The organism is Streptosporangium sp. NPDC020145 (assembly GCF_040631275.1).
In the GTDB taxonomy this organism is placed as follows: domain Bacteria; phylum Actinomycetota; class Actinomycetes; order Streptosporangiales; family Streptosporangiaceae; genus Streptosporangium.
In genome coordinates, this window is record NZ_JBEXZT010000003.1 from 339594 (window position 1) to 393667 (window position 54074).

At 69.2% G+C, this 54074-nt stretch carries 56 protein-coding genes and 1 tRNA gene (2 of these 57 cut by a window edge); 26 read left to right on the forward strand and 31 right to left on the reverse strand.

Features of this window, described 5'->3' with window-relative positions:
• Positions 1 to 146, reverse strand: partial view of a hypothetical protein gene (locus ABZ463_RS07065; protein WP_362773902.1) — the 5' end (the start) only. It extends 298 nt beyond the left edge of the window; 146 of the gene's 444 nt are visible here — the first part of the coding sequence; it begins with the start codon at positions 144 to 146; its stop codon lies beyond the left edge, outside the window.
• Between the two features lie 87 nt (positions 147 to 233).
• Here ABZ463_RS07065 and ABZ463_RS07070 point away from each other — a divergent pair, with 87 nt between their 5' ends.
• The 5 genes from ABZ463_RS07070 to ABZ463_RS07090 all read left to right on the forward strand — a co-directional run bounded on the left by ABZ463_RS07070 (position 234) and on the right by ABZ463_RS07090 (position 5150).
• On the forward strand, positions 234 to 512 hold the full coding sequence (locus tag ABZ463_RS07070) for a hypothetical protein (RefSeq protein ID WP_362773905.1): 279 nt from the start codon (positions 234 to 236) through the stop codon (positions 510 to 512).
• A gap of 225 nt (positions 513 to 737) precedes the next feature.
• On the forward strand, positions 738 to 1094 hold the full coding sequence (locus tag ABZ463_RS07075; RefSeq protein ID WP_362773908.1) for a nucleotide pyrophosphohydrolase: 357 nt from the start codon (positions 738 to 740) through the stop codon (positions 1092 to 1094).
• A gap of 165 nt (positions 1095 to 1259) precedes the next feature.
• On the forward strand, positions 1260 to 3146 hold the full coding sequence (locus tag ABZ463_RS07080) for a DUF2075 domain-containing protein (protein WP_362773911.1): 1887 nt from the start codon (positions 1260 to 1262) through the stop codon (positions 3144 to 3146).
• Positions 3147 to 3255: 109 nt separating this feature from the next.
• A complete protein-coding gene (locus ABZ463_RS07085) occupies positions 3256 to 3894 on the forward strand; it encodes a hypothetical protein (protein ID WP_362773914.1) in 639 nt (212 codons plus the stop codon).
• The gene (locus ABZ463_RS07090; RefSeq protein WP_362773917.1) at positions 3894 to 5150 is read left to right on the forward strand and encodes a DUF2075 domain-containing protein; all 1257 of its coding nucleotides are present in this window, start codon (positions 3894 to 3896) and stop codon (positions 5148 to 5150) included. Before ABZ463_RS07085 ends, ABZ463_RS07090 begins: the two co-directional genes overlap by 1 nt.
• Here the strand turns inward: ABZ463_RS07090 and ABZ463_RS07095 are convergent.
• The 3 genes from ABZ463_RS07095 to ABZ463_RS07105 form a co-directional block, all read right to left on the reverse strand.
• Positions 5143 to 5286 carry a hypothetical protein gene (locus ABZ463_RS07095; RefSeq protein WP_362773920.1) on the reverse strand — a complete coding sequence of 48 codons (144 nt, stop codon included), beginning with the start codon at positions 5284 to 5286 and terminating at the stop codon, positions 5143 to 5145. The genes ABZ463_RS07090 and ABZ463_RS07095 overlap by 8 nt on opposite strands.
• Positions 5279 to 5833 (reverse strand): hypothetical protein, encoded by a 555-nt coding sequence (locus ABZ463_RS07100; RefSeq protein WP_362773923.1) that lies wholly within the window; start codon positions 5831 to 5833, stop codon positions 5279 to 5281. Before ABZ463_RS07100 ends, ABZ463_RS07095 begins: the two co-directional genes overlap by 8 nt.
• A 395-nt stretch (positions 5834 to 6228) precedes the next feature.
• The gene (locus ABZ463_RS07105; protein WP_362773926.1) at positions 6229 to 8019 is read right to left on the reverse strand and encodes a DUF2075 domain-containing protein; all 1791 of its coding nucleotides are present in this window, start codon (positions 8017 to 8019) and stop codon (positions 6229 to 6231) included.
• Positions 8020 to 8955: 936 nt separating this feature from the next.
• Between ABZ463_RS07105 and ABZ463_RS07110 the strand changes: the two genes are divergently transcribed.
• From ABZ463_RS07110 to ABZ463_RS07130, 5 genes are all read left to right on the forward strand, one after another.
• Entirely contained in the window at positions 8956 to 9723 is a 768-nt protein-coding gene (locus ABZ463_RS07110; protein ID WP_362773929.1) for a DeoR/GlpR family DNA-binding transcription regulator, read from the forward strand.
• Between the two features lie 537 nt (positions 9724 to 10260).
• A complete protein-coding gene (locus tag ABZ463_RS07115; protein WP_362773932.1) occupies positions 10261 to 11811 on the forward strand; it encodes an amino acid permease in 1551 nt (516 codons plus the stop codon).
• A complete protein-coding gene (locus ABZ463_RS07120; RefSeq protein ID WP_362773935.1) occupies positions 11808 to 13250 on the forward strand; it encodes an FGGY family carbohydrate kinase in 1443 nt (480 codons plus the stop codon). Before ABZ463_RS07115 ends, ABZ463_RS07120 begins: the two co-directional genes overlap by 4 nt.
• Positions 13247 to 14632 (forward strand): NAD(P)/FAD-dependent oxidoreductase, encoded by a 1386-nt coding sequence (locus ABZ463_RS07125; protein WP_362773938.1) that lies wholly within the window; start codon positions 13247 to 13249, stop codon positions 14630 to 14632. Before ABZ463_RS07120 ends, ABZ463_RS07125 begins: the two co-directional genes overlap by 4 nt.
• Positions 14629 to 15888, forward strand: a complete 1260-nt coding sequence (locus ABZ463_RS07130) for an FAD-dependent oxidoreductase (protein WP_362773941.1) — start codon at positions 14629 to 14631, stop codon at positions 15886 to 15888. The genes ABZ463_RS07125 and ABZ463_RS07130 overlap by 4 nt, the downstream gene beginning before the upstream one ends.
• Here ABZ463_RS07130 and ABZ463_RS07135 read toward each other — a convergent pair.
• A complete protein-coding gene (locus ABZ463_RS07135; RefSeq protein WP_362773944.1) occupies positions 15872 to 17059 on the reverse strand; it encodes an amidohydrolase family protein in 1188 nt (395 codons plus the stop codon). The genes ABZ463_RS07130 and ABZ463_RS07135 overlap by 17 nt on opposite strands.
• Positions 17060 to 17787: 728 nt before the next feature.
• Between ABZ463_RS07135 and ABZ463_RS07140 the strand changes: the two genes are divergently transcribed.
• Together ABZ463_RS07140 and lpdA are read left to right on the forward strand one after the other, a co-directional pair.
• Positions 17788 to 18441 (forward strand): hypothetical protein, encoded by a 654-nt coding sequence (locus ABZ463_RS07140; protein WP_362773946.1) that lies wholly within the window; start codon positions 17788 to 17790, stop codon positions 18439 to 18441.
• A gap of 34 nt (positions 18442 to 18475) precedes the next feature.
• Positions 18476 to 19876, forward strand: coding sequence for a dihydrolipoyl dehydrogenase (gene lpdA / locus ABZ463_RS07145; protein WP_362773948.1), 1401 nt, complete (start codon positions 18476 to 18478; stop codon positions 19874 to 19876).
• A gap of 20 nt (positions 19877 to 19896) precedes the next feature.
• Here the strand turns inward: lpdA and ABZ463_RS07150 are convergent, their stop codons facing one another.
• Together ABZ463_RS07150 and ABZ463_RS07155 are read right to left on the reverse strand one after the other, a co-directional pair.
• The gene (locus tag ABZ463_RS07150) at positions 19897 to 20991 is read right to left on the reverse strand and encodes a hypothetical protein (protein ID WP_362773951.1); all 1095 of its coding nucleotides are present in this window, start codon (positions 20989 to 20991) and stop codon (positions 19897 to 19899) included.
• 264 nt (positions 20992 to 21255) lie between these two features.
• Positions 21256 to 21633, reverse strand: a complete 378-nt coding sequence (locus tag ABZ463_RS07155; protein ID WP_362773954.1) for an STAS domain-containing protein — start codon at positions 21631 to 21633, stop codon at positions 21256 to 21258.
• A 258-nt stretch (positions 21634 to 21891) separates the two neighbouring features.
• Between ABZ463_RS07155 and ABZ463_RS07160 the strand changes: the two genes are divergently transcribed.
• Both ABZ463_RS07160 and ABZ463_RS07165 read left to right on the forward strand, forming a co-directional pair.
• Entirely contained in the window at positions 21892 to 22263 is a 372-nt protein-coding gene (locus tag ABZ463_RS07160; protein WP_362773957.1) for a hypothetical protein, read from the forward strand.
• Between the two features lie 150 nt (positions 22264 to 22413).
• Positions 22414 to 24324: a potassium transporter TrkA gene (locus ABZ463_RS07165; protein ID WP_352010388.1), complete on the forward strand. Its 1911-nt coding sequence runs from the start codon at positions 22414 to 22416 to the stop codon at positions 24322 to 24324.
• A 12-nt stretch (positions 24325 to 24336) separates the two neighbouring features.
• On the opposite strand, the gene ABZ463_RS07170 is transcribed toward ABZ463_RS07165, so the two are convergent.
• The gene (locus ABZ463_RS07170) at positions 24337 to 24555 is read right to left on the reverse strand and encodes a DUF2277 domain-containing protein (RefSeq protein ID WP_352010387.1); all 219 of its coding nucleotides are present in this window, start codon (positions 24553 to 24555) and stop codon (positions 24337 to 24339) included.
• A gap of 304 nt (positions 24556 to 24859) precedes the next feature.
• Positions 24860 to 25846, reverse strand: a complete 987-nt coding sequence (locus ABZ463_RS07175; protein ID WP_352010386.1) for a hypothetical protein — start codon at positions 25844 to 25846, stop codon at positions 24860 to 24862.
• A gap of 925 nt (positions 25847 to 26771) precedes the next feature.
• On the opposite strand from ABZ463_RS07175, the gene ABZ463_RS07180 reads away from it, so the two are divergent.
• Complete coding sequence (locus tag ABZ463_RS07180; protein WP_352010385.1) at positions 26772 to 28049, forward strand: glycosyltransferase family A protein; 1278 nt, start codon at positions 26772 to 26774, stop codon at positions 28047 to 28049.
• 12 nt (positions 28050 to 28061) lie between these two features.
• Here ABZ463_RS07180 and ABZ463_RS07185 read toward each other — a convergent pair whose 3' ends face one another.
• A complete protein-coding gene (locus ABZ463_RS07185; RefSeq protein ID WP_362773963.1) occupies positions 28062 to 28610 on the reverse strand; it encodes a GNAT family protein in 549 nt (182 codons plus the stop codon).
• A gap of 75 nt (positions 28611 to 28685) precedes the next feature.
• Positions 28686 to 28759, reverse strand: a tRNA-Lys gene (locus tag ABZ463_RS07190).
• Positions 28760 to 28981: 222 nt separating this feature from the next.
• On the opposite strand from ABZ463_RS07190, the gene ABZ463_RS07195 reads away from it, so the two are divergent.
• The gene (locus ABZ463_RS07195) at positions 28982 to 29350 is read left to right on the forward strand and encodes a PRC-barrel domain-containing protein (RefSeq protein ID WP_352010380.1); all 369 of its coding nucleotides are present in this window, start codon (positions 28982 to 28984) and stop codon (positions 29348 to 29350) included.
• Between the two features lie 158 nt (positions 29351 to 29508).
• On the opposite strand, the gene ABZ463_RS07200 is transcribed toward ABZ463_RS07195, so the two are convergent.
• On the reverse strand, positions 29509 to 30105 hold the full coding sequence (locus ABZ463_RS07200) for a hypothetical protein (RefSeq protein WP_362773967.1): 597 nt from the start codon (positions 30103 to 30105) through the stop codon (positions 29509 to 29511).
• Positions 30106 to 30277: 172 nt separating this feature from the next.
• Here ABZ463_RS07200 and ABZ463_RS07205 point away from each other — a divergent pair, with 172 nt between their 5' ends.
• The gene (locus ABZ463_RS07205) at positions 30278 to 30778 is read left to right on the forward strand and encodes a DUF6328 family protein (protein ID WP_352010378.1); all 501 of its coding nucleotides are present in this window, start codon (positions 30278 to 30280) and stop codon (positions 30776 to 30778) included.
• Between the two features lie 25 nt (positions 30779 to 30803).
• Positions 30804 to 30953 carry a GPGG-motif small membrane protein gene (locus ABZ463_RS07210; protein ID WP_184719841.1) on the forward strand — a complete coding sequence of 50 codons (150 nt, stop codon included), beginning with the start codon at positions 30804 to 30806 and terminating at the stop codon, positions 30951 to 30953.
• A 104-nt stretch (positions 30954 to 31057) separates the two neighbouring features.
• Here the strand turns inward: ABZ463_RS07210 and ABZ463_RS07215 are convergent, their stop codons facing one another.
• The gene (locus ABZ463_RS07215) at positions 31058 to 31771 is read right to left on the reverse strand and encodes a metallophosphoesterase (RefSeq protein ID WP_352010377.1); all 714 of its coding nucleotides are present in this window, start codon (positions 31769 to 31771) and stop codon (positions 31058 to 31060) included.
• On the reverse strand, positions 31768 to 32013 hold the full coding sequence (locus tag ABZ463_RS07220) for a BON domain-containing protein (RefSeq protein ID WP_352010376.1): 246 nt from the start codon (positions 32011 to 32013) through the stop codon (positions 31768 to 31770). Before ABZ463_RS07220 ends, ABZ463_RS07215 begins: the two co-directional genes overlap by 4 nt.
• A 134-nt stretch (positions 32014 to 32147) precedes the next feature.
• On the opposite strand from ABZ463_RS07220, the gene ABZ463_RS07225 reads away from it, so the two are divergent.
• Positions 32148 to 33155, forward strand: a complete 1008-nt coding sequence (locus ABZ463_RS07225; RefSeq protein ID WP_352010375.1) for an SDR family oxidoreductase — start codon at positions 32148 to 32150, stop codon at positions 33153 to 33155.
• Between the two features lie 34 nt (positions 33156 to 33189).
• On the opposite strand, the gene ABZ463_RS07230 is transcribed toward ABZ463_RS07225, so the two are convergent.
• Entirely contained in the window at positions 33190 to 34674 is a 1485-nt protein-coding gene (locus ABZ463_RS07230; protein ID WP_362773972.1) for a prolyl oligopeptidase family serine peptidase, read from the reverse strand.
• A gap of 78 nt (positions 34675 to 34752) precedes the next feature.
• Here ABZ463_RS07230 and ABZ463_RS07235 point away from each other — a divergent pair, with 78 nt between their 5' ends.
• Positions 34753 to 35313: a helix-turn-helix domain-containing protein gene (locus ABZ463_RS07235; RefSeq protein WP_352010373.1), complete on the forward strand. Its 561-nt coding sequence runs from the start codon at positions 34753 to 34755 to the stop codon at positions 35311 to 35313.
• A gap of 7 nt (positions 35314 to 35320) precedes the next feature.
• Here ABZ463_RS07235 and ABZ463_RS07240 read toward each other — a convergent pair whose 3' ends face one another.
• The 11 genes from ABZ463_RS07240 to ABZ463_RS07290 all read right to left on the reverse strand — a co-directional run bounded on the left by ABZ463_RS07240 (position 35321) and on the right by ABZ463_RS07290 (position 44727).
• The gene (locus ABZ463_RS07240; protein ID WP_362773975.1) at positions 35321 to 35767 is read right to left on the reverse strand and encodes a helix-turn-helix domain-containing protein; all 447 of its coding nucleotides are present in this window, start codon (positions 35765 to 35767) and stop codon (positions 35321 to 35323) included.
• Between the two features lie 77 nt (positions 35768 to 35844).
• The gene (locus tag ABZ463_RS07245; RefSeq protein ID WP_352010371.1) at positions 35845 to 36096 is read right to left on the reverse strand and encodes a DUF4235 domain-containing protein; all 252 of its coding nucleotides are present in this window, start codon (positions 36094 to 36096) and stop codon (positions 35845 to 35847) included.
• Between the two features lie 70 nt (positions 36097 to 36166).
• The gene (locus ABZ463_RS07250) at positions 36167 to 36430 is read right to left on the reverse strand and encodes a DUF6458 family protein (protein ID WP_352010370.1); all 264 of its coding nucleotides are present in this window, start codon (positions 36428 to 36430) and stop codon (positions 36167 to 36169) included.
• Between the two features lie 96 nt (positions 36431 to 36526).
• Entirely contained in the window at positions 36527 to 37375 is an 849-nt protein-coding gene (locus tag ABZ463_RS07255; protein ID WP_362773979.1) for a MetQ/NlpA family ABC transporter substrate-binding protein, read from the reverse strand.
• Positions 37376 to 37475: 100 nt separating this feature from the next.
• The gene (locus ABZ463_RS07260) at positions 37476 to 38075 is read right to left on the reverse strand and encodes a DUF305 domain-containing protein (RefSeq protein WP_352010368.1); all 600 of its coding nucleotides are present in this window, start codon (positions 38073 to 38075) and stop codon (positions 37476 to 37478) included.
• A gap of 80 nt (positions 38076 to 38155) precedes the next feature.
• Positions 38156 to 39082 carry a lytic polysaccharide monooxygenase gene (locus tag ABZ463_RS07265; protein WP_362773983.1) on the reverse strand — a complete coding sequence of 309 codons (927 nt, stop codon included), beginning with the start codon at positions 39080 to 39082 and terminating at the stop codon, positions 38156 to 38158.
• A gap of 119 nt (positions 39083 to 39201) precedes the next feature.
• Positions 39202 to 40113, reverse strand: coding sequence for an NADP-dependent oxidoreductase (locus ABZ463_RS07270; protein WP_352010366.1), 912 nt, complete (start codon positions 40111 to 40113; stop codon positions 39202 to 39204).
• 76 nt (positions 40114 to 40189) lie between these two features.
• On the reverse strand, positions 40190 to 41011 hold the full coding sequence (locus ABZ463_RS07275) for a PIG-L family deacetylase (protein WP_352010365.1): 822 nt from the start codon (positions 41009 to 41011) through the stop codon (positions 40190 to 40192).
• 113 nt (positions 41012 to 41124) lie between these two features.
• The gene (locus ABZ463_RS07280) at positions 41125 to 42888 is read right to left on the reverse strand and encodes a biotin carboxylase N-terminal domain-containing protein (protein WP_362773986.1); all 1764 of its coding nucleotides are present in this window, start codon (positions 42886 to 42888) and stop codon (positions 41125 to 41127) included.
• A gap of 4 nt (positions 42889 to 42892) precedes the next feature.
• Positions 42893 to 43126: an acyl-CoA carboxylase epsilon subunit gene (locus tag ABZ463_RS07285; RefSeq protein WP_362773989.1), complete on the reverse strand. Its 234-nt coding sequence runs from the start codon at positions 43124 to 43126 to the stop codon at positions 42893 to 42895.
• Positions 43127 to 43137: 11 nt separating this feature from the next.
• Positions 43138 to 44727 (reverse strand): acyl-CoA carboxylase subunit beta, encoded by a 1590-nt coding sequence (locus ABZ463_RS07290; RefSeq protein WP_352010362.1) that lies wholly within the window; start codon positions 44725 to 44727, stop codon positions 43138 to 43140.
• 200 nt (positions 44728 to 44927) lie between these two features.
• Between ABZ463_RS07290 and ABZ463_RS07295 the strand changes: the two genes are divergently transcribed.
• Positions 44928 to 45932, forward strand: coding sequence for a TIGR03617 family F420-dependent LLM class oxidoreductase (locus ABZ463_RS07295; RefSeq protein WP_362773992.1), 1005 nt, complete (start codon positions 44928 to 44930; stop codon positions 45930 to 45932).
• A gap of 155 nt (positions 45933 to 46087) precedes the next feature.
• Here ABZ463_RS07295 and ABZ463_RS07300 read toward each other — a convergent pair whose 3' ends face one another.
• Genes ABZ463_RS07300 through ABZ463_RS07320 form a run of 5 tightly spaced genes read right to left on the reverse strand, consistent with a single transcriptional unit; the run spans position 46088 to position 50570 of the window.
• Positions 46088 to 47710 (reverse strand): PQQ-binding-like beta-propeller repeat protein, encoded by a 1623-nt coding sequence (locus ABZ463_RS07300; RefSeq protein WP_352010360.1) that lies wholly within the window; start codon positions 47708 to 47710, stop codon positions 46088 to 46090.
• On the reverse strand, positions 47707 to 48228 hold the full coding sequence (locus ABZ463_RS07305) for an ester cyclase (protein ID WP_352010359.1): 522 nt from the start codon (positions 48226 to 48228) through the stop codon (positions 47707 to 47709). The genes ABZ463_RS07300 and ABZ463_RS07305 overlap by 4 nt, the downstream gene beginning before the upstream one ends.
• Positions 48229 to 48267: 39 nt before the next feature.
• Positions 48268 to 48972, reverse strand: a complete 705-nt coding sequence (gene fabG, locus ABZ463_RS07310; RefSeq protein WP_352010358.1) for a 3-oxoacyl-ACP reductase FabG — start codon at positions 48970 to 48972, stop codon at positions 48268 to 48270.
• A gap of 6 nt (positions 48973 to 48978) precedes the next feature.
• On the reverse strand, positions 48979 to 49620 hold the full coding sequence (locus ABZ463_RS07315) for an HAD family phosphatase (protein ID WP_352010357.1): 642 nt from the start codon (positions 49618 to 49620) through the stop codon (positions 48979 to 48981).
• Entirely contained in the window at positions 49617 to 50570 is a 954-nt protein-coding gene (locus ABZ463_RS07320) for an AfsA-related hotdog domain-containing protein (protein WP_352010356.1), read from the reverse strand. The genes ABZ463_RS07315 and ABZ463_RS07320 overlap by 4 nt, the downstream gene beginning before the upstream one ends.
• Positions 50571 to 50755: 185 nt before the next feature.
• Between ABZ463_RS07320 and ABZ463_RS07325 the strand changes: the two genes are divergently transcribed.
• The 5 genes in view from ABZ463_RS07325 to ABZ463_RS07345 are tightly spaced (each overlapping or abutting the next) and all read left to right on the forward strand, a layout consistent with a single transcriptional unit that may run on beyond the window.
• Complete coding sequence (locus tag ABZ463_RS07325; protein ID WP_184719879.1) at positions 50756 to 51016, forward strand: acyl carrier protein; 261 nt, start codon at positions 50756 to 50758, stop codon at positions 51014 to 51016.
• Positions 51009 to 52226: a beta-ketoacyl-[acyl-carrier-protein] synthase family protein gene (locus ABZ463_RS07330; RefSeq protein WP_352010355.1), complete on the forward strand. Its 1218-nt coding sequence runs from the start codon at positions 51009 to 51011 to the stop codon at positions 52224 to 52226. The genes ABZ463_RS07325 and ABZ463_RS07330 overlap by 8 nt, the downstream gene beginning before the upstream one ends.
• Complete coding sequence (locus tag ABZ463_RS07335; RefSeq protein ID WP_362773999.1) at positions 52223 to 53347, forward strand: beta-ketoacyl synthase N-terminal-like domain-containing protein; 1125 nt, start codon at positions 52223 to 52225, stop codon at positions 53345 to 53347. Before ABZ463_RS07330 ends, ABZ463_RS07335 begins: the two co-directional genes overlap by 4 nt.
• A complete protein-coding gene (locus ABZ463_RS07340; protein ID WP_352010353.1) occupies positions 53338 to 53802 on the forward strand; it encodes a MaoC family dehydratase N-terminal domain-containing protein in 465 nt (154 codons plus the stop codon). The genes ABZ463_RS07335 and ABZ463_RS07340 overlap by 10 nt, the downstream gene beginning before the upstream one ends.
• Positions 53799 to 54074, forward strand: the 5' portion of a protein-coding gene (locus tag ABZ463_RS07345; protein WP_352010352.1) for a MaoC/PaaZ C-terminal domain-containing protein. It continues 174 nt past the right edge of the window; the window shows 276 of its 450 coding nt (coding positions 1-276); it begins with the start codon at positions 53799 to 53801; the stop codon falls past the right edge of the window. The genes ABZ463_RS07340 and ABZ463_RS07345 overlap by 4 nt, the downstream gene beginning before the upstream one ends.

Here is a 54074-nt window from a genome sequence, read left to right on the forward strand (position 1 = left end):
GCGTGGCGCTGCTTCATCAGCTCGGTGATGTGTGCCTTAAGCGTCTCCCCCGCCTCGGCCGCCGTGGGGCCGCTGCCACCGCAGCCGGCCACCGTCAGCAACGTCACCGCGCAGACCGCGACGCCGAGCCGTACAGAACGTCCCATGAAATTCCTCCGGGGCTGGCCGATGTGTTGTAGATCCAATAATGTCCAATAGATCCGTCCGGTGTATCGGCATCCGAAGAGGGATACATGACAGATCTGGTGCCCAACCCACGGCGTCAGGTGTTGGAACAGACATTGGTTGAGGTCAGGGCGCGGATCGCCATTCTGGAGGCCGCACTCGACCCCGCCCACGGGCAGTTCACCGGTCAGAAGGTGTGGACGGGACCGAAGGCCCGGACGTTCACCGAGGATCTCAGCGCCCGCCGCACCCGACTCCGCCAGGCCGCCAGGGCACTCCTCGACACGCTCGAAGAGGAGTGCCGTTCTGTTCCGGAGAAGGTTCCCTCCTCGGCTGTACGACACTGATACGTGAGACCGAAATCCAGCTGACTGATTTGGTCGGCGTTCCACCACAGAACAGGCCATATGTAGAGGGCCGCGGATTCGTCATCATCCTGCGAGAGGTGGCACTGTGGAGGTGTATCTCGTGAACCACACGCGCCGCCTCTGCCGTAGGGCCGGTCACGTCGTGTTCCTCCCCTCTGGGGTCTCAACCGGACTCCAACGACCCCCTCCCTGTACCGTGCCTTCATGACGGGGCTTGAAGAGTTGACCGACCGGTTGCGGCGATTCGCGCAGGACAGGGACTGGGAGCAGTTCCACACGCCGAAGAACCTGGCCATGGCCCTGGCCGGAGAGGTCGGCGAGTTACTCGCCGAGTTGCAGTGGCTGACCCCTGAGGAGACAGCGGCGGTCATGGACGACGAGGCTGCGGCCCATCGCGTCAGGTCGGAACTGGCGGACGTCATGACCTATCTGGTCCGTCTCGCTGACGTATTGGAAGTCGACCTCGTCGAGGTCGCCCACACCAAACTCGACGAGAGCGCCGAACGTTACCCTGCCGAGACTTACCGCGGATCAGCCAGGAAGGCCCCACCGCTCGTCTGATTTTGTCGGATGATCGCTGTAATGTTCCTGGCACAGTGATGCGGCCCGACAGGCTTTCGCTGATCAGCTGATCACGAACACGCCTCCATACCGCACGAGTCCTTCGTGCTGCCTGGGGGTAGGTCCGTGACGGCGTTTCGGCACTCCGCCGAAAGTCTGGCCAAGTTGACGACCGACGGATCGGTCCTGGAGAAACGGCTCGGTGAGCTCATCGCCGAGCATCTCAGAAGGACCGCGCGCGTCTTCCCCTCCCCTGCCGAGATCAAGTCGTGGGATCACAGCCTGCCGGTCCTTGCCCAGGACCTGGTCAACGCCGGATTGGGCAAGGTGGAGATGCTGGTCGAGTACCAGCTTCCGCTGACCAGCAAGCGTGCCGACGTCGTGCTGGCGGGGGTGGACCCCCGTACGGAGGGCGACGCCTACGTCGTCGTCGAGCTGAAGCAGTGGAGCCAGGCGGAGCTGTTCGAAGGCGATCCGGGGCTCGTGCTCGTCGAGGGCATGCCGGGCGGCCCTCGACTGCACCCGGCGATCCAGGTCGAGGGCTACTGCGACTACATCGCCGACTTCGTCGGCGCTGTCGAGAATCACGCTGATGCGATCAGAGGTGTGGCCTACCTGCACAACGCGGCCGACCTGGACGTCCAAGATCTCTATGCGGGTGTGTGGAGCGAGCGGACGCGTCTGTTCACCAAGAGCCGTCGCGGCGCCTTCCTCGACTACCTCCGCGAGCGGTTCGCCCCCGCGTCGGGCGCGAACGCCGCCGACCGGCTGCTCGACAGCGCGATCCGCCCCTCGAAGCAGCTCCTCAAGCTTGCCGCCCAAGAGATCAGAGACCGCAAGCAGTTCACTCTTCTCGCCGAGCAGAAGCTGGCATACGAGATGGTCCTGAACGCCGTCGGCAGGGCGCGAAAGGCCGACTCGAAGGAGGTCGTCGTCGTCAGCGGCGGCCCGGGCAGCGGCAAGAGCGTCATCGCCCTGTCCCTGCTGGGCGAGCTGTCCCGCCAAGGCCGCGCCGTCATGCACGCCACGGGCTCCCGTTCCTTCACCGAGACACTGCGCCGCGTCCCCGGCAAGGGCTCCTCGAAGGTGAAGAACCTCTTCAAGTACTTCAACAGCTTCGTGCAGGCCGAGCGCAACGGCCTCGACGTTCTCGTCTGTGACGAGGCCCATCGCATCCGGGAGACCTCGCAGAACCGCTACACCCCGGCCCGCCTGCGCAGCGACCGCCGTCAGCTCGACGAACTGATCGACGCCGCGCGGGTCCCCGTCTTCCTGTTGGATGAGCACCAGGTCGTACGGCCCGGCGAGCTGGGCACCGTCGCCGAGATCAGGAGCCACGCCGAGGGGCGGGGCTTCCGGGTCCACGAGGTCTCCCTCGACGGGCAGTTCCGCTGTGGCGGCAGCCGGGCGTACGAGGAGTGGGTGCTGCGGCTCCTCGGCCTGCAGGACGGCGGACCGACGCCCTGGCAGGGCGACGGTCACTTCGAGGTCTCCCCGGCGGACTCGCCACAGGAGCTCGAGGCCCTGCTGCGGTCGAAGCTGGACGAGGGATACTCCGCCCGAATGACGGCCGGCTTCTGCTGGCCGTGGAGCGACCCCAACAAGGACGACACACTCGTTCATGACGTCCGCGTCAACGACTGGTCCCGCCCGTGGAACGTCAAGGGCGAACGGGCCGTTGGCGACGCCCCCGCCAGCGCCCTGTGGGCGACCCAGGAAGGCGGCTTCGAGCAGGTCGGCTGCGTCTACACCGCCCAGGGTTTCGAATACGACTGGAACGGCGTGATCATCGGCCCCGACCTGGTCTACCGCGACGGCAGGCTGATCACTGTCCGGACGGGCAGCAAGGATCCCGCCCTTACCAAACGCGTCACGGACGAGGAGGCAGATCGACTGATCCGCAACACCTACAAGGTTCTCCTCACTCGGGGAATGATCGGCACCATCCTCCTGTCGTCCGACATGGAAACGCAGCGTTTCCTCACGAACCTAATGGGACACAACCCCCCATATCAAAGCCAACATGGACTAAATCTATATAACCCTTCATAGTGCGATATGCTCCGTCTCAACGAGACGGGTTCGGCGAGCTCCAGCCAATTCGGCAATAACGGACGCCTCCGCTTCCCCGTGAATCTTTCTGCTATCGGGGGGCGCGTTCGTGAAGGTGGGCTACCGCACAACCGCGGAAAGTCTGTTCGCCTCTCCGATAGACCAGATCGCGGGACAGCTGAAGGACCAGATTCGCGAGGCAAGGGCCTCGGAGGTGACATCGTGGAAGCAGAGCCTTCCCGTACTCGCGCAGGACCTCGTCGAGGCAGGACTCGGCAAGGTCGAGATGCTCATCGAGTCCGAGTTCGTCAACCGCAGTCGCACCGACGTCGTCCTCACGGGGGTCGACCACACAGGCCGGGACACCTACGTGGCGGTGGAGCTGAAGCGTTGGGGGAAGGCGAATCTCTGCGACGACGATCCCGACCGTGTGCGCGTGCCCTACCTACGAAACAACCCCAAACACCCGCTTGTCCAGCTCAGAGGCTACTGCGACCTGCTGGTCGCCCTCGCCGGGCACTTGAATGGAGACCCGACACGTATCGGCGGCGTCGCCTATTTACACAATGCAGAAGAAGTCGCCGTCGCCGACCTTTTCCTCTGGCCGTCGATGAGCACACCAGAATCTTCACGCAGACGACACGGGGGGCGTTTCTCAAATACCTCACCGGCAGGTTCTCCCCGGCTCCTGGGCACGACGCCGCCGACCGCCTGCTGGGAGGTGTCGAGGGTCCGGCCGTGCCTCTGATGCTCTATGCCGCTGACGTCATGCAACAACGTCACCACTTCACGCTGATCAACGAGCAGCAGGTCGCCTACGAACAGGTGATGAACGCGGTCGAGGAGGCTCGCAGGTCGAGGCTCCGGCGGATCGTCGCGGTCACCGGTGGCCCCGGAAGCGGAAAGAGCGCCATCGCCGTACAGTTGCTCAGCGATCTCGGCGCGCGAGGAGTCCAGGCGTCGATCGCCACCGGCTCCCAGGCGTTCACCATGAGCCTGCAGAGATACGCCGGTAAGGACCACCCCCAGCCACAGCACCTCTTCCAGTACTTCAACAGCTTCATCGAGGACCGGGGGCCAAGGCAGATCGCCCTCATCTGTGACGAGGCTCATCGCCTCCGCGAGACATCCACAGCAGATCCCTCGCTCAAACACCTCGAGACCTGCCGCCCCCAGATCGAGGAACTGGTGAACGCGGCCTATGTGCCGGTTTTCCTGCTCGACGAGCACCAGGTCATCAGGCCCGGCGAGATCGGAAGCCTCGCCATGATCCACAACTACGCCTTGGCAACGGGGCTCGGGTTCACCCATGTCCACCTGTCCGAACAGTTCCGGTACGGCGGCAGCGCACGCTACGACCAGTGGGTCCTCGACCTACTCGGACTGCCTTCGAACGACCCGCCGCCCAGGCCCGCGAAGTGGCCCGGAGACGAACGCTTCGAGGTCAGGCTGGCCGAAACTCCGGAGTCGATGGAGTCGTTCCTCCGCGAGAAGATGCGCATGGGCCACACCACCCGGATCACCGCCGGCTTCTGCTGGCCGTGGAGCGACCCCGTCGAAGGTTCTCTTGTTCCCGACGTTCGGATCAACGGATGGGAACGCCCATGGAACGTGAAGGGCCTCCAAGACATCGGCAACGCTCCCGCCCAGCCCTACTGGGCCCTGGCGGACGGCGGCTTCGACCAGATCGGATGCGTCTACACCGCCCAGGGCTTCGAGTTCGACTGGGCCGGGGTCATCATCGGACCCGATCTCGTGGCCCGTGGCGGGCGTCTCGTACCCAACAGGGCCGGAAGCTGCGATCCGAAGGTTAGTGCGCGGTCGGTCGACGACCCGAAGTTCAACCTGCTGATCCGCAACACCTACAAGGTACTGCTGACGAGGGCGCTGAGGGGAATCGTCGTCTACGCCGTCGACGATGCCACCCGGGAGTTTCTCGGTGAGTTGATCGCACGAGATGCGCGGATTCCGGCGGACACGTCGCCGTCCGCTCCCGTCAACTGATCGACCAGCGGACTGGTTCGCCGAGTACGGCGGCGGCGCCGTCGAGGTCGGCCAGGCGGGTGGCCAGGGTGGCGACGGCGAGGCGTTCGGGGAGTGCGGCACTGAACTTCAGGCCGTGCAGGGCCTTGTCATCCACCTCGGGAAGGCAGAGCCAGTTTGCGGCGTCGGCGGTTCCCGCCTTCCACAGCTCGGGGTGAGGTCGCTCCACAGCCGAATGGACGCCTCGTCGACACGCTGACCGGGCACCGGACGCCCTCCAGGGTCGCGGCGAGCGTGGCGTTGGCCCGGAAGTCGGCCCAGGTCCACCAGCGCACGTCATCCATCAGAGGATCTCTGGTGACGACCGTCCCGCCGGGATGGACGGTGTCGACGGCGTCCTCCCTGAGAACGGCGAGCCGTTCGACCGCCCGGCGGCTGAGCCGTACGGGCGGGTCGGCCCCGAGGAGGACCTCGCGCATGGCCCGGGTCAACGCCCAGGACAGCCCACCGTAGCCGGTTCCGCCCCAGCGGGCCCTGCCGTGGCCGTCGGCGGCCTCGACGTAGCACCGCCGCCGTGACCAGTCGATGTAGGTGACCCGCCAGGTGCGTCCGGCGAGCAGTGCCTCGACGGCCGCCTCCTGCAGCGGCCGCAGTCCCGGCCAGCCGACGGTGTTGACGACGGGGTGGAGGTTGCCCGCGCTCAACGGACCCCCCGCTCAAGGAACCTCCAGCTCGACGTCGTCAACCGACAGCGCGTTGAGCTCGACCTCGTTGAGCTCGGCGGCGCCCACTGTGAGCCGGTAGTGCTGCCGAGGTCGGCCGAGCAAACGGGTTGATGCAGATGATTCCCAGGAAGCCGAAGCGGTTGATGGCGCTGCCGGAGCAACGCCCAGGAATCGGAGGGCGCAGTTGCCATGGGCAGGGTCTCGTACTATGCGGACTCGGCGGTATACGTCACACGGATGCTCTGCGAACGAACGAAATGGAATGTGCGCATCCCGCGGACATGGCATCCCTTGAGGAGGCACTGATCCCGTGGCGAGTTACCAGTCAGAACCGGTTCCCTTCGGGGCTAAAGCCCCACGAACGTGATAATTGACTACTCCAGAACGGGGACCCCCAGAGAGACAAGCATGTCGATGGTGGCCTGGTCGGTTGAGTGCAGGACGGCGCCGCGCATGCCGCGGGTGGCCAGCACTCGGTAGGTGTTACGGACCAGGCGGTCGAAGTTCTCCGAGTTCCTGGCGGCCGAGTCTTTGTTCGCTGCGGGATCGGGTCTCCACGCCTGTCCTGTCCATATGAGATCCGGCCCGAAGATGACGCCCGCGTAGTCGTACTCGAAGCCTTGGGCCGTGTAGATGCAGCCGATCTGGCCGAACCCGCCACTGTCCGTCGCCCACAGATCCGAGGGCGGAATGCCATTGACCGCTTCTCTGGCTTTCAGGTTCCATGGCCGCCGCCAGTCGCCGATCACGATGTCGTCGGCAAGAGTGCCTCGTCTGGGCTCGCTCCATTCCCAGCAGAATCCCGCTGCGATCCGAGCGGTACCTCCCTGCTCCTCCTTGGTACGCAGGAAGTTCTCCAGGGCGGCGGGGCTACGCGCGACGTACAGTTCGAAGGTGTCGATCGGCTGCCATGATTGAGGACTGAGGAACTCGGGGTCCAGTCCCAGGAGTTGCTCGACCCACCGGACGTATTCGGGGCAGCCTCCGCATCGGAACTGGTGGCGGAGGTCAATCTGGTGGACTCCCAGTCCCATCTGAGCAGCGGTTTCCTTGATGAGAGCGACAGATCCCACCTCCCCTTGGCGGACCACCTGGTGCTCGTCAAGCAGAAAAACCGGTACGCGGGCAGCTCTGACCAGTTCACGGAGCTGTCCTTGAATCAACTCGGCATCATTCTGATGGCGACTCGTCCGGCGTCCCATCCGAAGACGGTGTGCCTCATCCGCGATCAGAACCTCCAGTTCGTTCTCATTGGCCTGAGTGAAGCTGTTGAAGTAGCTGAAGATTCGATATGGACGTTCTGTTCGCCCTCCCACCATCTCCCGGAGCGTCGTGGTGAAGGATCGACTTCCTGTCGCGTGAACAGCGTGAACACCACTGCGGCTCAAAAGGCCGAGCAGTTCGACCGCTATCACGCTCTTGCCTGTTCCTGGTCCGCCCACGATCAGGACGATCTCCTTGTGCCCACCCCGCCGGCTCGCGGTCACCCGGGCCTTGACGTAGTCATACGCCTCCCGTTGCTCGTCCAGCAGCGGAAACACCGGCCTGTGGTGGATGCTCTCGGCAACCAATGACATGAGGTCCTCTGTGGGCCGGATCGGAGCCTCCAGTAGTTCCTGTGCGTGCCGAACCGCCTCTCTTGAGCAGATGACCTTTTTCAGCAGCCGCTTGAACTCGTCCCTTCGGTCCTTTCCATACATCCGGGTCCAGGGATACATCTTCTTCGTCTCGCCCAACGGTTGAACGGTTAGCTGAACCGACCGCAGTTCCCCATCAGGGGCGTTGTGCATGTTCACCAAACAGAAGACTTCAGCCGTCCGCAGCAGCGGGATGAAGTCGAGGAGGACCTGGCGATATCCCCAGGCCTGGGTGAGTGGGTGAAGGGTGGGGCGCCCGGGAGACACCGGCGCGTAGACCATCTCGGAGTCCGGGACCGGCCTCGCCCACGACCACTGCTTGTTCTCGATCACCACAACCGACATGGTTCCGGTGCTGGGATGCGTTCCGACAAGGACCATGTCAATCCGCACGTCGGTGATGGGCGTCTTCATCTCCAGGAGTACCTGCACGTCGTCGAGTTCCGCCTCGAGAAGGAGCCAGACGGCTGCAGGAATGCTGTTGCCCCAGGACTCGACTTCTCTGGGATCCGGCATCTCGCCGAACATCTCATGGAAACTGCGCCGGAGTTTCCTGATGAGAGTGCCACTTTCAATGAGTTCTGCCAGTTTCCGGACGGACGCCTGGTACAGGCAGCGTGATGCCAAGAAAGCTCACTCCCTCGACGTCCGGCGTCCTCCGAAGGCGTGTCAGCTCCACGAGGACGGAAGGCACGCACATACCGTAACGCGTCCTGATATTTCTCCGCTATTCGGACAAAACTTAAGAGATGGCCTTGTGTGGAAGCAAAGGGTCAGCCCGGCTCTTGTCTTCGTAGTGTGGTCCGCGCCGAAGGCGCCCACCCGGGCCGCACTGGGCCCGGGTGGGTCCGCCCGCTGGGCACGCCTTCGGGCACGCTGCTCCGGGACGGCCTTTACCTGTGGACGAATGTCGACGATGTGGCCTTCGTGAGGGTCGCGGACAGGGAGAGAAGGGATCCTGGTCTGCGTCATTGTGTGGCGGAAACCGTCCTCCTGACCACGGCCCTCGGAGGCCGACCGACCCCAACCTTGGGAGACCAACCCGCAAAAACCTCACAGAAGGCCACACGGCAGGTCCTCACGGGAGAGGCTAAGCAGCGAAGACCCCAGGGCCTCACGTGGCCCAGGGTCCCTAGGTCCGCGAAAACCCACAGCGAAGACCTCAAGCCCGGCAGGCACGTGGGGGCCTGGGAAGCTTGATGAAGACCCACAGGAAGGCCCAGGCCCTGAACCCCGGCGGGCCGGGAGGTGTCTGCGGTCCCAAGGAAGGCCCTACGCCCGCCAAGCTGCCACAGGCCGCCGACATCACCGGTCACACGTGCCCCTGCAGCTCACGAACCACCCCACGTTGGTGAAGATTTGGACAAAAAGTTCTTTTGTCTCAATCTTCTGCATTGACCTTTAAACCACAGCGAACCATACTTCCCGTCATGGAGGCACAGAAATCCACAGAAGCGGGCAGCCATGCTGCCCGCTGAGCGGCACTCGCGGATCGGAGAGGCGTTGCGGGCCTCCCGGGTCGTCAGCACCGAGGAGCTGGCGCGCGAGCTGAAGGTCTCCGTGGAGACGATCCGACGCGACCTCGTCCTGCTGGAACGTCAGGGGAGGCTGGCGCGGGTGCACGGCGGGGCGACGGTCGCCTCGGGGCGCTCCTCCGGGGAGGAGGCGCCCTTCACCGAGCGGACCGGAACCGCCGCCGAGGCAAAGCGGCACATCGGCCGGGCCGCGGCGGCGCTCGTACGGCCGGGCCAGACGATCGTGATCGACGTGGGGACCACCGCCGTGGACGTGGCCCGTGCCCTGCCGCTCGACTTCACCGGGACCGTGGCCACGTGTTCCCTCCTGGTCGCCGCCGAGCTCTCCGAGCGCCCCGGCGTCGAGGTCCTCGTCTCCGGGGGCCGGCTCAGGAGTGGTGACCTCGCACTGTCGAACTCCCTGGCGCAGGCCTTCTTCGCCGACCTGAACCCGGATGTCGCCTTCCTCGGCTCGGGAGGCGTGGACGCCGTCGCCGGGCTGACCGACTACTACCTGGACGAGATCGCCGTGCGCCGGACGATCCACGGCAACGCCGCCCGCTCCTTCGTGCTGGCCGATTCGAGCAAGTTCGGCAGGATCGCCCGGCACCGTGTCGCGGGTATCGAGGAGTTCGCCGGACTTGTCACGGAGACCGAGCCACCACCGAGCATTCGAGACGCCGTCACCCGCGGAGGCGGGGTGGTCGTCCTGCCGTGAGAGCCACAAGACCCGCGGGACCTTCGAGAGCCCCGAGAACCGCGAGACCGCGAACCAAGAAGGCCTGAGGCCGTACGGCAAGACGCCAAAACGGCCCAGACGCCAGGTCCCGCGACCTGAGACCCAGAAAAGCCTGAAAGACCCAGAAAAGCCTGAAACCCAGAAAAACCTGAGACCCGGAAAGCCTGAGACCCAGGAAAGTCCGAGTCCCGGAGAGCCCTGGGCCTGCTTGCGGGCCTTCGCCGTAGCACGGATCGTCCAGGTGGACGCGCCGCGAGGCGGAGAAGGAGCCCATAACGAAGTATGGGCGACCACAGCAGGCATGAAGATCCACAAAACGGGTCCCATGCCGAAGGAGTTCAAGACCGAAAAGGCCAGACCCAGAAAGCCGGGCCCCAGAACGAAGGCCCCAAAGGGCCCGAAGCCTCAAAAACCAAGGAGCCGGAGAGTTCGAGGAGCCGGGAGGCGCGGCAACGCCACCCGGCTCGGATCCCCAGCCGATGCACCATCTGACAGGAAACACAGGAGTTGGGACCCATGCCCCAGTATTCACCACACGAGTCCCCGGATCAGGCCACGGCGAGCGTCGAGGAGTTCGGCTACAAGCAGGCGATGAAGCGAGGAACCGGGCGTTTCGCGTCGTTCGCGGTCGCCTTCGCCTTCGTCTCGATCGCCACGGGAATCTTCACCACCTACGGCTCCGTGCTGAACAGTTCAGGGCCCGCGGGCATCTGGACCTGGCCGATCGTGATCGTCGGTCAGCTCGCGGTCGCGTTCATCTTCGGTTCCCTGGCCGCGCGCATCCCGGTGACCGGCTACTCCTACCAGTGGACCTCCCGCCTGGCCAATCCCGTCCTGGGCTGGATCATCGGCTGGATCTCGTTCACGTTCCTGGCGATCGTGGTGGTCGCGGTCGACTACACCATCGCCTCGACCGTGCTTCCGGCGCTGCTGAACTACCAGGGGACGGCGCTGAACGCGTGGGTGATCACCGGGGTGGTCATCCTCGCCCAGGCGTTCCTGGTCGGGTTGTCCACGAAGTGGACCGAACGGGTCAACAACTTCGCCGTCTCCGCCGAGCTGGCCGGCATGATCGCCCTGGTCCTGCTGCTGCTCGGGGTGGGGTTCGTCGCCAAGGAGGCCAACTTCGCGAACCTCTTCAGCACCGGCGCCGTCCCCGCCGAGGGCTACCTGTCCTTCGGCACGCTCACCTCGGCGGGCCCGTGGATGCTGGGCTTCCTGCTCGGCGCGTTCACGATCGTCGGCTTCGAGTCGGCGGCCAACCTGGCCGAGGAGACCAAGGACCCGGCCCGCGTCGTGCCCCGCGCCATGTGGCAGGCGGTCCTCGCCTCCGGTGTGCTGGGCTTCCTGTTCCTCATCGCCGTCACCCTGCTCGCCGGGGACCCGGTCGAGCTGGCGAAGTCGGACACGCCGATCGCGGACGTGATCACCCGGACCCTCGGCCCCGTCGTGGGTACGGCCCTGCTGGTGCTGGTGGTCATCGCGATCTTCGCCTGTGGCATGGTGATCCTCATGAGCGGGGTGCGCCTGGTCTGGGCGATGTCCCGTGACGAGCGCTTCCCCGGCTGGCAGGCCTGGCAGAAGATCTCGCCGAGGTTCGGCACGCCGCTGAACGCGACCGTGCTCATGTGCGTCATCGGCCAGCTGATCCTGGCGATCTTCTCGACCAGGACGGACGCGCTGTTCGGGCTGTTCGCCGCGGCGACGCTGCTGCCCGCGATCATCTACGCCTCGACCGTCGCCCTGTATGTGGTCAAGCGCCGTTCGCTGCCGCCCAGCAGGGGCTTCGACCTGGGCCGCTGGGAGATCCCGGTGGTCATGGTCGCGGTGGTCTGGCTGGTGTTCGAGCTGCTGCTGTTCCGCGACGCCTCGTTCGCCGACCCGTGGACCTATGTGCTGATCATGCTGGTGATCGGCGCCGCCTACCTGGTCTACCTGCTCGCCACCAGGGGCGGGGCGCGTGGCCTGGCCATGCCGGAGATGCGCTCCATCGACGCCGAGCTGGACGCCGACGCCGCCGCCGGGCACGACGTCTCCCAGGATCGGGGGGACGTGAACCGGCGATGACGACCGTACTGGCGATAGACCAGGGCACCTCGGGGACCAAGGCGGTCGTGACCGACGGTGAGGGGAGGGTGCTCGGCCTGGCCGAGCACCCGGTGCGCCCCGTCTACCTGCCGGGTGGCGGGGTCGAGCAGGACCCGCGGGAACTGCTCGACTCGGTCCTTGAGGCCGGGCGGCGGGCCGTCGCGCAGGCCGGTGTCCCCGTCGACGCCGTGGCGCTGGCCAACCAGGGTGAGACCGTACTGGCCTGGGACCCCACGACGGGTGAGCCGCTGTCCACCGCGATCGTGTGGCAGGACCGCCGTTCCGAGGAGATCTGCGTACGGCTGCGCGAACACGCCGACCGGGTCGCGCAGGCCACCGGGCTGGTCCTGGACCCGTACTTCTCCGCGCCCAAGATGGCCTGGCTGCGGGAGAACATGACCGGGGAGGGTGTGGTCACCACCTCGGACTCGTGGCTGGTGCACCGGCTGACCGGGGAGTTCGTCACCGACGTCTCGACGGCGAGCCGGTCGCTGGTCACCCGGCTCGACGACGCGAACTGGGACGACGGGCTGCTCGAACTGTTCGGGCTCGGCGGGGAGCGGCTGCCCCGGGTCGCCGCCAACGACGAGGTGGTCGGCTCGACCTCCGCGTTCGGCGGGGACCTGCCGGTGTGCGGGCTGGTCGTCGACCAGCAGGCGGCGTTGCTCGCCGAGAACTGCCTCACCGCGGGCGAGGCGAAGTGCACCTTCGGCACGGGGGCGTTCCTGCTGGCCAACACCGGCACCTCGGCCACGCGTTCGACGGCGGGTCTGGCCGCCTCCGTCGCCTGGCGGGTCAGGGGGGAGACGTCCTACTGCTTCGACGGGCAGGTGTACACGGCGGCCTCGGCCGTACGGTGGCTGCAGGACCTGGGCATGATCGGCTCGGCGGCCGACCTCGACGTCGTGGCGGCCGACGACAGCGAGGGCGTGCTGTGCGTCCCCGCGCTGGCCGGGCTCGCCGCCCCGTGGTGGCGGCCGGACGCCAGGGCCTCCTTCACCGGGATGACGCTCTCCACCGGCCGGGGGCACCTGGTGCTGGCCGTACTGCAGGGCGTCGCGGCGCAGGTCGCCGAGCTGGGCGACCTCGTCGCCGCCGATCTCGGGCGGCCGCTGAGCGCGCTCAGGGTGGACGGCGGGCTCACCCGCAGCCGGGTGCTCATGCAGGCGGTCGCCGATCTGGCACAGGTCACGATCGAGGTCTACCCGTCGGAGCACGCGACCCCGCTGGGCGCCGCCGCGCTGGCCCGCGCGGCGCTCGACCCCGCCCTGCCGCTGCGGGAGGCGGTCGGCGGGTGGAAACCGGCCACGACGTACGAGCCGCACTGGCCGGCGGAGCGGGCGGCCGAGTTCCGCGCCCGCTGGCACGAGGCCGTACGGACGACCACAACGAGACAGGAGCAGGAGGGGGAACGGTGAGCACCACGGGGGTGGGCACGTTCGACGTGGCGGTGATCGGAGCGGGCATCGTCGGCTCCGCCATCGCCAGGGAGCTAGCGAGGCACGAGCTGAGTGTGGCGCTGCTCGAAGCGCGTGACGACGTCGGCGACGGCACCAGTAAGGCGAACACCGCGATCCTGCACACCGGTTTCGACGCCAAACCCGGCACCCTCGAATCCCGTCTGGTGCGCGAGGGCTATCACCTCCTGTCCGGCTACGCGGCCCGTACGGGCATCCCGGTCGAGCACACCGGGGCCCTGCTGGTCGCCTGGACCGCTGAGGAGCTCGACGCGCTGCCGGGCCTGAAGGAGAAGGCCGAGCTCAACGGCTACGACAAGACGGAGATCGTCGGCGCGGAGGAGGTCTACCGGCTGGCGCCGCACCTGGGTGAGGGTGCTCTCGGCGGGCTGACCGTGCCCGACGAGTCCATCGTCTGCACCTGGACGACCAATCTGGCGCTGGCCACCGAGGCGGTCCTGCGCGGGGTGACGCTGCTGCTGAACCACCGGGTCCTGACCGTCGAGGAGCACTGGGAGTCGACGACGCTGCGCACCTCGGGCGGGGACGTCACCGCCCGCTGGGTCGTCAACGCGGCCGGGCTCGGCGCCGACGTCGTGGACCGGCTGTTCGGCTACGACCGTTTCACCGTCACGCCGCGCCGTGGTGAGCTGCTGGTCTACGACAAGCTCGCCCGCCCGCTGGCCGACCGGATCATCCTGCCGGTGCCGTCCTCACGCGGCAAGGGCGTGCTGGTCAGCCCGACCGTCTACGGGAACGTCCTGCTCGGGCCGACCGCCGAGGACCTCCTCGACCGGACCGACACCGGGACCTCGGAGCGGGGCCTTGAGTTCCTGCTGGAGAAGGGGCGCAAGATCATGCCCGAGCTGCTGCGGGAGGAGGTCACCGCGACCTACGCGGGCCTGCGCGCGGCGAGCGACCGCCAGGACTATCTGATCGAGGCAGACGCGGAGCACCGTTACGTCCTCGTCGGCGGTATCCGCTCGACCGGGCTCACCGCGGGCATGGCCATCGCCCGGTACGTCACCGAACTGGCGGGCAAGGCCGGGCTGCCGCTCGTGCCGAGGACCGATCTGCCCGAACCTCCCCGCATGCCCAACCTCGGGGAGGCCTTCCTGCGTCCCTACCAGGACGCCGAGCGGATCGCCGCCGACCCCGCCTACGGCAAGGTGGTCTGTTTCTGCGAGCGGGTGACCGAGGGGGAGATCCGTGACGCCCTCATCTCACCGATCCCGCCCGCCGGGCTTGAGGGGTTGCGGCGCCGTACGAGGGCGATGAACGGGCGCTGCCAGGGGTTCTTCTGCGGCGCCGAGATCGGAAACCTGCTGGAGGCCGACCGATGAGCGACACCGTCACCACCCTCACCCCGGACGTGGTCGTCGTCGGCGCGGGGCCGTCCGGGCTGAGCGCCGCGCGGGTGCTCGCCCCCCGGGTCGGCGGTGAGGTCCTGGTCCTCGACCGCGAGAGTACGGCCGGCGGCATCCCCCGCCACAGCGACCACCCCGGCTACGGCGTCAGGGACATGGGGCGTTTCATGGGCGGCCCCGCCTACGCCCGCAAGCTTGTCCGGCAGGCGGAGGAGGCCGGGGCGACGATCCGGACGAACGCCACCGTGACCGGGTGGTCCGGGGAGCGCGCGATCGAGGTGACCAGCCCCGAGGGTCGTCTCCTCGTCGAGGCCGGGGCGGTGATCCTGGCCACCGGCGCCCGGGAACGTCCCCGTCCGGCCCGGCTCATCCCCGGGGACCGGCCCCGTGGCGTCTACACGACCGGGCACCTGCAGAACCTCGTCCATCTCAGGCACGGCAGGGTCGGTGAGCGGGCCGTCGTCGTGGGCGCGGAGCTGGTCAGCTGGTCGGCGGCGCTGACGCTGCGGGAGGCGGGCTGCCGTACGGTGCTGATGACCACCGAGTATCCGAGGCCGGACTCCTACGCCGTGTTCAGCGGCCCGGGAAAGGTGCTGTTCGGGACGGAGGTCGCCACCCGCACCCGGGTGAGCCGGATCATCGGCAGGCCTGACCTGCGCGCGGTCGAGGTCGAGAACCTCGACACGGGACGCAGGCGGGTCGTCGAGTGCGACACGCTCATCCTCACCGGTGACTGGATTCCCGACCACGAGCTGGCACGCGCCGCCGGGATCGCCATCGACCCCGGCACCCGGGGGCCGCTGGTCGACAGCGCGCTGCGCACGGACCGGCCGGGTGTGTTCGCCGTGGGCAACCTGCTCCACCCGGTGGACACCGCCGACGTCGCGGCGATCGACGGCGCCCATGTGGCGCGTCCCGTCACGACCTGGCTGGACGGCGGGTCGTGGCCGGTCGGCGAGGGGGTACGGCTGCTGGCCGGGGAGCCCTTCCGGTGGGTCGCGCCGGAGATCCTGCGTCCCGGTGACCCGGTGCCCGCCCGGCGCCGGCTGTTGCTGTGGGGTGATCGCCACATCCGCCTCCCGCACGTGGTGCTGTGGCAGGGCGACCGGGTCGTGGCGCGCAGGCGGGTGTGGTGGCCGGTGGCCCCGGGCCGGGTGTTCCGCGTCCCTACGGACATGCTGTCCGCCGTGGACCCGCGGGGCGGCCCGGTGCTGGTCACCGCGGAACCGTGACCCCCGGCTCCCCCTCCAGCCGGTAGACGCGGCGGGCGTTCTCCGCGCCGATCATCGTGGCCACCCGTACGGCCTGCGTCCTGCTCCACTCCCCGTCGGCGACGAAGCCGGACAGGACGCGGGTCATCGCGCTCCGCCACAGCAGGGCGCCCAGGTGGTGCAGTTCGGCGGGTCCCCAGGCGTCGGAGGAGAAGAGGATCTTGGCGAAGGGGGCGAGTTCCAGGCTCTCCGCGACGACGGCCGCGCTGCGCGCCCCGGTGTGGTTCACGGCGAGCCCCACGTCGAAGTAGACGTTCGGGTAGACCTGGGCGAGGAAGCCCGCGTTGCGGTGGAACGGGTAGCAGTGCAGCAGCATCAGCGGGACGCCGCTCGGTTGCGCCCGTTCGATGAGGCCGCGCAGCAGCAGCGGGTCGCAGCGGCGCAGGTCCAGGTCGGGGTCGCCGTAGCCGGTGTGGAACTGCAGCGGCAGGCCGCGCTCGACCCCCTTCCAGATCAGGTGGCGCAGCAGCACCGGGTCGTCGACACGGACTCTTCCCGTCCGCTCGGCCTCCCGCAGCCACCTGCCCGCCGCGGCCGTCACCTCGCCGAGGGTCGGCGGCTCCGGGTCCACGTCGAGACCGTGCCGGTAGGCGACGACCGTCTTCACCCCGCGTGCCGTACGGCTGCGCTCCCACAGGGCCGCCTCGAAGCGGGCGGAGAAGCCGGCCGCGTCGGTCCCCTCGGCCACGACGTGTTCGGCGACCGTCTCCAGGCGGACGATCTCTTCGGCGGGGCGTCCGGTGGCCTCGGTCATCCCGGCCGGGCCGAGGAGTTCCTCGCCCCGGTAGCCGGTCTCCACCAGGAAGTGGCCCACCCCGCTCGCGGTCAGCAGCCGCCGGTTGACCTCCTCGACGCCCAGTTCGGTACGGCGGGCGAGGTAGGTCTCCGGGTCGGTGTGCGCTTCGAGACCGAGGACGGGCGCGCAGTGCCGCAGGACGGCGAAGCCGAGCTGGGAGTCGAACTGGGTCATCCAGGACGGCGTCGGCCGGTCGGACTCGGTGATCAGCTCCTCGAACCCCCGCCTGGACAGGTCCGTGGCCAGGGCTCCGTGCACGTGGTGGTCCACCAGCGCGACCGCCCCGACGTCCCGTCCCAGGGACTCGGCGGAGAGGACGGTGGATGCTCCGGTCATGACGTGCTCCCGTGGCGGTTCGCGGCTTTCGGTCGTGTCCGTGGTCTCCCCACCGACCCCGTCGTCATACCAGAACCCGCCCCGGCGACCTGCGGGCACAGGGGTACGCCGTGCCAGGAAAGGCGTCGGCCCGCGAGTGGCGACTCCATGTGTTTCCCTTTGTGGAGGGCCCACCGTGAAGAAGCCCCGCCGGTTATCCGGAAAGCGTCCTTGCCTTAAGCGGCCGAGGGCGTCGCCGCCTCATCCGTTACGGGAAAACGGCGCCGAAGCGGTTGTCACGGGCCCGCCTGAGGAACCACCCGCATTCCGGGACGCCCATCCCGGTGAAAGACCCGGTGATTCGCGGCGGGGAATGTCCCCGGCCTGGCCGGGACGAAAGCGTGGCCGGGCGAAAGGCGGGCCGGGGCGTAGGCGCGTGACCGGACGAAAGGCGAGACCGGGGTGTAGGCGTAGGTGGCCGGGTGAACCGGCCCGCGCCCGGCGGCTCCCGTCCAGGCCCATCCGTGGCCGCGCGATATGTCACGACATCCGAACAAGGGTGTCCTTGTGTGATGAAGGGAGGCGGGGACTACAATCCGGAAAAGCATAATGGCCGGGGAAAGCACGGGGCGTGCTTGAGTAATCGCCTGACCATAGTGCGAGCACGTGAATCTGACGCTTAAGTGACTGTCCGGAAAGCCAGTCATCGAAGCGTTCGCGATCCTCGCGAACGCCGGAGGGAAGCTCCGATGCTCCAGACCATTCTGCTCGTGCTCGGTCTGTTCGTCGCTCTCGTGAGCATGGTGATCCTCGTCGAGGGCACGTCGCTGTCCGAACTGGCCTCGGACATCCGTACCAGGAACGCCCGTAACCGCCGCCTGCGCCGTTGCCGTCGCGACAACGCCGTCTACCCCTACTTCTACGACGTCGGCCTGAAGAACAGGGCCGAGGCGCAGCCGCCCGCCCCCGTCGGGGGCCGGGTCGGCGTGAGCCGCTGCGGTCTTGAGGGCGCCCCCATGCCGCCCGGCATGTCCTCCCTCTACACGTTGCACCACCGCGGCACCGGCCACCTGGTGCCGTGCACCGGCGAGGAGGTCCGGCGGTGGCGGCAGGCCGCGGTCGAGTACGTGATGACCCTGCGCGAGGCGGGCGCCGCGCTGCGCGCCGAGCACGAACGGGCCAGGCTGCGCCCCGTACGGCTGCTGCCCGGTGGGCGCCGCAGGATCGCCGCCGAGTTGCGGGAGGCCCGAGGGCGTTTCCAGTCCGCCGCCCTGACCGCCGCCGCGGCCTACCGGCCGGTACACGACGAGATCGCGAACCGCCTGAAAAGCGAACCCGCGCGCGGAATCCGGCGGGGGTGGCGACCGGCCCCCCTCACCTCACGGGAACGCCACCCCCTGTGAGCGGAGCGGCCCGCCGTTCAATAGTGTCCGATCCATGAGCACTCACTATGACGTCGTGGTCCTCGGCGCGGGCCCCGGAGGGTACGTGGCGGCGATCCGCGCCGCCCAGCTGGGCCTGAGCACGGCGATCGTCGAAGAACGTTACTGGGGCGGGGTGTGCCTCAACGTGGGGTGCATCCCGTCGAAGGCGCTGCTGCGCAACGCGGAACTCGCCCACCTGTTCAACCACGAGGCCAAGACCTTCGGCATCCGGGTCGAGGGCACGGTCACCTTCGACTACGGCGAGGCGTTCAGGCGCAGCCGCAGGGTCGCCGACCGGCACGTCAAGGGCGTGCACTACCTGATGAAGAAGAACGGCATCACCGAGTACGAGGGCCGGGGCGAGTTCACCGACGCGAACACGCTGCGGGTGACCGGGGCCGACGGCGGCGAGCAGACGGTGACGTTCGACCACTGCATCATCGCGGCGGGCGCCACCACGAGGCTGCTGCCGGGGACGTCGGTCACCGACCGGGTCGTCACCTACGAGGAGCAGATCCTCAGCGAGGAACTTCCCGGCAGCGTGGTCATCGCCGGGGCGGGCGCCATCGGCGTCGAGTTCGCCTACGTCCTGCACAACTACGGCGTCAAGGTGACGATCGTCGAGTTCCTCGACCGGCTCGTCCCGCTTGAGGACGAGGAGGTCTCCGCCGAGCTGGCACGTCACTACCGGCGGCTCGGCATCGAGGTGCTGACCTCGACGCGGGTGGAGTCCATCGACGAGTCCGGCGACAAGGTGCGGGTGACCGTCTCGCGCGACGGGCGGCAGGAGGTCCTCGAAGCCGACAAGGTGCTGCAGGCCATCGGCTTCAAGGCCCGCGTCGAGGGCTACGGCCTCGAACGCACCGGGGTCGCCCTGACCGACAGGGGCGCCATCGCCGTGGACGGGCGCTGCCGCACGAACGTGCCGCACATCTTCGCCATCGGCGACGTGACCGCCAAGCTGATGCTCGCGCACGCGGCCGAGTCCATGGGGATCATCGCGGCCGAGACCATCGCGGACGCCGAGACCATGGAGCTCGACTACGTCATGATCCCCAGGGCGACGTACTGTCAGCCGCAGATCGCCAGCTTCGGCTACACCGAGGCACAGGCCCGTGACCTCGGCTACGACGTCCAGGTGGCCAAGTTCCCCTTCAGCGCCAACGGCAAGGCCCACGGCCTCGGGGACGCGGTCGGCTTCGTGAAGATCATCAGCGACGGTGAGCACGGCGAGCTGATCGGCGCCCACCTGATCGGCCCCGAGGTCACCGAGCTGCTTCCCGAGCTGACGCTGGCCCAGAAGTGGGACCTGACCGTCACCGAGGTCGCCCGCAACGTGCACGCCCACCCCACACTCGGCGAGGCGGTCAAGGAGGCGATCCACGGCCTGGCCGGACACATGATCAACATGTGAGGGGCGCCGGGGACCGGTCCCTACCCGGCGGAGGCGTAGGTGACCATGAAGGCCTGGGCCGTCCTGACGAGACCGTTGTAGCAGGCCACGCCCCGGACGGTCACCGCGAGCGCGCCGGTGTTCCACGGTGCCGGCAGGTTGCAGTATTCGGGGCCGGGTCCGTACGCGGTGACCTGCACGTGGTCGAGGAGCCCGCCGACCTGCGGGAACGTCACCAGACGCAGCCCCGCTCCCGCGGAGCGCACGGTGTTGACGGCCCCGCGGGAGTTGTGGCTGATCCCGCCGGGCCGCGGGGAGTACGGCCCGGCGTCGTCCGGGAGGTTGTCGAAGGTGTAGGCGAAGTTCTCCGACGGGAGCGCCGCCCCGGTGATGGCCCGCTCACGCTGGTAGGTGAGCGTCCAGCCGGTGCCGACGGGGGTGTCGGCCGCGTCGTGACAGCGCACCCGGACGCTCTGCCCTGCCACCGTGGACGTCCAGGCGGCGACCTTGCAGCGCGCGGGCCGCTCGGGATCGACCGCGGTCACCTGCAGGCCGCCCGTCCTCCGCGCCGTGCCGAGGCCGGGCATGAGGACGTCCCAGGTGCCCGCAGGCCCGGCGGTGACGGTGTTCTCACCCGCCGCGGAGTTGGCGCGTGAGACGACCGCCACGCCGTCGTGGTGGACGTAGCCGAAAGCCTTCCCGTCCACGACCTCCACCTGCGGGACGCTCTCCTCGAACAGGACGGTGAACGGGACGGTCACCGGGGCGCCGCCGTACCGGTGGCACCGTACGGCCACGAGCAGGTCGGCGCCCGAGGGGCCCCACCACAGGACCTGGCACCACTCGGGGCGGGGGGAGACGGCCGTGACGTGCGCGACGCCGCCCGTGGTCGCCAGCCGAGGGAACCTGACGTACGTCGGACCTCCGGCCGGGGTGAGGATCGAGACGACCGGGCCGGGCGGCCAGCTTCCCGCCTGGCGGGCGAGGGTGGGGACGCCGTTCGGCGTGTTGACGAAGGCGAACCCCCAGCGGTCGGGGACAGCCGTTCCCGCTCCCGCCGCGGGGACGGTGAGGTCACCTGTGAGCACGCCGAGGACGCAGAGGATCGACGTGATGACCTTTCGCAACCGACGCATACCGCTCTCCATCGGCCGAGGGGGACGTACGGCCAGGCATGACCGCGGCCGTGACATGGGGCGGCGTGAGGCGGCATGGCAGAGCCGGGGAGACACCTGGTTGAGCGTTCTTCGGGCTCTCGACGACCCGCGAGCGGAGCGGCCTCTCATCCCGGAGACCGGCGAAACGCCATGGACGACCGGAGGCGCCCACATCCGGAAACGGTGCGTCAATCGACGATTACTCTACGTCATAGTACGGCTCGCGCCGGCCCCGTCAACCCCTCACTCCGGGCTCGGGGCGCTCCCCTCGGACGCCTGCCGCAGCGCGCCGACCACGTCGGAGTCGACGGCGAAGAAGCCGTAGAGGTCGGTCATCCGCAGCAGCCGCTCGAAGGGGCCGCGCACACCCGCCAGGCGCATCCACCCGCCCGCCTCGCAGGTCATGGCCATCCCGCCGAGAAGGGTGCGCAGGCCGTTCGAGTCACAGAAGGTGATGCCTCCCGCGTCGAGGACGATCCTGGGACGGCTCTCCTGGACCAGCCCTCTGATGGCCTCTCGCAGCAGCGGGCTCGACGTCCGGTCGATGTCGCCCTCGACGGTGAGCACGGCGCAGCGCGCCTCCTCGTGGTGGGCGACACGGACGACCAGCTGCCTGCTCACACCCACCCCTGCCCCTCCCGGCACCGGTGACGCGGCCCGGCCCGATCACACGGTATACCCCCACCCTCGCACAGCCGGGCGGCCCATGGGAGACATGTACGTAACGCCCAGAGACGACGTGGTATGACGTGGCACGACGTGGAGCCCAGGAAGGCGACACATGTGGCCCCCGAGCCACAAAACCCAGGCTGGACACCATACGTAGCGGATTGTTTACTTCTCGTGACCGCAGCAGCACCATCCGTCACAGGAGAAAGCATGCGACTCAACACGCTCACGACCGTCGCCCTCGCCGCCCTCGTCGGCTGCGCGGGCCTGACGGCGGCGACCGCCCTCCCGGCCGCGGCGGGCACCACGCCCGTCACGGCCTCCTCCACGGCCGTCGACTTCACCGGCTACCAGATCGTCAAGCTGCCCAACGCCAACGTGCCCAACTTCACCCGGCGCGCGGTCAGGTGCCCGGCGGGCAAGCACGCCATCGGCGGCGGCGCGGAGGCCCAGGGCAACCGCGCGATCCTCGTCGGCTCCTTCCCGACCGAGGACGGCGCCGGCTGGTACGGCATCGGCCGTCAGGACGGCTACAGCGACGTCGGCATCAGCGTCTACGTGATCTGCGCCAACGTCAGCTGATCGCCCTCCCGCCGGACCGCCGGCCCCGAAGCACCGGCGGTCCGGCGGGAGCCCCAGGCTCTTCCCCGCCTTCCCCCTCCACCGACGACAGGCCATAATCACTTTCGGTGTCTGCCAAGTAACTTAACGTCAGACAACGGAGGGTTCGTCGTGAGGCGTCTGCGCTACCGCTTCGACAACCTCGTCATCCGGGGAGGCTGGGCCGTGCTCGGCCTGCTCGTTCTCGTGGCGCTCGCCGTCTCGGTCGCCGGGGCGACGGCCCTCGTCGTCCTGGTCCCGGACGCCACCGACCTGCCCCTCGCGCTCTGGTCGGGGTTGACACGCACACTGTCCCCGGTGACGGCGACACCCGAGGAGGGGCCGCCACCACTCCCCCGAGGCACCCCGGTGGTCGCTTTGACCGGAATCGTGATCTTCAGCGCGCTCGTCGGCCTCGTCAAGACGGGGCTCGACCGCAGGCTGGCCGGACTCCGCAAGGGCCGCTCGCCGGTGGTCGAGCGCGGCCACACCGTGGTGCTCGGCTGGTCGGAGCAGGTCTTCCTGATCCTGTCCGAGCTGGCCGCCGCAGGCGAGGGCAGAGGCGGGACGACCTGTGTGGCGATCCTCGCCGACATGGACCGGACCGCCATGGAGGAGGCCATCGGGGGCAGGGCCGCGCTGCGCAACCTGCGTGTCGTGTGCCGTACGGGCAACCCGACGGATCCGGCGGACGTGGCCATCGTCAGCCCGGAGCGGGCACGGGCGGTCATCGTGCTCGGTTCCGAGGACACCGACTCCGACGCCAGGACCATCAAGAGCCTGCTCGCGCTCGACGCCGCCGGGGTCCGGCCGAGGGTGCAGCTGGTCGCCGGCGTCCGTGACCCGGACAACCTGGTCGCCGCCCGGCTGGCGGGCGGGAGCGGCGCCCTGATCGTCGACGTCGACGAGATCTCCGCCCGCGTCGTGGTCCAGAGCTGCCTGAACCCCGGCCTGTCGGTGGTCTACGGCGACCTGCTCGGGTCGGGAGGAAGCGAGATCTGCTTCCGGCAGCCCTGCGACCTCGTCGGAGAGAACTTCGGGGACGCCCTGCCCGCCCTGGAGAACGGCTCCCTCATCGGCCTGGAGCGCCGGGGCCGGATCATGCTCAACCCCTCCGGGGAGACCCGGATCGACGCGAACGACCGGCTTGTCCTGATCATGGGCGACGGCGGCGCCAAGCAGTTCCGCACCTCGGCCGAGCCCGACAGCCACGAGATCATCGCCTCCGGGGAGCACACCCCAACGGCGCACCGCGTCCTGATCCTCGGCTGGAACGGCCGCGGCGCCGCGATCGTGACCGAGTTCGACCGCCGCATGCCGCCGGGGTCGCAGGTGAGGGTCGTCGCGCACGACTCCCGGATGGCCTCGCGGATGGACGCCCTCGCGGGATCCCTGGCCAACGTGACCCTCGCCCACGAGAGTGGTGACATCACCCGTTACGGCACCCTTGAGGCGCTCGGCGTCGGGACCTACGACCACGTCCTGATCCTGGCCGACGACCGGCTCGGCGCACACGTCGCCGACTCGCGCACGCTCCTGACCCTTCTGCACGTCAGGGAGATGACCAGGAGCAACGGCTGGCGGCACAGCCTGGTGACGGAGATGGCCAGGGAGTGCGACCGGCGTCTGGCCGAGGTCACCGAGGTCGACGACCTGATCGTTCCCACCCGGGTGACCGGCCTGCTGATGATCCAGATCGCCGAGCATCCCCGGCGCCACGACGTGTTCACCGACCTGTTCGCCGCCGGGGGCCAGGAGGTCTCTCTCAGGCCCGCGGGTGACTACGTGCGGCTGTCGGTCCCGGTCGACTACGCCACCGTGGTCGCCGCCGCCCGTGCGTACGGCGAGATCGCGATCGGCTACCGAGGAGACCGTACGGCTCGCGGCGACGGCGGCGTCGTCCTGAACCCGCCGAAGAGCAGGAAGGTCGTCTTCGAAGCCGACGACGCGGTGATCGTGCTCTCCGGGCGCGCCTCCGCGAGGAAGGACGACCTGCGCACGGACGTGGAACACCTGGAGACGCTGAACCACGAGATCACCTGACGCACGACGGAGTCAGGTCCGAGGAAGACGCCCCAGTTGCAGGTCTTCGAGAAGGGCCTGCGTCGCGGCGGCGACGGCCTCGACCGCCCTGTCGAAGGCCTCGGCGTTACGGGCGGACGGGGATCGGAACCCGGAGACCTTGCGGACGTACTGGAGCGCGGCTGCCCGCACGTCCTCGTCGGTCACGTCACTGGCGTAGGGCTCCCGAAGGGTTTTGATGCTCCGGCACATGCCATGGACCATATTCCACCGCACCGACAGAACCGGGGAGCCCAAGCGGCCCCGCCGCTCCCCCGTCCCCTGGCGAGAGACCGGCAGGGTGGATCGCGAACGGTTCGGTCCGCCGCTGCCTCCGGTTCTCCCCGTCAGGAAAGCACGGAGCATATGTCGAACGGTTCTTCGTCCAGCACATCGGGCGGCCGGACCTCGCTGATCCTCTCCCAGAGGCCGGGAGGCGACGCAGGCGTCTCTTATGAAGCCGGAACGCGGCTTGGGCGGCGAAAGGCCGGTGAGGCGCTGATCCGGGCTTCGAGCCCTAGGCTCGCCTGAGCAGGCGTAGCCGGGGGAGGTTGCCGGTCAGGACCCGGGCGTAGGCGATGAGCAGGTGGGGAAGCTCGTCGGCCTGTCTCCACAGCAGCACCGCCTCGGCGTCGAGTTCGGCGACGCTGTCGGCCAGCCCCTCCCCCAGGGGCACGGACTCCATCCGCGCGTTCAGTTCGTGGGCGCGCATCCTGGCGCCGAGGGCCGCGTCCACGGCCTGGGAGGCCTGCCTGATCTCCCCGACCGTGCCGGGGGCGGCTCCGGCCCTGTCCAGGGCGTGGACGAGCTCGCCGGTGGGCGGCAGGAGGGGCATCTGGTGGTCGAGCCACATCCGGCCCCACAGACGCCGCCGTCGTGCCTCCGTCCACCCGTCCTGGACGAGCACGGGCCTGCCGTCGGGGGTTCGCCGGACGACCATGCCCAGCTCCGCGGCGAAGTCACGACCGCCGACCGGTGCCGGACCGCGGTCGCCCGGCCGTACGTCGGTCAGGCCCTCGTCCATCCACACGGCCAGTTCGGCGAGCTCACGGTCCGTCTCGGAGATGGCGGGCAGCAGCGCCAGCTGCCGTTCGTCCATGTGGGTGTAGGGGTCGGCCGCCGCGACGCGGACGGGGGTTAGGCCCGTCCCGACCAGCTGGGCGACCACGGCGCAGGCGGCCACGTCGGCGTACCACGCGGCGAAGACGGTCACCGCGTCCTCCAGTTTCTCCGCCGTCTCCTCGGCGAGGAGCGTCCGCCGGGCGCCCAGTGACTCAAGCGGGTCGATCCTGAGACCCGCCGGGGGCCACGTCTGGGTGGCGCGCAGCCGCGAACCGCGCTCGTCGCTCTCGTACAGCTCCTGCCTGAGCCGCACGGCCGCCACGTAGTCGGCCTCGACCTGACAGGCCGCCTCGGTCAGGGCGTGCAGGACGTGGTCGATCGCCTCGTCGCTCAGCGCCTCTCCCGGCGTGGTGGTGAGCACCGCGGAGCCTTCGATTCTCACGCGCAGCCTCCCTCGGCTGGGCCCGACGGCCTGCTTGGCCGTTTCCTGCGACGGGTCGGCGCACCGCCGCACAATGGACACGGAGAGTACGCGAATGGTCACGGACAGACTACTCGTGGGCCGCAGGTGACGGGTGGGAACCAGAGGATCTCCGGCCGGAGCGCGGTCTCCCCTGGGCTTTCTCCGCGCAAAGCGGTGACGACGCGTCGCGAGAATGCCCGCGACCGCGTCCGGTCACGGTCCTCCGAAATACCCTGCGGCCGCTTCGTTTGAACACCGGTCCAGACCCGGCCGTACGGCGTCGGCGGTTGTCGGGAAGTTCCCCCGCCCAGGCGGAGAAAGGCGGGAAAAGGCCGGGCAAAATTCATACGGGAAGCACCGTACGGCACCGGTGAGAACTTTCCACCATTCCTGCTTTCTCTCGGTGACAGGACGTGCCCTGTCCGCTTCCGCTCCGGGAAGCGGCTTTGGATGCCCGGAGAATTCCCAGTTCACAGCGTTGCCGCTCGGTGAATACGCCGAATGGCGAGATCCGCGAGGGGTGCCCGGCCCCGCCCGCCGGATGCCTGGAGCGCCGAAGATGAAAGGCCTGACACCGAACACTTCCGCTTTGGCGAGCGTGCTGCAAGACTGCGTTCGACTGTGCTTCGGGGCTTCATTCCCTTAGACGACCAGGCGTGGGAGGCCGGTGTGGGGGAAACTCGGTTCAGCCGAGACGACAAAGGCACTGGAAGAAGGCCGGGGCCGCCGGGAAAACAGGTTTCTCGCGGGACGAGTCGCTCCCCGGAGGTTCGGGGACGTTCCTCGGAGTTTCCTGAGCGTTTTCCGGGCGGAGGCGGTCGCCGGGGGGCGGCCGTGTCCATCGGCGACACGGGGCCGGAGAACGACCGGTCGCGTCCTGCGGGGAGCGCACCGGGGAGGCGTCATGCCCGGCGGTGAACCTCTCCAGGTCATCGTGTGCTCGACCGGCGCCGCCGGGCTGTCCGGCGTGCGCAGGGCCGTACGGCTGGCCAACCGGCGGGCGGCGGCGGGCAGACGGCTCCGCCTGCTGCTCGACCCGTGGCTGATTCCGGACACCGTCGGGATCGACCCCGGGGTGCGGATCGCCGAGCTTGTCGACCCCAACCCCGGCCACCGTTACCTGTGCCGGGAGCAGGCCGACGCCGACCGCGTCTTCGAGACCCTGCTCGCCCACGACTGGCAGTCGCAACCCGTCACGCTGACCTTCGTCGGCTGCGCCGCGCTGGCCCTGACGGTCGTGCGGGCCCGCAGGCTCCTGGGGCTGTTCCAGGACGCCACGATCGAGACGGTCGACCTGGAGCCGCTCACCGGGACCGTCGCGGGGACGCCCTCGGAGGTCTTCGCCCGCTGGGCCGCCGGATACGTACGCCGGTACGCCGGGACCGTCCTGCGAACCGGGGACGCTCCCCGGGGACGTGTCTCCGTGGTCATCCCGCTGTTCGACCACGAACAGCGGGTTCACGAGGCCGTCGCCTCGGTCCGCCGCGACCTGCCGGAGGCCGAGATCGTGGTGGTGAACGACGGTTCTGCGGACCTGGCGACGAACAGGTTGTTCGACGGGCTGAACGGCGTGGTCAAGGTCAGCCAGGAGGGTCAGGGACTCAGCGCCGCCCGCAACGCCGGGATCCGGCACGGCCGCGGCGACTATGTGGTGCCGCTCGACGCCGACGACACGATCAGGCCCGGTTTCCTCGACGCGGCGCGCAGGGCGCTCGACGGCAATCCCGACCTGGCCTACGTCGTCGGTTACACCCAGTACACCGGCCTGCTCCACAGCACCTACGCCCCCGCCGGGTTCATCCCTGAGCTGAGCCTGTTCATGCACACGCACGGCAGGGCGACGGGCATGTACCGCAAGGAGGTGTTACAGGGGGTCGGCGGATACGACCGGCGCTTCCCCGCGTCCGAGGACTGGGAGATCCAGATCGCGCTGTACCGGGCGGGGCACCTGACCGACGTCCTGCCGATCGTCGCCCACCGCTCCCAGGGGGACGCCGAGCAGTTCCACTCCTCCCTGGAGGAACAGGTTCGTCACCGGCCGGTCCAGCAGATCATGCGCAAGCATCTGCCGATGCTGGACGCGGGTGACCTGCAGGTCGGGATGCTGGTGCTCGCGCACCTGTGGGACGCCGAGTACGAGCCCAGCCTGCCCACCCCACCCTGGCGAAGCCTGCCGGTCTGAGGACGACTTCGCTCAGACGCCGATCGTCCGGTCGGCCCCGTCACGAGGCTCCGTGTGGAGTTCGTCGCGGAGGAGGGAGAAGAGGAGTTGGTCGTGCCAGCGGCCGCCTCGCCACTGGGCTCGCCGTACGCGGCCCTCCTGCTGGAAGCCGATCTTCTCCAGGCAGCGGATCTCGGCCAGGTTCTCCGGGTCGGTCGTCGCCTGGACGCGCTCGACCCTGGTGTGGGTGAACAGGTAGCGGACGAGCTCGCGCTGGGCCAGGGTCCCGATGCCGCGTCCCCGCCAGGACGGCAGCAGGCCGATGGCGATCTCCCAGCACAGCGAGGTGTCGCGGCGCCCCCAGCGGCGCTCCAGCCACTCGACCCGCCCGGCCAGCTCGCCGTTCACGGTGACGGCGAGCATGTTGTCCGCCCCGGCCAGGAGCCCTCGGGTGCGCAGGGCCTCCCGCGGTGCGACCGTCGGGGTGAACCCGAACCACTGGTACGGCGTCGCCCCCTCCTCGCTCTGGAAGGCCAGGTCGAAGGCGTCCAGATCGGCCTCGACGACGGGCCGGAGCTCCACGGGCGGTCCCCCCTCGGTGGTCACCGGACGAGAAAACCCCAGGCCGGGCGTGCCGACCTGGGGTTTCCTCCGCTGTGCGCCGCCAGGGACTCGAACCCCGGACCCGCTGATTAAGAGTCAGCTGCTCTAACCAACTGAGCTAGCGGCGCTTGGCTTCGACAAGACTACCGGACGAGAGACCGTGCTTGGGACACGGAGCGACACAACCCAACTGTCATCCCATGCCATGAGATGACAGCCATTTCATAATTTTTCGTCGCTCAGCCCCAGGCCATGGCCTTGATCGTGGAATGCGTGGGGGTCGTGACCGTTTGGAGATCTCAGCCGGGGTAGCGGGAGGAGGCCGACGAACCACACCAAAGGAGAGAAACATGCAGCCTGAACTGTGGAGCTATCGCGCTGACGCCTACGACGTCAACCAGAGTCTCGACATCGCGGGCTATCACGTGGAGGCCACCGACGGGAAGATCGGCTCGGTCGACGAGGCGACCTACGAGGTCGGTGAGAGCTACATCGTCGTCGACACCGGACCGTGGATCTTCGGGAAGAAGGTCCTGCTTCCCGCCGGTACGGTGACCCGGATCGACCCTCAGGAGCGCCGGGTCCACGTCTCGCGCACCAAGGAAGAGATCAAGAACGCCCCCGAGTTCGACGAGGCGAACTTCAAGGAGCCGGTCTACCGCGACACGGTCGGTGAGTACTACGGCCGCTTCCCCTACGGCGGGACGGGCGTCTACTGACCCCTTCCGCGACGTCACGCACGGCGAGGGCCCCGCTTCGAGGCGGGGCCCTCGCCGCGTTCCGGGGGCGGTGACCGATCCCGGCCTTCTGAGAACGCCTCGGGAGCCGTCCTCAGAAAGAGCCGTCCTCAGAAACCGGTCTCCAGGAACCCCGAAGGTCAGGGCCAGGAGGGGTCTCCCGCCGGGCTGACGGGACCCTCCAGTACGCCGAGCCGTTCCAGGAGGGTCAGGAAGGTGAGCGCGTACGGCGAGTTCCCCGTGACGGCCGCCACACGTCCCCAGTCGACCTGCTCGCGCAACGCCCTGACCTGGGGCAGCAGCGAACCGTAGTCACAGCCGTGTTCCGACAGCGGAAGCAGCCAGGTGATGACCAGGTCGGTCGCCTCAAGGACGGGCACGATCACGGCGGAGGCCTTCATCGGCTCCGCGCGCTCCAGCAGCCGGGAGGTGACGGGGTGGTCGCAGACGCTGAAGATCAGGTCCACCAGCCTGCCCTCGTCATAGGCCTTGACCAGCCAGTCCTCCGGGGGCTTGGCCGTCTCGAACCCCAGGCCTCCCAGGGCCTCCAGAGCGGCGGGCACATCCTGCTGGGGCAGGACGAAATCCACGTCGTGCAACGAGGGAGCGGCGCCACGCGCGTAGGCGGCGCATCCCCCCGCCAGCGCGAACCTGACGCCCGCGTCCTTGAGACCGCTGCTGGCTCGCTTCAGCGTTTCCAGGATGGCGTCGGTCACCTCGTGGCCGTGACTTCCCATATCCCCCGGGTACCCCATGAATCCCCAGATAGGCATAGCAAACCTGGTCCAGGGTAAAGCGCCCTCTTAAGCCTTACCCCTACGAACCGCTTCGCCGCCGGCCGTCCGCCAAGGAGGTCGGCGGCCGGCTGGGAATCGTCCGTATAGGGGTTCCACGCTCAAGGAGTCCTGAATGAACGACCCCGGACAAGACCACGTCGAGGAACCGGAGACCGACGAGACGCGCAAGGAGCGGGTGGACCGGGAGCTGGGCGAGCTGCTTCAGGGCCTCAGGGTCGCCGTGACCGGAGTGCAGGTCCTGTTCGCCTTCCTGCTGACGCTTCCGTTCGCCGCCGGTTTCCACAAGCTTGAGGACGAGGGGCGCTGGCTGTTCTTCATCTCGCTGCTGAGCGCCGCGCTGGCCTCCGTACTGTTCATCACCCCCGCCGCGCAGCACCGCCTGCTGTTCCGCACCCCGCTGAAGGAGAAGATGCTGCACCGGGCCAACAAGCTGGGCATCGCCGGGGCCGTCGGGCTGGCGATCGCGATGACCAGTTCGGTCGCCCTGGTGGCCGAGACCGTGATCAACGCCTGGCCCGCCGTACTGTTCGGCGGCGCCGTGGCGCTGTCCAGCGCGTGGTTCTGGATTCTCCAGCCGATCATCGATCTTCACAGGACCAGGGATGTTATGTGATGAATCGTGAGGGCAGGGGCCCGTTATGGCTACCTTGCTTTGGATCATCGCAGTCGTTCTCGTCATCTCCGGGATCTATGTGATCCTGGCCCGCCGCGACCTCCTGTGGGGGATCGTGCTCATCGTCCTCGGATTCCTCGTCGGCCCCGGAGGTGTGAGCATCTTCAACGTTTGATGCGGGCCTCGCCCGCACCATCTTCGACGCCGCACGCCGAACGCCGTGCAGGCGCCTGGAAGCCCTGGCGGGCCGGATCCGTCCGGCCCGCCGCTTCTCGGGCCTTACAGGCAGTAGACCCCGTAGGCCCGGCCGAGCACCGGCAGCGCGACGTTGCGCACTCTGATGCCGCCGGGGGTCACACCCTTCTCCGTGCCCGCGTGCGCGTGCCCGTGGACGATCAGGTCGGCGCCCTCGGCGTCCACGGCCTCGGCCAGCAGGTAGCTGCCGAGGAAGGGGTAGATCTCCAGGGGTTCCCCGGCGAGGGTGTCCTTGACCGGGGAGTAGTGGGACAGCACGACCCTGCGGTCGGCCTGCAGTTCCTTGAGCGCCACCCGCCAGCGTTCCGCGATCCGCTTGGTGTGTCCCACGAAGGCCTTGATCTCGGGCTCTCCGAAGTCGCTGGCGCACTTGCCCGCGTATCCTCCGCCGAAGCCCTTGCCACCGGCGACGCCCAGCCGTACGCCGTCGATGTCGAGCACGGTCGCGTCGTCGTGCAGGACCGTGATCCCCGCGTCGGACAGCATGGCCGCGATCTCGGCGGGGCGGTCGGAGTGGTGGTCGTGGTTGCCGAGCACGGCGACCACCGGGACCGGCAGGTCACGGAACTCGTCGGTGACCACGGCCGCCTCCTCCAGAGTGCCGTGCCGGGTCAGGTCACCGGCGAGCAGCAGCACGTCCGCGTGTTGCTCGACGTCGTCAAGGCGCTTGCGGTAACTCCCCCTGAGCCTTTCGTCCAGGTGGACGTCTCCCACAGCCGCGATGCGCAGTTGCCTCACAGCCGTTCCTCCTCCCCCGGGCCCCTGACGTCGAGGACGGTGATCTCGTTGCGGAGCGTCAGCTCCGGGGCCGCCTCGTGGGCCACGTCGGCGATGAGCGTTCGGCGTTCGTCGCCGGAGACCTGCCCGCGCAGGAAGAGCTGTCCGCCCCGGACGTCGACCCGGATGCCGAGCTCGTTGGTCCTGTCGTCCTCGGCCAGTGCGCGTTGCACACGCGCTGCGACGTACTGCGGAGCCTCCATCGTCGAACTCCTTTCCTCCGAAAAACCTCGCGTTCCCGGGAAAGCCCCCGCGAAACGTGTGGTGATCCAGGACGAGGGCATGGTCGGTGGCCGTTCGGGTACGGGAGGCGCCTGAACCGGCGAAGGAGGCAACCATGGAGGACACCGTGAAGAACAAGGTCGTGGTCGTGACCGGTGCGAGTGGCGGGGTCGGCAGGGCGGTGGCCCAGGAGTACGGCGCGCGGGGCGCGTCCGTCGCGCTGATCGCCAGGGGGACGGCCGGCCTGGGCTCCGCGGCGGCCGACGTGGGCGCCGCGGGAGGCACCGGGCTGGTCTACGAGGCGGACGTCGCCGACCACCGGCAGGTCAGGCAGGCCGCCGAGCGCGTCGAGCAGGAGATGGGGCCGATCGACGTCTGGATCAACGTGGCCTTCTCCTCGGTCTTCGCCCCCTTCACCGAGATCACGCCCGAGGAGTACGAGCGGACGACCGCGGTCACCTACCTCGGTTACGTCTGGGGGACGCGGGTGGCGCTCGACCTGATGCGCCCCAGGAACCGGGGGGTGATCGTCCAGGCCGGGTCCGCGCTCGCCTATCGGGGCATTCCCCTGCAGTCCGCCTACTGCGGGGCAAAGCACGCGATCAAGGGGTTCACCGAGTCGGTCAGGACCGAACTGATGGGCGAGGGAAGCGGCGTCCAGATCACCATGGTGCAGCTTCCCGCGCTGAACACCCCGCAGTTCTCCTGGGTGCTGTCCAGGCTCAGGCATCATCCGCAGCCCGTTCCCCCGATCTACCAGCCCGAGGTCGCCGCCAAGGCGCTCGTCTTCGCCGCCGAGCACCCACGGCGGCGGGAGTACTGGGTCGGCGCCTCGACGGCGATGACCCTGCTCGGAGAGCGCCTGGCCCCCGGGCTGATAGACCGTTTCCTGGCCCGCAACGGACGGAGAAGCCAGCAGACCGAGTCGCTGTTCCCCACCGACGTGGCCAACCTGTGGGAGCCCGCGGACGAGGAACGGGACTACGGCGCCCACGGTGTCTTCGACAAGCGCGCCCATCCGCACAGCGTCCAGGCCTGGCTGTCCCGGCATCGCGGGCTGGCCGCCCTCGCCCTGGCCGGTGGGGCCGCCGCCGCGACGGCCGTGCACCGGGCCAGGCGCTGAGCCGTACCGCCTGTGCCGCCGCCCGTGCCGGCCGTCAGGGCAGCAGCAGGCCCCAGTAGAGGGCCCACGGGACGAACACCGCGCCGCCGGCCAGCAGCAGGCCGAGCTGCCCTCCGCCGAGGGAGTCCCGGGTACGGCGCCAGGCCACGGCGAGGCGGACCGTCGCGACGGCCGAGACGACCGCGACGGCCTGCAGCGCCAGCCAGACCAGCGGGCGGCCGAGCAGTACGGGGCCGGGGGCGGCCAGTTTCCCGCCGGTCATCATCAGATAGACCAGGTAGCAGAACGAGCCGATGACCGAGACGAGACCGCCCGCGCTGAGCAGCCACACCGCCCTGGTCACCGGGGCCCTCGGCCGGCCGCGCAGGCGCCGTACCAGCGCGGCCACCGGGTAGGAGACGAAGGCGACCAGGAACAGCGCCAGCGCCACGAGCTGCGCGGGCGCCGACTCCCACCAGGCGGGAGGGTCGACCGGCACGGTCAGTGAGGCCTGGACGGGGGCCGGGCCCGAGGAACTCGTCGCCGGTGGCCTGCCCGCCGTGACCTCCCCGACCCAGGAGCCGACCAGGTCGGCGTAGCCGGGGGCGAGTTCGGGCAGCCGGGTGACGCCCCCGTCGGGGGTCAGGTGGGCGGCGTGGTCGGCGTCGGGGAAGAACCGGGCCGTGTAGTACCGGTTGCCGCCCTCCCCGAGCGCCCGGGAGAACACCGGCGGGCTCTCCTGCGGTGGGGTCAGCAGGTCGTGGGTGCCCCAGATGGCGAGCACCGGCTGGCGGACCGCGGCCAGGGTCGGCGCGGGGTCGTAGTAGGGCTCGGGGAACATGCCGCCGTCGGCGATCGTCCGGTAGAGGTTCAGCTCGGCCCGGTCGATCAGTGAGCCCGTGACCCCGGCCTTGCGCAGTCCGGCGGCCACGGCCCAGGTCTGCTGCCGCAGCGGCGGCAGCCCGTTGGCGCCGACGAGCACGACGAAAGCGATGTCCTTGGACCGGGAGGCGGCGATCGGGGCGACCCAGCCGCCTTCGCTGAGCCCCCAGATGCCGACCTTCGCCGGATCGACGCCCGGCTGGGAGCGCAACGTCGCCACGGCGCCGAGCGCGTCATCGGCGAGTTGCGGATAGGACCGGTGGACGAGCGAGTAGCCCGTTGACCGCTTGTCGTAGATCAGCACGGCCATGCCCCGGCGGGCGAACTCGACGGCCTCGCCCAGCAGCTTCGTGCGCGGCGTCCCCGTGCCCGCGCCGTGCACCAGGACGACGCCAGGGCGTCCGGCTCCCGCCGTACCACCGGTGAGCCCAGCCCCCGCGGCGGGCTCATCGGTGGTCTTGTCGTTGGGCTCGGTGGGTTTGGCGGGTTTGGTGATGATCGTGCCGTGCATGGCGAGTCCCCCGGCGCCACGGAAGCTCACCTCGACGGATGTCAGGTCGGAGGGTACGGCGGGCGGGGACGCGGCTGTCGCCACGGGGGCGGTCGCGGGGACGGCGAGCAGGCTGAGGACCGCCGCCGTCAGGAGGATTCTTCGCATATGCCGAACATACTTTGCAGAGAAACCTCTGCAAAGAGTTCTCTGCAGATTTCCTTCTGCGGGAGTAGACTGATCATCATGAAGGATGAGAAGCCGCCGATGCTCGACCCGGTGAGGCTCAAGGCCCTGGCCCACCCCATGCGGCGACTCATGCTGCGGCACCTCAGCGTGCACGGCCCCGCGACCTCGACCACGCTCGGCGAGTTGCTCGACGCCAAGACCGGCACGACCAGCTACCACCTGCGCCAGCTGGAGAAAGCGGGGTTCATCGAGGAGATCCCGGAACGCTCGACCGGCAGGGAGCGCTGGTGGCGCAGGACCCAGGCGCTCAGGGACATCCGGCTGCCGGCTCCCGGGGAGCTCGCCCCGGAGGACCGGCTCGTGCTGAACGAGTTCCACCGGGCCAACCTCGCGGAGGACCGCGAGCTGTTCGAGCGCTTCCCCGCCGCCTACCTGCGCGACCCCCGGTGGGCCAAGCTCTCACGCGGCCTCGGGCGGATGACTCTGGAGGAGTTCGAGGAGTTCTTCGAGGCCTACATCGCGCTGCTGATGAAGTACAACCGCCCGGCCGAGGACGCCCCGCCGGACGCGCGCCCCATGTTCGTCAGGCTGTTCGCCCTGCCCGCCGACGAGGAGTGACCCACGGTCACGCCCGCTCCCCCGCCAGCGTGGTGATCACCCTGAGGATCTCGGCGCCGCTCTCCGCCCCGCCCAGAATGATGATCTTCAGGCTGGCCCGTTCCTCGTCGTAGATCGTCTCGACGCGCAGCCGCCCGTCGTCGTGGGTGCCCCCGGTGGCCAGGGCGATGAGGGTGTTGCTCAGCCGCATCGTCTCCTCGACGCCGATCGCGTCGACCTGTACGACACAGGACACCTCGACGCGGCGGGAGCGCGTGGCGGTCCCGGCGGTCTCAGCGGCCGGCGGCTCGACCGGCTGCCCGGTGAACGCCTCAAGGTCCTCCCGCGCGACGCGGTACCGCCTGCCGATGCGCGTCGCCCTCAGCCGGCCGTCCCGCACGTAGCCACGCACCGTCTTGACGTGCAGACCGAGCAGGTCGGCCACCTGCTCAACCGTGTACGGCTGCCGCGACACCACGCCACCCCTTCCCTGTCGTTCCTCAAACTACTCAACACACGACGCGACAGGAAACGAAAGGGAAGGCCGTACGGCTATCCGCCGATGGCCCGGTGCACGCTCCTGGTCGCCGAGCGGTCGATGGCGGCCTTGACCACACCGAAGATGGCCCCCTGGATGGCCGCCGCGGCCAGGACCTCGCCCCAGCCGTACTCGTCCGAGGTCGCCTGGGGCGCCTCATCCGTGCCCGCGAGGAGCTTCCAGACCTGCTTGAAGACGACCCCCGCGACGGCGCCGCCGAGCATTCCGCTCACGACGCCCGCCCCTCGGGAAACGATCCTGCTCATCGTTCACCCTCTCCTTGAGAAAGACATTCGGGCGCCCCCGCCATGACCTGACGGGGGCGTGGAAGCGCCGTCACACGACCGGCGGGTCGTCGTAGGGACGCTCCTGGTAGACGCGACGGTGGGTCACCGGGTCCTCCTCGACCACGGTGGTGGTCGGCGCGACCGCCCTGCGGGCGATCCTGACCCGGTAGATCGCGAACAGCAGCCACACGAGGCCGCCGATCATCAGGACGGCCCCGACGACGTTGATGTCGAGCCCCGCGATGTCGAACTCGACCGCCCAGGTGAGGATGGCGCCGAGCATGATGAGGATGATGCCACCTGCGATGGTCATGGGGGTTCCCTCCTTTGAACCAACGCCCCATCCCCTATCCCCCGTACGGATCTCAAACGTCCCCGCGTCGTGCGGCCGTACCCGGGGAGGTGAGCGTTACGGTACGGCCGGCAGGACGGCGCCCTTGTAGGTGTCCTGGATGTACTTCTTCACCTCGGGGCCCTGGAGCAGTTCGGCGAGCTTCCTGACGCGGGGGTCGCCGACCTTGGCGGGGACGGTGACCAGGCCGTTGGCGTAGGGGTTGCCCTCGCCCTTCTCCAGGATCAGCGAGTCGGTCGCGGGCTGGAGTCCGGCTTCGAGGGCGTAGTTGCCGTTGACGACCGCGGCGTCCACGTCCTGGAGCGAGCGGGGCAGCTGGGCGGCCTCAAGCGGCCTGAACCGCAGTTCCTTGGGGTTTCCCGCCACGTCGCGTTCGGTGGCCTTGACGCCCACGCCCTCCTTGAGGGTGATCACGCCGTTGTCGGCGAGGAGTTTGAGCGAGCGGCCCAGGTTGCTCGCGTCGTTGGGCAGCGCGACCTGGGCCCCCTTGGCCAGCTTGGCGATGTCGTCGATCTTCTTGGAGTACAGCCCGAGCGGCTCGATGTGGACCGGGGCGACCCAGCTCAGGGTGACGCCCTTGCCCTTGGAGAACTCCTCAAGGTAGGGGACGTGCTGGAAGTAGTTGGCGTCGAGCCGTCCCTCGTCGAGTTGGACGTTCGGCTGCACGTAGTCGGTGAACTCGACGATCTCCAGGTTCAGCCCGGCCTTGGCGGCGAGGGTGTCCTTGACGAACTTCAGGATCTGACCGTGGGGCACGGGGTTCACGCCGACCTTGAGCGGCGTGTCGGCCTTCGGCGACGATCCTCCGCCGGTCGAGGCCGCGGACGTGGTCGTCTGTGGTCCGCCGCACGCGGTGAGGGTCCCGGCCAGGATCAGCCCGGTCACGACTCCCAGCAGTCTGCGCATACTTCCCCCAAATTCCAGTAGATTTAGTAGGAAATATGGCACAGCGAAGGTCCGCCGACAACCCGATCATCTGCCGACGGACAACGCGGTCACCCGCCGGTCACGTGCCGACGATCGCCTTCATCTGGTCGATCTGCGCGGTACGCGAGGCCTCGATCCGGTCCGCCAGCGCCTTGGTCTCGGCGTTCTGACCGGCCATCTTCTCCACCTTGGCCATCTGGATGGCGTCGTCCTGCTGGGAGATCAGCGCGTTGAGGAACCGCTTCTCGAACTCGGAGTCCGGGGACTTCGAGATCATCCGGATCTGGGCGTCGCTCAGCCCGTGGCCTCCGTGACCGGAGTGCGCACCCGCCGGAGCGGCCGTGGGACGCTTCCAGCCCTTCAGCCAGCCGGTCATCATCGTCACCTCCGCGTCCTGGGTGGTGGCGATCGCCGCGGCCAGGACCTTGGCGTTCTCGCTGATGTTCCGGCCCGCGGCGAGCTTCGCCAGCTTCGCCCCCTGGGCGTCGTGCGGCAACATCATCTGCAGGAACATCACGTCGGCCGGGTTGAAGTCAGGGCCCGCGACGAGTCCGGGTGCCGCGCTGGCGGCGGCCCCGACCGTCAGCTGGCCACCGCCCTGCAGTTCCTGGAGGCTGCGTGAGCCGCAGCCCGCGAGGAGAACGGCGCTCAGCACGAGCGGGACGACGCGTTTCAACATGGGGAACTCCTGTTGGGGGGGTGCCCGGGCGGGGCGGCGAGACCGCCCCACCCGGCAGGGTCAGGCCCGGTCCGACGAGGTCAGACCCGCTGCCACAGAGAGGGGACGTTCGGCGGCTCCCAGCCGGGCAGCGCGGTGTGCGACTGCAGGCAACGGTAGGTCGAACCGTTGTAGGTCACGGTCGCGCCCGCGGTGTAGGAGGTGCCCGCGGTCCAGGCGCCCTCCTGCTTCGTCGGAGTCACCGTCGGAGTCACCGTGGGGGTGACGGTCGGCGTCACCGTCGGCGTCACAGTGGGAGTCACCGTCGGCGTCACGGTTGGGGTGACGGTCGGGGTGACCGTGGGCGTCACGGTCGGGGTGGGTGAGGGGTTGGTCCCACCACCGAAGTCCACGTCGGAGCAGGTGTAGAAGGCCTCGTTGCTGTACAGGACGCGCTGCCAGATCGAGTAGATGAGCTGGCGGCCCGTACGCTGCGGGAGGTTGAGCGTCCACTTGGTGAACGTGACAGGGTTCTGGTTGTTGAACGTCTTGAGGGGCTCCAGGTCCGACCACTTCAGCGGCTTGGTGGGGTCCCAGCTCTGCTTGGTGATGTAGAACTCGAAGTTGCTCCCGCCGTGGGGGGCCGTGGCGTGGTAGGTGATCTCCAGCGGCCCCGGTGAGACCTGCGTCGCGGGCCAGTCGGCCCTGGGGAGGTCGAGGCCGCGATACTTCTCGCGGCCCGCGCTGCAGAGTTTGCCGTCCGGGATGAGCGCGCGGTGGTTACCGCCGGCCTCCAGCAGGGAGACCTCGTTCCAGTCGTACATGGCCTGGGTCCCACCGGCCGCGACGGCCGCCTTGCAGGCCTCGGACTTGGGCGTCTCCGGCCCCTCGTTCTTGCAGAGGTAGACGCGGCTCGGTGGGTTCGACATGCTGCCGTGGGCGTCGGCCGCGGTCGCCGGGATCAGCGCGAGCACGGTTCCCAAAGTGAGCGCGGCGGCACCGGCCACCGCCTTGTTTCGCAGGTGCACGTGGACTCCTCCTGAATGGGGGGATGGAGGTATGACATGTCCAACGGCCGACGGATAGCACGTTATTAACAAGAAACCTTACTAAAAACACCTTCCATGCGGCTACATCGCGCGGGTATTCACCCTGTCACCAGGACGACCTTGCCCTGACCGTGGCGTCCCTCGACCTCGCGGTGGGCGTCCGCCGCCCGGTCGAGCGGGTAGGTCACGCGCACCGGGAAGGCCAGCTCCCCCTTGGCGTACAGCTCGGCGAGCTCGGCGAGTCTGGAGGCCAGGCGCACCCCCTTGGTCAGCTGGACGCCGAGGCTCTCCGCCTTTTCGTGCTCGACCAGCGTGATGATCCGCTCCCCCGGAACCAGGCTCAGGGAGACGTCGAGGGCGTCGCCGCCCGCGCCGTCCAGGACGAGGTCGACCCCGCCGGGGGCCAGTTCGCGCACCCGGTCGAGCAGGCCCTCGCCGTAGACGACCGGGACGGCGCCGAGGGCGCGCAGGTAGTCGTGGTTCTCCTGCCGCGCGGTGCCGATCACCGTCGTGGCGCCCCACAGCCTGGCGAGCTGTACCGCGGCGGTGCCGACCGCGCCCGCCGCGGCGTGGACCAGGACGGTGTCCCCCTGTCCGACCCCGAGCTGCCTGAGGGCGATGTAGGCGGTCTGCGTCCCGGCGGTGAAGCCGCCCGCCACCTCCCAGGGCATGTTCTCCGGCTTCGCCGTGACGTTCTCCGCGGGGACGACGACGTACTCGGCGTAGCAGTTCAGCAGGCTGAACCCCAGCACCTCGTCGCCGACGGCCACCCCGTCGGCCCCCGGTCCCACCTGGTCCACGACGCCGGAGAACTCGTTGCCGGGCACCCTGGGCAGGTCGGCCGTGGCCCCGGCGGGCAGCCAGCCCTGCCGTACGGCCACGTCGAACGGCTGCACGCCCGCCGCCTTCACCCTGACCCTGACCTGGCCGGGCCCGGCCTGCGGGGTCGGCAGGTCGACCACCTTGAGCACCTCGGGCCCGCCGAACTCGGTGACGGCCACAACCCTCATCGCACACTCCTTCACTCAGTCACTCGCCGGTGCGGACCTCCAATCTGCAATCTCAACCAATGTTGAGGTCAACTGCTCACGCCTCGCGGAGACCGTCGAAGAGGTCGTCCTCACGCTCGGCGGCGGCGGTCACCCGGCTGAAGTGACGGACGAAGGCCTCGTAGGACAGCGCCCTGTGCTGGACCTCCTCCGGCATGCGCAGCAGGAAGATGCTGTCCCCCTGGCTCGCGTGCGCCTGCAGGGCCTTGCGCTTGCGTTCGACGTACGGCGCGACGTCCACGACGGTGGTGATGAGTTCCTCGGGGGTGCCGAAGTCCTCGGGCAGGTCCTGTATCTCGGCGGCGCCGGCCGCGCGCAGGGCGGCGAACATCTCGGCGATCCGCTCCCTGGGCACGGCGGTGTAGTAGAGCTTGTCCGGGATGCCGGTCGCCTCGGCCGCGGCCAGGGCGATGCGGTTGGCCTGGATGTGGTCGGGATGACCGTAGTTGCCGTTCTCGTCATAGGTGACCACGACCTGCGGCCGGTAGCGCTCCATCAACGCGGCGAGCCTGCCGACCGCCTCCTCGAAGGACACGTTGGCGAAGGCGTCCTTCGCCTGGTTGCCCTCCCAGCCGTCCATGCCCGAGTCGCGGTAGCCGAGCAACTCGACGTGCTCGATCCCGAGGTGGGCCACCGAGTCGTTCAGTTCCTCAAGCCGCCGCGCCCTGACGGCCGCCTCGTCGTGCCCGGGCTCCCCGGGCTTCACCCCGCCGGGCCCGTCGCCCTGCTCACCGTTGGTGCAGGTGACCAGGACGGTACGGATGCCCTCCTCGGCGTATCTGGCGAAGACGCCACCCGTCCCGAGCACCTCGTCGTCGGGGTGCGCGTGGACGGCCATCAGCGTCAGTTCACGTTCCATGGATGCAGACCTCTCCGTAGGGGAGGGCCGAAGGGCCCCGCCCACTCTACGGCGGCACCTGTGGCGGCGCGGCGAGAGACGGAACCGGCACACACCCGTCCTGATCGGACCGTTCAGTCGTGCAGGAGACACAGGACGTGCCCACCGGTGACAGCGTCCCCCACCCCCATGTCGAGCTGGGCGACGGTGCCCGCCTTGTGGGCGAAGAGCGGCTGCTCCATCTTCATCGCCTCAAGCACCACGATGAGGTCCCCGGTCGCGACCCGGTCGCCGTTGCCGACCGCGACCTTGACGATCGTGCCCTGCATCGGGCTGGTCACGGCGTCCGCCCCGCCCGCCGTACCGCCGCCCTTCGCCACCTGCCTGCGGGGGCGCCTGGCCGTGGCGGGGGCGGTCGCGGGATGGGCGGCGGGGGCGGCGAACCCGGCCGGGATCACGATCTCGACCCGGCGCCCGTCCACCTCGACGACGACGGGCTCTCCCTTTGCGTGCGGCGTCGCGGCGGCGGGGATCTCCGGGTACGGCTCGATGCCACCGCGGAACTCCGTCTCGATCCACTGGGTGTGGACCGTGAAGGCCCCGTCCTCGCCCTGGAAGGCCGGTTCCTCGACCACGACCCGGTGGAAGGACAGCGTGGTCGGCAGCCCCTCGACCGTGAACTCGGCCAGCGCGCGGCGGGCCCGTTCGAGCGCCTGGGCGCGGTCGGCGCCGGTGACGACGAGCTTGGCCAGCAGCGAGTCGAAGGCCCGCCAGAGCACCGTCCCGTTCTCCGCCCCCGAGTCCAGGCGCACTCCGGGTCCCGAGGGGGGACGCCAGCCGGTGATGGTTCCCGGGCTCGGCAGGAAGTTGCGGCCCGGGTCCTCCCCGTTGAGGCGGAACTCGATGGAGTGCCCGCGCACCGGCGGGTCGTCGTAGCCGAGCGCTTCCCCCCTGGCGATGCGGAACTGCTCACGCACCAGGTCGAGGCCGGTGACCTCCTCGCTGACCGGGTGCTCGACCTGCAGCCGGGTGTTGACCTCAAGGAAGGAGATCATGCCGTCGCTGCCGATCAGGAACTCGCAGGTGCCCGCCCCGACGTAGCCTGCCTCCCGCAGGATGGCCTTGGACGCCTCGTACAGCACGCGGTTCTGCTCCTCGGTGAGGAACGGCGCCGGGGCCTCCTCGACAAGCTTCTGGTGCCTGCGCTGCAACGAGCAGTCACGGGTGGAGACCACCACCACGTTGCCGTGCGTGTCGGCCAGGCACTGCGTCTCCACGTGCCGGGGCCGGTCGAGATAGCGTTCGGCGAAGCACTCGCCCCGGCCGAAGGCCGCGACCGCCTCCCGCACCGCCGACTCGTAAAGCTCCGGGATGTCCTCAAGGGTCCTGGCGACCTTCAGGCCCCGGCCTCCACCGCCGAAGGCTGCCTTGATGGCGACCGGCAGGCCGTACCGCCCGGCGAACTCGGCCAGTTCCTCGGGGCCGCTGACCGGCCCGTCGGTGCCGGGGGCGAGCGGGGCTCCGGCGGCCATGGCGATCCTGCGGGCCGAGACCTTGTCCCCGAGGTCGTCGATCACCTTGGGCGGCGGCCCGATCCAGGTCAGTCCGGCGTCGATCACGGCCTGGGCGAAGGCGGAGTTCTCCGCGAGGAAGCCCCACCCGGGGTGTACGGCGTCCGCCCCCGACCTGATGGCGGCCTCGACCACCTTCCCGATGTCCAGGTAGCTCTCCGCGGCGGTCTCCCCGCCCAGCGCGAACGCCTCGTCGGCGAGCGCGACGTGGAGCGCGTCCCGGTCGGGCTCGGCGTAGACGGCCACGCTGCCGATCCCCTCGTCGCGGCAGGCCCTCGCGACCCGGACCGCGACCTCCCCGCGGTTGGCTATCAGAACCTTGCGCACTGGCTCAGCCTCTCCGCGCCGTCTGGGACGGCACTGTCTGTGGGGATTCCATCTGCAGGGAAACCGGGCGCGACGGCACCCGGTAGGCGGGGCCTGCCACCCAGAACGGTCTCCTGGCGGGCGGGCGGCCACCGTCCCGCGCCTGCCGCCGGGACACCAGGAACGCGACGACCACGGCGGCGAGCTCCTCCTCGGAGGGCTTGCCGCGCATGACCAGCAGCGGGTCTTCCGAACTCATCTCGGCGCCCATCACATCGGGGGGTTGCCGTGCTTGCGCTGCGGCAGGGTCGCGCTCTTGCCCCTGAGCATGGCCAGCGACCTGGCCAGGACCATCCGGGTCTCGCGGGGGTCGATGATGTCGTCGACCAGGCCGCGCTCGACCGCGTAGTAGGGGTGCATGAGCTGTTCGCGGTACTCGGCGATGCGCTCGGCGCGCCTGGCCGCGGGGTCGGGCGCGGCGGCGATGTCCCTGCGGAAGATCACGTTGGCCGCCCCGTCCGCGCCCATGACCGCGATCTCGTTGCTCGGCCAGGCGAAGGACAGGTCGGCGCCGATGGAACGGGAGTCCATCACGATGTAGGCGCCGCCGTACGCCTTGCGCACGATGACCTGGACGCGGGGGACCGTGGCGTTGCAGTAGGCGTAGAGCAGCTTGGCGCCGTGCCTGATGACGCCGCCGTGCTCCTGGTCGGTGCCGGGCAGGAAGCCGGGCACGTCGACGAAGGTCACGATCGGGATGTTGAAGGCATCGCAGAACTGGACGAACCTGGCGGCCTTCTCCGAGGCGGAGATGTCCAGCACACCCGCGAACGACATCGGCTGGTTGGCGACGACGCCGACGACGTGACCTCCGATGCGGCCGAGGCCGCAGACGATGTTCGCCGCCCAGCCCTCGTGGATCTCGACCAGCTCACCGTGGTCGATCACCTCGGCGATGACGTCGCGCATGTCGTAGGGGCGGTTCGGGTCGGCGGGGACGATGTCCAGCAGCGCCTCGCACAGCCGCTCCTCGGGGTCGTCCGCCAGGGCCTCCGGCGGGAACTCCTGGTTGTTCGCCGGCAGCATCGAGACCAGGTGACGCACGTCCTCCAGGCAGGAGATCTCGTCGTCGCTGACGAAGGTGGCGACCCCGGTCATCGTGCCGTGGACCCCCGCGCCGCCCAGCTCCTCGTGGGTGACCTTCTCTCCGGTGACCGCCTCGACGACGTCGGGGCCGGTGATGAACATCTGGGCGGTGTCGCGGACCATGAAGATGAAGTCGGTGAGCGCCGGGGAGTAGGTGGCCCCGCCCGCGCACGGCCCCATGATCACGCTGATCTGCGGGATCACGCCCGAGGCGCGGACACTGCGCTGGAAGATCCCCCCGTAGCCCGCCAGGCCCGTGACCCCCTCCTGGATGCGGGCCCCCGCGCCGTCGTTGAGCCCGATCAGCGGGGCGCCCGCGGCGTAGGCCATGTCCATGATCTTGTGGATCTTCTGGGCGTGGGCCTCGCCGAGCGACCCGCCGAAGATGCGGAAGTCGTGCGCGTAGACGAACACGGTCCGGCCCTCGATGGTCCCCCACCCGGTGACCACGCCGTCGCCGTACGGCCGCTTGGCCTCCATGCCGAAGCCGCTCGCCCGATGCCTGCGCAGACCCTCGACCTCGGTGAAGGAGCCGTCGTCCAGGAGCAGCCCCAGGCGCTCCCTGACCGTCATCTTGCCCCGGGCGTGCTGCCGCCTGGTCGCCTCGTCCCCCGGACCGACCCGGACGCTCTCCTGGATCCTGGCGAGCTCCTCGGCGTACGCGCGCATGGATCGCGTCGCGGTCTCGACCTTTCGTTCTTCGACCGCCGTCATATCCGTTTACCCTTCCTATGGGATTCAGATCTGTAAATTCTGTCCATTCATCGGGGGCCATAGGAAGGCTTCTTCCCCCTAGGTGGTACCCGCCTATTCCTTAGGAGGCATGGCCGGGCGGCACGGTCGGTGGTCTGATCGTGGCATATGCCTTTTACGAGGGGACAGCACCTGTGAAGATTGACTTTCACGGAATCACCGTGCCACCGGACGCATACGGGGACAGGGCGGCACGGGCCGAGGAACTCGGATACGACTCGGTGTGGATGTCCGAGACGCAGCACGACCCGTTCGTCGGGCTGACCGCCGCGGCGCTGAAGACCGAACGGGTCGCCGTCCGCACCGGTCTGGCCGTCGTGTTCGCCAGGAACCCGATGACCACCGCGATGCTCGCCAACGACCTGCAGCTGGTCTCCAAGGGGCGTTTCGCCCTCGGTATCGGCTCCCAGCTCCAGACGCACATCACCAAGCGGTTCAGCATGCCGTGGTCGAAGCCCGCGCCCCGCATGCGGGAGTACATCCTGGCGCTGCGCGCCATCTGGAAGTGCTTCGCCACCGACGGCAGGATCAGGTTCCGCGGCGAGTTCTACCGCCACACGGTGATGAGCCCCTTCTTCAACCCGGGTCCCAACCCCTACGGCGAGCCGCCCATCCTCGTGGCCGGCGTCGGCCCGATGATGACGCAGCTCGCGGGCGAGCTGGCCGACGGCTTCCTGGCCCACATCATCTCCACCCGGCGGCTGCTCGAGGACGTGACGATCCCGGCGCTGCGTGAGGCCCGGGAGGGCGCGGGCAAGTCGATGGACGGCTTCGAGCTGCACGCGACGCCGATCGTGGCCACCGGCAACACCGAGGAGGAGCTGGGCGCGGCCGTACGGCAGGCCAAGGAGTCCATCGCCTACTACGCCTCCATCCCCAGCTACGCCCCGGTCCTGGAACTGGAGGGGCTCGGCGGCCTGAAGGACGAGCTGTACCGCCTGGCGGGCGCGGGCCGCGCGGCGGAGATGGTCGACGCGATCGACGACCACATCCTGGAGACGTTCGCGATCGTGGGCGAGCCCAAGGAGGCTGCGGCCAAGATCTGGGAGCGGTTCGGCGGCCTGGCCACCAGCATCGCCTTCTTCCAGGCGGGCGACCTGCCGCCCGAGGCACTGCAGCCGCTGCACGAGGAGCTGCGCCACCTCGTACGGCAGCCGCCGCTCTGACCTTCCCGAGCACGCGAACGGGCCGGGCCACCTTGGAGAAGGTGGCCCGGCCCGTTTCACGTCCGGAGACGCCGCTGACACGGAAAAGCGGCACGCGGAAAGCGGCGCCGGGTGGGGATGAGGACCCGGCGCCGCTTGTCCGAGGTTCGGCCGCGTCAGCGGCCGTTCACGGAGAAGGCGTAGAAGGTGGTGCTGCCCTTGCCCTGGATGAAGCGGTTGTTGTAACCGTTGCCCCAGAAGACCGTGCCGCCGACGATGGCGGGCCCGGCGTTGGAGGAACCCTCACCGAGGTAGTCCCAGAGGATCTCGCCGGTGGCGCCGTTGATGGCGTACATGTGGCCGCTCATCGAGCCGGCGTACATGACCCCGTTGGCGGTCGTGACCGCGCCCATGGTCTCGGCGTTCGACGGGTCGGCGATCTGCCAGAGGATCTTGCCGGTGCGGGCGTCGAGCGCGGCGAAGATGCCGTTGGTCGTGGTCTGCCCGTTGGGCAGGGTGTAGGCGACGTGGCTGGTGTTGGCGTTGCTGACGTAGAAGCGCTTGCCGTCGGTGGCGCTGCCCCACTCGATGCCGCCGTGCACGCCGCCGGGGCCGACCTGGGTCTTCCAGATGGTCTTGCCGGTGCGGGCGTCGAGCAGCCAGTAGGCGCCGCTCTTCTGCCCGGCGCCGATGACCATGCGCGGCAGGCCGAACCGGCCGGGGATGGTCAGCAGGTGGCCGCCCTCGGCGAAGTCGTAGTCACCGCCGTGGTTGGGCGGGCAGTTCTCCGGCGGGAAGTTGGGCTCGCAGGCCACCGTCCAGGCGTCGAACACGATGTCGCCGGCCTGCCACTTGATGTCGCCGGTGCGCAGGTCGAGGGCGAGCAGCTGGTCGATGTGGTTGTCCGGCGGCTGGCACTCGGAGGCGGGCTTGCCCGAGCTCTGGCAGTCGCTCACGCTCTTGGGGACCGAGAGGTTCTGCCCGGTGCCGACGACGACCGTGTGGTTGGTCGGGTTGATCATGGGGCTGGTGCTCCACACGCCACCGCCGCTGAAGCCGCCGGGCTGTCCGCCGTTGTCGGGGACGGTGTACTTCTTCCACAGCACCTTGCCGGTCTTGGCGTCGACCGCGTTCACGCTGCCGCGGAAGGTGCAGCACTTGTAGCCGGGCAGGCCCGCGACGGCCGCCTCCTTGGAGGAGACACCCTGGTAGAGGACGCCGTTGTAGAGCGTGGGCGAACCGGTGAGGACGGCCGCGAAGTGCTCGTCGAGCGTGGTCTTCCAGATCAGGTCGCCGGTGGTGGCGTCGACGGCGAGCAGGTGCGCGCCCTGGCCGCCCTGCGGGCCGTTCTGGTCGCCGACGTAGATGCGTCCGCCGACCACCGTCGGGCTGGCCCTGACGATGCCGCCGGCGATGCCGTTCCAGTCCGAGACCTTGCGCGACCAGATGACCGCGCCGGTCTTGGCGTCGAGCTTGGAGAAGTAGCCACCCCAGTCGGGGATGTAGACCGCGCCGTCCACCACGGCCGGAATGGCCGAGGTGTCACCGTGCGCGGTGTAGGTCCACTTGACGGCGAGCTTGTCGGCGTTCGAGGTGCCGATCCTGCGCTCGAAGGGGTTGGACTTCGAGTTGAAGTTGTCGTGGCCGCCCATCGACCAGTCGGCGGGCGAGGGCAGGTTCGGGAAGGTCTTCTGCGCGGCGCTCTGCGCCTGGGCGCCGGGCACCAGGCCGCCCATCGCCAGCAGGAGCGCGCCCACACCGACGGCGGCGCGCGTCAACATCTTGCCCGGCAGTTTCATGACGAGACCTCCTGACGGCCGATCGCCGCGCCCGCGTCCGCGGGGGTGGCGTACTCGGGGGTGAACTGTCCGATCTGACGCAGCAGGGTGAGCTCGTCACGGGCTCCCCAGTGCTCGGCCGCCTTACCGTCGGCGATCCGGTAGAAGTGCAGGTGCTGGACCTTGACCTCGGCGCCGGTCGGCGCCACGCCAAGGAAGTCGCCGGTGTGCTTGCCGCTGAAGGTCACCCGGCAGGCGAACTTGTCGCCCTCGGAGATGAAGTCGTCGACCTGCCAGGTCGCCTCGGAGAACGCGTTGCGCATGTAGCGGGCCGTCGACAGGTAGCCCTCGGGGCCGCCCGCGACGCCCGGCGAGGCCTCGTGGTCGACGAAGTCGGGGGCGATGTAACGGTGAGCCGCCTCCTCGTCGAGTTCACCGAACACCTTGGCGATGCCGATGGCGATCTCGATGATCTCCTCGGTTGCGGTCGGTGGCGCCTCCGCCAGAGGGGCCAGCATCTTCTCAACCTCGTCCGGCATGATCCGCCTTTCTCAAATGTGCGAGGTGCATGTGGGGGGTCAGTAACCGAGCCCGGAGCCGCCACTGACGGGCAGCAGGGCGCCGGTGATGAAGCTGGCCTCGTCGCTGGCCAGGAACCGCACCGCGGGGGCGACCTCCTCGGGCCTGCCCGAACGGCGCAGCGCCGTGATGCTGTGCAGGTACGCGCGGTGCTGCTCGGAGAGCCCCGCCACCATGTCGGTCTCGACGAGACCGGGCATCACCACGTTCACAGTGATCTTCCTGGGGCCGAGTTCCCAGGCCAGGGAGCGGGCGAAGCCCGCCATGGCCGCCTTGGAGGCCGAGTAGTTGGTCACTCCCGGCGAGCCCCAGAAGGCGGTGGTCGAGCCGACGAGGATGATCCGTCCCCACCGGGCCTTGACCATGTCGGTCACCGCGCACCGGGCGGCGCGGACGGCGCCCATCAGGTTGGTGTCGATGACGTCGGCGAAGTCCTTCTCCGACATGGCCATGAACAGGTTGTCGCGGGTGGTCCCGGCGTTGGCGACCAGGACCTGGACGGCGCCCTGCTGGGCCTTGACCTCCTCGAAGGCCGCCTCGACCGACGCGCTGTCGGTCACGTCGCACCGCACGCCGAACAGTCCCTCCGGCGGCTCTCCCGAGCGGTAGGTGACGGCGACCTTGTCACCGGCCTCCTCGAAGGCCCGCGCGATGGCCAGGCCGATGCCCCGGTTGCCACCCGTGACCAGTACGGAACGGCTCATTTGAGCTCACACTCCCAACTGCTCGTTCAGAGCCTTGATTGCGGTTTGCGCGTCGGTGAAGTGGATGGCGCGCCACCCGGCCGCCTCGGCTCCCTCGCAGTTCTTGGCGAGGTCGTCGACGAACAGGGACTGCGCGGCGGGGATGCCGGAGCGCTCGACCGCCAGGTCGAAGATCTCCCTGGCCGGCTTGCGGTGGCCCACCTCGAAGGACAGGACGACGTCGTCGAAGAGGCCGTCGGGGCTGAGCATGCGGCGCCAGTGCGCGTCCCAGGCCGGGACCATGTTGGACAGCAGCCCGACGAACAGTCCCTCGGCCCTGACCTCCCGCAGCCGGTCGGCCCACTCCTTGTTCAGCTCCCTGCCGTCGAACCAGGCGTCGGCGAGGGTCGTCATGTGCAGGTCGATGCCGTGGTCGGCGCGCAGCAGCTCCCCGATCTGGGCGAGCCACTCCTGCTCGGTGACCAGCGGGGTGTCGATGGGCAGCATCACGTCGTCCGTGCCGTACGACGCGGTGACCTTGAGGATCGCGTCGATCAGCGGCTCCTGACGGATGCCCTGCCTCTCGCAGAAGACGGCCAGGGTGTGACTGATGGGCGGCGTCAGCACGCCGCCGAAGTCGGTCCACACGGCCAGGACGGGTTGGGTCATCGGGGCACCATCACCATGGTCGATTCGGCGATCGTGATCGCCTCCTGAATGAAGGCGACGTTCACCGTTGCGGTGCCGTCACCCGAGTCCGTACGGGTCGCCGCGGCCAGCACCGGCTGGTCGAGCTCCGCGAACCGCCCGAAGGATCCGGAGACCGTGGCCGGCCAGGCGGTGACGTCGCCCATCACGACGAGGGCGAGCTGACGGGCCGCCTCGGTCAGGGTCATGGCGGGCAGGTGGTCGTAGTCGTGGTCGAAGATCGCACGGTTGCCGTACCTCGGCGTCACCCTGGCGCTCACCGCCGATGGACCCCGCTCGACCTGCGAGATCACCACGTTCATCGGGCTGACCCTGCCAACCGTGTACGGCTCGGCCTGGTCGGGGGCGGGCACGTCCTCCAGGTCCCCGGTCAGGGGGGCGGGGGTGCCGCGCAGCACGTTGCGCAGCGCCTCGTGCTCGGTGTGCGTGACGATCTGCACTTCCATGGTGTGCGTGCCGATCGGGACGTCGCCGATGGAGAGGTCCTGGCGGACGGCGCCCTTGCGCACCTTGCCCGCCCTGACGCGGATGGTCTCGAAGTGGTTGTCGATCCGCAGCTCACCCGGCCTGCGCCCGGTCCGCAGCGCGGACGGGTCCGGCAGGTCCAGCGAGAAGGTGTTGACCATCATCGTGGTGTCCGGGGGGAGCCCGAGAAGGTGGGCGCCCGCGATGCCTGCCTGCCTGCCCGCCTCAAGGATGAGCAGCGGGTCGAAGTGGGCCGGTCGCGACAGATGGTCGCTGTAGTAGCCGTGACTGAGCGGAAGCTGTGCCGCGGCCAGGAAGCGGGACTCCCCCGCCGGGACCAGGTCGGTTACGAAGACCTCCGCGACGGAGGCCCTGTGGACCAGGCGGCGTTCCACCGTACGGCCGAAGCTGAGCTCCCGTGGGGAGATCAGGTCCCCGGTCGTCATCCGTACCTCCACAAAATGCCGGAATAAGTCGGAGATCACTGTGGCACGGCGCGATGAAATTCAAATAAAAGTGCCATAAAAATGCGCCCGCATACCACTTTCGATCCGCCGCCTTGCCCCTTATATCCACATCCCCCTAATGTCGTTTTCCAGCGGTGATCCGCATTCACGAAAGGAATCCGATAATGACTCTGGACGTTCTGCAGGAAAAGATCCGCGGCATCATCTCCCAGGAGCTCGAACTGGAGGACGGCGAGCTCACCGCAGAGGGACACTTCATCGACGAATACGACGCCGACTCCCTCTCGCTCATCACGATCCTCGCCAGGATCGAGAAGGAGCTCGGGATCGTGGTGCCGCAGGACGAGCTGCCGAACATGCCCAACCTCCAGGGCGTCTTCGACGTCGTGGGGACCATCAACAGCCGGGAGTCCCAGGGTGTCTGAACACCACCGGGTGGTCATCACCGGCCTCGGGGCGGTGAGCAGCATAGGCATCGGGGTCGAGAACTTCATCGAGGGCATCCGAGAGGGACGCAACGGCGCCTCGAAGATCGCCAGCTTCGACGCCGGCAACTTCCCCTACACGACGGCCGGTGAGGTCCACGACTTCCAGCCCGAGGCGATCCTGGAAAGGCTCGACGTCGAGCGCTGGGGGCGCAGCAGCCTGTTCTCGGCGGCCGCGGCGCGGCTGGCCGTACAGGACGCGAAGCTCGACCCGGAGCTGCTGTCCGCCTCGCGGGCCGGCTCCATCATGGGGACCACCGCGGGCGAGGCCCAGGTCCTGCAGGCCGCGGTCGAGCAGTGGGTCACGGACGGGCTCGGCGAGGTGGACGGGCGGCTCGCCGCCATGACACCGGTCAGCCAGATCGCCAACTCCGTCAACCACGAGCTGCGGCTCACCGGTGACGCCCAGACCATCCCCACGGCGTGCTCGGCGAGCAACATGGCGCTCGGCTACGCCTACGACCTGGTGCGCACCGGCGAGGCCGACTTCATGCTGGCCGGCGGGGCGGACGCGGTCAACCGGGCCTGCCACGCCGGGTTCTACCGGCTGGGCGCGCTGGCCGAGGACCTGTCCCGGCCGTTCGACCTCAACCGCTCCGGCATCCTCACCGGTGAGGGCGGCGCGGTCCTGCTGCTCGAACCGCTGGACCACGCCGTGGCCCGGGGGGCCACGATCTACGCCGAGGTGCTGGGCTACGGCGTGAACTGCGACGCCCGGCACATGGTCAACCCGGACGCGCCGAGCATCGCCGAGTGCATCCGCATCGCCCACCGCTACGCGGGGGTCAAGCCCGAGCAGATCGACTACATCTGCGCGCACGGCACCGGAACGCCGACCAACGACTACACCGAGGTCAGCGCGGTCCGCGAGGTGTTCGGTGAGCGCATCCCGCCGATCAGCTCCATCAAGTCGATGATCGGGCACACGATGGGCGCCGCCAGCGCCTTCGGCGCGATCGTCTGCGGCAAGGCTCTGCAGGACGGGTTCCTGCCGCCGACCGCGAACCTGGACAAGCTCGACCCGGCGCTGGGCGACGGGCTCGACGTGGTCCCGGGCAAGGCCCGTACGGCCACGCCGAACATCGTGCAGAACCAGGGTCTCGCGTTCGGCGGGAACAACGTCGTTACGATCTTCGGGAGGGTGGCGTGACGACGACCGTCGCCGTCAGACCTTTGACGATCACGGCCTGCGGGGTCGTCTCACCGGCGGGCCTGGGCCTGGACGTCCTGGGTGGCGCGCTGCGCTCCGGCGTCGAGGCGCACACCGCGCCGGTGAGCGGCTTCGAGGACGTGACCGACGGCTACCCGCCGCGGCCCGTGTGGGCGGTGCCCGACCTCAAGGTCGCCGAGCACCTGGGCCGCAAGGGGCTGCGTCACATCGACCGCTTCACCCTGCTCGGCCTGATCGCCTGCAAGCTGGCCCTGGACGAGTACGGCAGGCCCCTCACCGACGAGGAGCGCGCCGACACCGGGGTGGTCATGGCGACCAACACCGGCAGTCTGGTCAGCATGCTTGAGGTGGGCCGTGACACCCTCCTCCAGGAGAAGCCCTACCTCGTCAACCCCGCCAGGTTCCCCAACGTCGTCACCAACGCCTGCACCGGCCAGATCGCGATCCGCAACTCCCTCACCGGGGTGAACGTGGTCATGTCGGGCGGTCAGGCGGCGGGGCTGGCCGCGGTGCGCTTCGCCCGCACCACGATCGGCGACGGGCGTTCGAGCAGGCTGCTGATCGGCGGCATCGAGGAGCTGTCGGAGGTGGCGGCCTGGGGCTGGCACAAGTCCGGCGCGCTCCGCGAGGACGCGGCCGTCGGTGAGGGGGCCGCGGCCTTCCTCGTCGAGGACGGCGAGACCGTCGCCGCCGAGGGCCGTACCGGCCTGGCCGACCTGCTGGCCTGCGAGGTCGGCTACTACGGCGCCAGGGACGCCGAGGGCCGCCTTGAGGGGCTGCGCTCGGGCATCGAGCGGGCGCTTGAGCGCAGCGGGGTCTCCCCCGGCGAGGTGGACGTCGTCGCGGTCGGCGCGGCCGGCCAGATCGGCGTCGAGGAGACCGAGGAGCGGGCGCTGCGCGAGGTGCTGGGCCGTTCCGTGCCCACGGTCCGGGTGTCCGAGACGCTCGGCGAGCTGTACAGCGCCAGCGTCCCCCTGCAGATCGCCGCGGTCCTGGCGCTGTGGCGCGCCGAGCCCGCCGAGCACACCCGTGTCGCGCTGGTGACCTCCATCGGCGGTGACGGCAACGCGGGCTGCCTGGTGGTGCGCGAATGCCGATGAACGAGGGGTGTGTCGGCAAGGTCTACCCGCCGACCGCGCCCTACGAGGTCGGCAGGGAGAAGATCAGGGAGTTCGCCGCCGCCGTCCGGGAGGGCAACGCCGCCTGCTGGGACACCGAGGCGGCGCGGGCCCTCGGCTATCCGGACATCATCGCCCCGCCCAGCTTCCCCATGGTGCTGACCCTGGAGGCCGAGCACGACGCGGTGCACGACCCCGAGCTGGGCGCGGCCAACCAGAACCGCTTCGTCCACCGCGAGCAGCGCTTCGCCTACAACCGGCCCATCCACGCCGGGGACGTGCTGACCGTGACGGTACGGCTCGCGGGCGTGGACTCGGTGGCGGGCAACGACGTCGTCACCTACGAGAGCACGCTCACCGCGGCCGACGGTGAGCACGTGTGCACCGGCCGGTCGACGTTCGTCATCTTCGGCCAGGAGGGGGGTGACGTCCGGTGACGGTCGAAACGGCCGCACGGCCTCGCTACGAGGACATCGAGCCGGGTTTCCGGCTGCCGGGCCGTACGTTCCGGGTGGAGCGCAAGGACCTCGTCAGGTACGGCGGCGCCGCCTGCGACTACAACGTCATCCACTGGGACGACAGGACGGCGGTGGCGATGGGGCTGCCGAGTCCCATCGCGCACGGCATGTTCACCATGGGCCTGGCGCTGGGCGTGCTGACGGACTGGGCGGGCGACGCGGGAGCGGTCGTCGACTTCGGCGGCCGGTTC

What these genes read in the sequence shown, in the direction of transcription:
- fabG (WP_352010358.1), bottom strand. Translation starts at nt 48,972, where the DNA reads ATGAGCCGTTCCGTACTGGTCACGGGTGGCAACCGGGGCATCGGCCTG.
- ABZ463_RS07340 (WP_352010353.1), top strand. Translation starts at nt 53,338, where the DNA reads ATGCCGATGAACGAGGGGTGTGTCGGCAAGGTCTACCCGCCGACCGCG.
- ABZ463_RS07160 (WP_362773957.1), top strand. Translation starts at nt 21,892, where the DNA reads ATGCGACTCAACACGCTCACGACCGTCGCCCTCGCCGCCCTCGTCGGC.
- ABZ463_RS07110 (WP_362773929.1), top strand. Translation starts at nt 8,956, where the DNA reads ATGCTGCCCGCTGAGCGGCACTCGCGGATCGGAGAGGCGTTGCGGGCC.
- ABZ463_RS07150 (WP_362773951.1), bottom strand. Translation starts at nt 20,991, where the DNA reads ATGCGTCGGTTGCGAAAGGTCATCACGTCGATCCTCTGCGTCCTCGGC.
- ABZ463_RS07195 (WP_352010380.1), top strand. Translation starts at nt 28,982, where the DNA reads ATGCAGCCTGAACTGTGGAGCTATCGCGCTGACGCCTACGACGTCAAC.
- ABZ463_RS07300 (WP_352010360.1), bottom strand. Translation starts at nt 47,710, where the DNA reads ATGAAACTGCCGGGCAAGATGTTGACGCGCGCCGCCGTCGGTGTGGGC.
- ABZ463_RS07075 (WP_362773908.1), top strand. Translation starts at nt 738, where the DNA reads ATGACGGGGCTTGAAGAGTTGACCGACCGGTTGCGGCGATTCGCGCAG.
- ABZ463_RS07225 (WP_352010375.1), top strand. Translation starts at nt 32,148, where the DNA reads ATGGAGGACACCGTGAAGAACAAGGTCGTGGTCGTGACCGGTGCGAGT.
- lpdA (WP_362773948.1), top strand. Translation starts at nt 18,476, where the DNA reads ATGAGCACTCACTATGACGTCGTGGTCCTCGGCGCGGGCCCCGGAGGG.
- ABZ463_RS07120 (WP_362773935.1), top strand. Translation starts at nt 11,808, where the DNA reads ATGACGACCGTACTGGCGATAGACCAGGGCACCTCGGGGACCAAGGCG.
- ABZ463_RS07245 (WP_352010371.1), bottom strand. Translation starts at nt 36,096, where the DNA reads ATGAGCAGGATCGTTTCCCGAGGGGCGGGCGTCGTGAGCGGAATGCTC.
- ABZ463_RS07140 (WP_362773946.1), top strand. Translation starts at nt 17,788, where the DNA reads ATGCTCCAGACCATTCTGCTCGTGCTCGGTCTGTTCGTCGCTCTCGTG.
- ABZ463_RS07130 (WP_362773941.1), top strand. Translation starts at nt 14,629, where the DNA reads ATGAGCGACACCGTCACCACCCTCACCCCGGACGTGGTCGTCGTCGGC.
- ABZ463_RS07315 (WP_352010357.1), bottom strand. Translation starts at nt 49,620, where the DNA reads ATGACCCAACCCGTCCTGGCCGTGTGGACCGACTTCGGCGGCGTGCTG.
- ABZ463_RS07090 (WP_362773917.1), top strand. Translation starts at nt 3,894, where the DNA reads ATGCTCTATGCCGCTGACGTCATGCAACAACGTCACCACTTCACGCTG.
- ABZ463_RS07230 (WP_362773972.1), bottom strand. Translation starts at nt 34,674, where the DNA reads ATGCGAAGAATCCTCCTGACGGCGGCGGTCCTCAGCCTGCTCGCCGTC.
- ABZ463_RS07320 (WP_352010356.1), bottom strand. Translation starts at nt 50,570, where the DNA reads ATGACGACCGGGGACCTGATCTCCCCACGGGAGCTCAGCTTCGGCCGT.
- ABZ463_RS07070 (WP_362773905.1), top strand. Translation starts at nt 234, where the DNA reads ATGACAGATCTGGTGCCCAACCCACGGCGTCAGGTGTTGGAACAGACA.
- ABZ463_RS07210 (WP_184719841.1), top strand. Translation starts at nt 30,804, where the DNA reads ATGGCTACCTTGCTTTGGATCATCGCAGTCGTTCTCGTCATCTCCGGG.
- ABZ463_RS07135 (WP_362773944.1), bottom strand. Translation starts at nt 17,059, where the DNA reads ATGACCGGAGCATCCACCGTCCTCTCCGCCGAGTCCCTGGGACGGGAC.
- ABZ463_RS07250 (WP_352010370.1), bottom strand. Translation starts at nt 36,430, where the DNA reads ATGACCATCGCAGGTGGCATCATCCTCATCATGCTCGGCGCCATCCTC.
- ABZ463_RS07200 (WP_362773967.1), bottom strand. Translation starts at nt 30,105, where the DNA reads ATGGGAAGTCACGGCCACGAGGTGACCGACGCCATCCTGGAAACGCTG.
- ABZ463_RS07255 (WP_362773979.1), bottom strand. Translation starts at nt 37,375, where the DNA reads ATGCGCAGACTGCTGGGAGTCGTGACCGGGCTGATCCTGGCCGGGACC.
- ABZ463_RS07275 (WP_352010365.1), bottom strand. Translation starts at nt 41,011, where the DNA reads ATGGAACGTGAACTGACGCTGATGGCCGTCCACGCGCACCCCGACGAC.
- ABZ463_RS07270 (WP_352010366.1), bottom strand. Translation starts at nt 40,113, where the DNA reads ATGAGGGTTGTGGCCGTCACCGAGTTCGGCGGGCCCGAGGTGCTCAAG.
- ABZ463_RS07260 (WP_352010368.1), bottom strand. Translation starts at nt 38,075, where the DNA reads ATGTTGAAACGCGTCGTCCCGCTCGTGCTGAGCGCCGTTCTCCTCGCG.
- ABZ463_RS07205 (WP_352010378.1), top strand. Translation starts at nt 30,278, where the DNA reads ATGAACGACCCCGGACAAGACCACGTCGAGGAACCGGAGACCGACGAG.
- ABZ463_RS07115 (WP_362773932.1), top strand. Translation starts at nt 10,261, where the DNA reads ATGCCCCAGTATTCACCACACGAGTCCCCGGATCAGGCCACGGCGAGC.
- ABZ463_RS07325 (WP_184719879.1), top strand. Translation starts at nt 50,756, where the DNA reads ATGACTCTGGACGTTCTGCAGGAAAAGATCCGCGGCATCATCTCCCAG.
- ABZ463_RS07285 (WP_362773989.1), bottom strand. Translation starts at nt 43,126, where the DNA reads ATGAGTTCGGAAGACCCGCTGCTGGTCATGCGCGGCAAGCCCTCCGAG.
- ABZ463_RS07170 (WP_352010387.1), bottom strand. Translation starts at nt 24,555, where the DNA reads ATGTGCCGGAGCATCAAAACCCTTCGGGAGCCCTACGCCAGTGACGTG.
- ABZ463_RS07305 (WP_352010359.1), bottom strand. Translation starts at nt 48,228, where the DNA reads ATGCCGGACGAGGTTGAGAAGATGCTGGCCCCTCTGGCGGAGGCGCCA.
- ABZ463_RS07290 (WP_352010362.1), bottom strand. Translation starts at nt 44,727, where the DNA reads ATGACGGCGGTCGAAGAACGAAAGGTCGAGACCGCGACGCGATCCATG.
- ABZ463_RS07105 (WP_362773926.1), bottom strand. Translation starts at nt 8,019, where the DNA reads ATGTTCGGCGAGATGCCGGATCCCAGAGAAGTCGAGTCCTGGGGCAAC.
- ABZ463_RS07235 (WP_352010373.1), top strand. Translation starts at nt 34,753, where the DNA reads ATGAAGGATGAGAAGCCGCCGATGCTCGACCCGGTGAGGCTCAAGGCC.
- ABZ463_RS07180 (WP_352010385.1), top strand. Translation starts at nt 26,772, where the DNA reads ATGCCCGGCGGTGAACCTCTCCAGGTCATCGTGTGCTCGACCGGCGCC.
- ABZ463_RS07220 (WP_352010376.1), bottom strand. Translation starts at nt 32,013, where the DNA reads ATGGAGGCTCCGCAGTACGTCGCAGCGCGTGTGCAACGCGCACTGGCC.